The 57671-nt window shown below is 38.4% G+C and carries 50 protein-coding genes and 2 pseudogenes (2 of these 52 running past the window's edge); 8 read left to right on the top strand and 44 right to left on the bottom strand.

Annotated elements, in window-relative coordinates; all coding sequences use genetic code 11:
* From BMX79_RS03865 to BMX79_RS03880, 4 genes are all read right to left on the bottom strand, one after another.
* Positions 1–97, bottom strand: partial view of a GNAT family N-acetyltransferase gene (locus BMX79_RS03865; protein ID WP_091479313.1) — the beginning only. Its footprint begins 362 nt before the window's first position; the window shows 97 of its 459 coding nt (coding positions 1–97); the start codon lies at positions 95–97; its stop codon lies beyond the left edge, outside the window.
* Positions 98–643: 546 nt separating this feature from the next.
* Entirely contained in the window at positions 644–1504 is an 861-nt protein-coding gene (locus BMX79_RS03870; protein ID WP_091479315.1) for a metallophosphoesterase, read from the bottom strand.
* A gap of 373 nt (positions 1505–1877) precedes the next feature.
* Positions 1878–2132: a hypothetical protein gene (locus BMX79_RS03875; protein WP_091479317.1), complete on the bottom strand. Its 255-nt coding sequence runs from the start codon at positions 2130–2132 to the stop codon at positions 1878–1880.
* Positions 2133–2247: 115 nt separating this feature from the next.
* Entirely contained in the window at positions 2248–3300 is a 1053-nt protein-coding gene (locus BMX79_RS03880) for an ATP-binding protein (protein ID WP_091479320.1), read from the bottom strand.
* A gap of 278 nt (positions 3301–3578) precedes the next feature.
* Here BMX79_RS03880 and BMX79_RS03885 point away from each other — a divergent pair, with 278 nt between their 5' ends.
* On the top strand, positions 3579–4157 hold the full coding sequence (locus tag BMX79_RS03885) for a hypothetical protein (RefSeq protein WP_091479321.1): 579 nt from the start codon (positions 3579–3581) through the stop codon (positions 4155–4157).
* Positions 4127–4990: pseudogene (locus BMX79_RS03890) on the top strand (IS3 family transposase); the annotation flags it as partial. The gene BMX79_RS03885 and the pseudogene BMX79_RS03890, both read left to right, overlap by 31 nt.
* Before the next feature lie 493 nt (positions 4991–5483).
* On the opposite strand, the gene BMX79_RS03895 reads toward BMX79_RS03890, so the two are convergent.
* The 7 genes from BMX79_RS03895 to BMX79_RS03925 form a co-directional block, all read right to left on the bottom strand.
* Entirely contained in the window at positions 5484–6389 is a 906-nt protein-coding gene (locus BMX79_RS03895) for a nuclease-related domain-containing protein (protein ID WP_091479326.1), read from the bottom strand.
* Positions 6390–6873: 484 nt separating this feature from the next.
* Positions 6874–7770: a DUF7916 family protein gene (locus BMX79_RS03900; protein WP_091479329.1), complete on the bottom strand. Its 897-nt coding sequence runs from the start codon at positions 7768–7770 to the stop codon at positions 6874–6876.
* A 945-nt stretch (positions 7771–8715) separates the two neighbouring features.
* Positions 8716–9942, bottom strand: a complete 1227-nt coding sequence (locus BMX79_RS03905) for an SH3 domain-containing protein (protein WP_091479331.1) — start codon at positions 9940–9942, stop codon at positions 8716–8718.
* A 228-nt stretch (positions 9943–10170) separates the two neighbouring features.
* A complete protein-coding gene (locus BMX79_RS03910; RefSeq protein WP_091479334.1) occupies positions 10171–10368 on the bottom strand; it encodes a hypothetical protein in 198 nt (65 codons plus the stop codon).
* Between the two features lie 57 nt (positions 10369–10425).
* Positions 10426–10695: a hypothetical protein gene (locus BMX79_RS03915; protein ID WP_091479336.1), complete on the bottom strand. Its 270-nt coding sequence runs from the start codon at positions 10693–10695 to the stop codon at positions 10426–10428.
* A complete protein-coding gene (locus tag BMX79_RS03920; protein WP_091479338.1) occupies positions 10680–11276 on the bottom strand; it encodes an N-acetylmuramoyl-L-alanine amidase family protein in 597 nt (198 codons plus the stop codon). Before BMX79_RS03920 ends, BMX79_RS03915 begins: the two co-directional genes overlap by 16 nt.
* Before the next feature lie 19 nt (positions 11277–11295).
* Positions 11296–11835, bottom strand: coding sequence for a sigma-70 family RNA polymerase sigma factor (locus BMX79_RS03925; protein ID WP_091479340.1), 540 nt, complete (start codon positions 11833–11835; stop codon positions 11296–11298).
* 379 nt (positions 11836–12214) lie between these two features.
* Between BMX79_RS03925 and BMX79_RS03930 the strand changes: the two genes are divergently transcribed.
* From BMX79_RS03930 to BMX79_RS12840, 3 genes and pseudogenes are all read left to right on the top strand, one after another.
* Positions 12215–13057, top strand: coding sequence for a competence protein ComK (locus BMX79_RS03930; RefSeq protein WP_091479343.1), 843 nt, complete (start codon positions 12215–12217; stop codon positions 13055–13057).
* A 202-nt stretch (positions 13058–13259) separates the two neighbouring features.
* A complete protein-coding gene (locus BMX79_RS03935; RefSeq protein WP_091479345.1) occupies positions 13260–13706 on the top strand; it encodes a DUF4385 domain-containing protein in 447 nt (148 codons plus the stop codon).
* A 626-nt stretch (positions 13707–14332) separates the two neighbouring features.
* Positions 14333–15410, top strand: a pseudogene (locus tag BMX79_RS12840) (IS30 family transposase).
* Positions 15411–15636: 226 nt separating this feature from the next.
* Here BMX79_RS12840 and BMX79_RS03945 read toward each other — a convergent pair.
* From BMX79_RS03945 to BMX79_RS03975, 7 genes are all read right to left on the bottom strand, one after another.
* Entirely contained in the window at positions 15637–18405 is a 2769-nt protein-coding gene (locus BMX79_RS03945; protein ID WP_091479347.1) for a hypothetical protein, read from the bottom strand.
* 210 nt (positions 18406–18615) lie between these two features.
* Complete coding sequence (locus tag BMX79_RS03950; protein WP_091479478.1) at positions 18616–20295, bottom strand: ABC transporter permease; 1680 nt, start codon at positions 20293–20295, stop codon at positions 18616–18618.
* 53 nt (positions 20296–20348) lie between these two features.
* Positions 20349–21434: an ABC transporter ATP-binding protein gene (locus tag BMX79_RS03955; protein WP_091479350.1), complete on the bottom strand. Its 1086-nt coding sequence runs from the start codon at positions 21432–21434 to the stop codon at positions 20349–20351.
* A gap of 16 nt (positions 21435–21450) precedes the next feature.
* Positions 21451–22512 carry an extracellular solute-binding protein gene (locus BMX79_RS03960; protein ID WP_091479352.1) on the bottom strand — a complete coding sequence of 354 codons (1062 nt, stop codon included), beginning with the start codon at positions 22510–22512 and terminating at the stop codon, positions 21451–21453.
* A gap of 88 nt (positions 22513–22600) precedes the next feature.
* On the bottom strand, positions 22601–23365 hold the full coding sequence (locus tag BMX79_RS03965; RefSeq protein WP_091479355.1) for a response regulator transcription factor: 765 nt from the start codon (positions 23363–23365) through the stop codon (positions 22601–22603).
* Positions 23358–25016 carry a sensor histidine kinase gene (locus BMX79_RS03970; protein WP_091479356.1) on the bottom strand — a complete coding sequence of 553 codons (1659 nt, stop codon included), beginning with the start codon at positions 25014–25016 and terminating at the stop codon, positions 23358–23360. The genes BMX79_RS03965 and BMX79_RS03970 overlap by 8 nt, the downstream gene beginning before the upstream one ends.
* Before the next feature lie 222 nt (positions 25017–25238).
* Positions 25239–27176 carry a bifunctional metallophosphatase/5'-nucleotidase gene (locus tag BMX79_RS03975; protein ID WP_091479359.1) on the bottom strand — a complete coding sequence of 646 codons (1938 nt, stop codon included), beginning with the start codon at positions 27174–27176 and terminating at the stop codon, positions 25239–25241.
* Between the two features lie 398 nt (positions 27177–27574).
* Here BMX79_RS03975 and BMX79_RS03980 point away from each other — a divergent pair, with 398 nt between their 5' ends.
* A complete protein-coding gene (locus BMX79_RS03980) occupies positions 27575–28189 on the top strand; it encodes a hypothetical protein (protein ID WP_091479362.1) in 615 nt (204 codons plus the stop codon).
* A 203-nt stretch (positions 28190–28392) separates the two neighbouring features.
* On the opposite strand, the gene BMX79_RS03985 is transcribed toward BMX79_RS03980, so the two are convergent.
* The 22 genes from BMX79_RS03985 to BMX79_RS04090 form a co-directional block, all read right to left on the bottom strand.
* Positions 28393–28917, bottom strand: coding sequence for a GNAT family N-acetyltransferase (locus BMX79_RS03985; protein ID WP_091479364.1), 525 nt, complete (start codon positions 28915–28917; stop codon positions 28393–28395).
* Positions 28905–29858: a hypothetical protein gene (locus BMX79_RS03990; protein WP_091479368.1), complete on the bottom strand. Its 954-nt coding sequence runs from the start codon at positions 29856–29858 to the stop codon at positions 28905–28907. Before BMX79_RS03990 ends, BMX79_RS03985 begins: the two co-directional genes overlap by 13 nt.
* Positions 29859–30570: 712 nt before the next feature.
* Positions 30571–31347, bottom strand: coding sequence for a tyrosine-protein phosphatase (locus BMX79_RS03995; RefSeq protein ID WP_091479370.1), 777 nt, complete (start codon positions 31345–31347; stop codon positions 30571–30573).
* Positions 31348–32055: 708 nt separating this feature from the next.
* Positions 32056–32793: a nucleotidyltransferase family protein gene (locus BMX79_RS04000; RefSeq protein ID WP_091479372.1), complete on the bottom strand. Its 738-nt coding sequence runs from the start codon at positions 32791–32793 to the stop codon at positions 32056–32058.
* A gap of 1 nt (position 32794) precedes the next feature.
* Positions 32795–33997 (bottom strand): GHMP family kinase ATP-binding protein, encoded by a 1203-nt coding sequence (locus BMX79_RS04005; protein WP_170230976.1) that lies wholly within the window; start codon positions 33995–33997, stop codon positions 32795–32797.
* A gap of 249 nt (positions 33998–34246) precedes the next feature.
* A complete protein-coding gene (locus BMX79_RS04010) occupies positions 34247–35806 on the bottom strand; it encodes a glycosyltransferase-like membrane protein (protein ID WP_170230975.1) in 1560 nt (519 codons plus the stop codon).
* A complete protein-coding gene (locus BMX79_RS04015; protein ID WP_091479378.1) occupies positions 35799–36758 on the bottom strand; it encodes a glycosyltransferase family 2 protein in 960 nt (319 codons plus the stop codon). Before BMX79_RS04015 ends, BMX79_RS04010 begins: the two co-directional genes overlap by 8 nt.
* Before the next feature lie 14 nt (positions 36759–36772).
* Complete coding sequence (locus tag BMX79_RS04020) at positions 36773–37195, bottom strand: GtrA family protein (protein WP_091479380.1); 423 nt, start codon at positions 37193–37195, stop codon at positions 36773–36775.
* A gap of 408 nt (positions 37196–37603) precedes the next feature.
* Positions 37604–38842, bottom strand: a complete 1239-nt coding sequence (locus tag BMX79_RS04025) for a dicarboxylate/amino acid:cation symporter (RefSeq protein ID WP_091479383.1) — start codon at positions 38840–38842, stop codon at positions 37604–37606.
* A gap of 320 nt (positions 38843–39162) precedes the next feature.
* Positions 39163–40683 (bottom strand): polysaccharide biosynthesis protein, encoded by a 1521-nt coding sequence (locus BMX79_RS04030; protein WP_091479385.1) that lies wholly within the window; start codon positions 40681–40683, stop codon positions 39163–39165.
* Between the two features lie 283 nt (positions 40684–40966).
* Positions 40967–41953 carry a sugar-transfer associated ATP-grasp domain-containing protein gene (locus BMX79_RS04035; protein ID WP_091479388.1) on the bottom strand — a complete coding sequence of 329 codons (987 nt, stop codon included), beginning with the start codon at positions 41951–41953 and terminating at the stop codon, positions 40967–40969.
* 37 nt (positions 41954–41990) lie between these two features.
* Positions 41991–43061, bottom strand: a complete 1071-nt coding sequence (locus BMX79_RS04040) for a sugar-transfer associated ATP-grasp domain-containing protein (protein ID WP_091479389.1) — start codon at positions 43059–43061, stop codon at positions 41991–41993.
* 19 nt (positions 43062–43080) lie between these two features.
* On the bottom strand, positions 43081–44457 hold the full coding sequence (locus BMX79_RS04045; protein ID WP_091479392.1) for an MATE family efflux transporter: 1377 nt from the start codon (positions 44455–44457) through the stop codon (positions 43081–43083).
* A gap of 536 nt (positions 44458–44993) precedes the next feature.
* The gene (locus tag BMX79_RS04050) at positions 44994–46007 is read right to left on the bottom strand and encodes a sugar-transfer associated ATP-grasp domain-containing protein (protein WP_091479395.1); all 1014 of its coding nucleotides are present in this window, start codon (positions 46005–46007) and stop codon (positions 44994–44996) included.
* A 996-nt stretch (positions 46008–47003) separates the two neighbouring features.
* Positions 47004–48224, bottom strand: a complete 1221-nt coding sequence (locus BMX79_RS04055; protein WP_091479397.1) for a phosphopentomutase — start codon at positions 48222–48224, stop codon at positions 47004–47006.
* Positions 48217–49386, bottom strand: coding sequence for a YhfX family PLP-dependent enzyme (locus BMX79_RS04060; protein ID WP_091479398.1), 1170 nt, complete (start codon positions 49384–49386; stop codon positions 48217–48219). The genes BMX79_RS04055 and BMX79_RS04060 overlap by 8 nt, the downstream gene beginning before the upstream one ends.
* 11 nt (positions 49387–49397) lie before the next feature.
* Complete coding sequence (locus BMX79_RS04065) at positions 49398–49751, bottom strand: PRD domain-containing protein (RefSeq protein WP_091479400.1); 354 nt, start codon at positions 49749–49751, stop codon at positions 49398–49400.
* 14 nt (positions 49752–49765) lie between these two features.
* Complete coding sequence (gene yhfZ / locus BMX79_RS04070; protein WP_091479403.1) at positions 49766–50689, bottom strand: GntR family transcriptional regulator YhfZ; 924 nt, start codon at positions 50687–50689, stop codon at positions 49766–49768.
* 19 nt (positions 50690–50708) lie between these two features.
* A complete protein-coding gene (locus BMX79_RS04075; RefSeq protein WP_091479409.1) occupies positions 50709–51800 on the bottom strand; it encodes an aminotransferase class V-fold PLP-dependent enzyme in 1092 nt (363 codons plus the stop codon).
* On the bottom strand, positions 51797–52684 hold the full coding sequence (locus tag BMX79_RS04080; RefSeq protein WP_091479412.1) for a phosphotriesterase family protein: 888 nt from the start codon (positions 52682–52684) through the stop codon (positions 51797–51799). Before BMX79_RS04080 ends, BMX79_RS04075 begins: the two co-directional genes overlap by 4 nt.
* 68 nt (positions 52685–52752) lie before the next feature.
* A complete protein-coding gene (locus tag BMX79_RS04085) occupies positions 52753–54054 on the bottom strand; it encodes a YhfT family protein (RefSeq protein ID WP_091479414.1) in 1302 nt (433 codons plus the stop codon).
* Between the two features lie 13 nt (positions 54055–54067).
* Positions 54068–54436 (bottom strand): DUF2620 domain-containing protein, encoded by a 369-nt coding sequence (locus BMX79_RS04090; RefSeq protein WP_091479416.1) that lies wholly within the window; start codon positions 54434–54436, stop codon positions 54068–54070.
* 261 nt (positions 54437–54697) lie between these two features.
* On the opposite strand from BMX79_RS04090, the gene BMX79_RS04095 reads away from it, so the two are divergent.
* Entirely contained in the window at positions 54698–55744 is a 1047-nt protein-coding gene (locus tag BMX79_RS04095) for an amidase family protein (RefSeq protein ID WP_091479419.1), read from the top strand.
* A 103-nt stretch (positions 55745–55847) separates the two neighbouring features.
* Here the strand turns inward: BMX79_RS04095 and BMX79_RS04100 are convergent, their stop codons facing one another.
* Both BMX79_RS04100 and BMX79_RS04110 read right to left on the bottom strand, forming a co-directional pair.
* Positions 55848–56264: a GNAT family N-acetyltransferase gene (locus BMX79_RS04100; RefSeq protein WP_170230974.1), complete on the bottom strand. Its 417-nt coding sequence runs from the start codon at positions 56262–56264 to the stop codon at positions 55848–55850.
* A 160-nt stretch (positions 56265–56424) separates the two neighbouring features.
* Complete coding sequence (locus tag BMX79_RS04110) at positions 56425–56619, bottom strand: hypothetical protein (protein WP_091479426.1); 195 nt, start codon at positions 56617–56619, stop codon at positions 56425–56427.
* A 397-nt stretch (positions 56620–57016) separates the two neighbouring features.
* Here BMX79_RS04110 and BMX79_RS12800 point away from each other — a divergent pair, with 397 nt between their 5' ends.
* Positions 57017–57247, top strand: a complete 231-nt coding sequence (locus BMX79_RS12800; RefSeq protein ID WP_373419238.1) for an ATP-binding protein — start codon at positions 57017–57019, stop codon at positions 57245–57247.
* 45 nt (positions 57248–57292) lie between these two features.
* Here the strand turns inward: BMX79_RS12800 and BMX79_RS04120 are convergent, their stop codons facing one another.
* On the bottom strand, positions 57293–57553 hold the full coding sequence (locus tag BMX79_RS04120) for a transposase (protein WP_091479429.1): 261 nt from the start codon (positions 57551–57553) through the stop codon (positions 57293–57295).
* Positions 57554–57577: 24 nt separating this feature from the next.
* A protein-coding gene (locus BMX79_RS04125; protein ID WP_091479432.1) for a hypothetical protein crosses the window boundary here: on the bottom strand, positions 57578–57671 show its 3' end. 125 nt of this gene lie beyond the right edge of the window; only the last 94 of its 219 coding nucleotides appear in the window; its start codon lies beyond the right edge, outside the window; its stop codon occupies positions 57578–57580.

Genomic DNA, 57671 nt, shown 5'->3' on the forward strand with positions numbered 1-57671 from the left:
CCACATTAAATGGTTCAGTAAATAAGGAAAAGCCTGATTCTTCCTGTAAACTTTTGATTAATCTGGACAGTCGCCCATGGTCAGTCACCATTTCCATTTTTAATAACCTCCTGATTTAAAGTCTGTTGAATGTCAGGCTGATAACTATGTCCAGCTTTGACTAAAGATTAATTAGATCTTTAAGAGTTAAATTTATCTGTTTTCCCAACTTTATAACACTCCTAGTGAGATCCCTTCTTAATCCCTTTCAGTAAACCCTTTCATGTTTATGCATACAGAAGAACACCCGTGTACCGACAACATAGGTCCGTTCCACAGATGTTCAATCCGCATCAAGTATCCAGCCAGATAAAACATCTTGCCTGAAACGATTAGCTTCTATTACTAGGATTAATCCCTTTGAGCGCCATAATTAAACAGCAAAACGATTATGTTAAGACAAATCCAGCTTATGAAAATGGGCATTTAACCCCTCCTCAGACTTCAAATCGTCGACGGACAGCTTTGAAAAACTCTCACACTCGAACAACGTTATTTCTTATGATCGTAAGACCTTAATAGTCTTAATGATTATACACTAATCTACTCAGCTTTGAAAGATTCCTTACTTCTCAATTTCTATTATTTGAAAGACACTTTCCAGTCAATTGCTTGATGAATGCAAATTCACAATGACAAGCTCAGGACGATTATTGATACGCAGTGGAAAAATGCTGTTGCCTAATCCTCTGCTGACAATCATGTGGGTATTGTCTTCACTATACTGGCCGCTGGTGTAGTCAGGAAGAAAACCTTGAGAGGGAGCAAAGAGTCCATTGATGAATGGCAGACGAATCTGCCCCCCATGCGCATGTCCGGTCAGAGCCAGATCCACATCTGCAGCCGCATAAACCGACATCAATTCGGCTCGATGTGACAGAAGCAGATTAAAGTCAGTCCCAGCTTCTTCAATAAGGCCTTCAATTCTCGCTTGTATCAGCAATTCTTCAGATCCGACTTCCATAATATCATCAAGAAGCAGGAAAAGAGGATCTTCGATTCCAATAAGTCCGATTTCCTGGTCTTCAATTTCCAGTCTTTCATATGAATTATCTAAGTCAATAACGCCAATGCGATCGATTTCTCTTTGTAGCTCAGGGTATACGCCTGAAGCCAACTCATGATTGCCGGTAACGAAGTAGACTGGTGCGATGTTCATCATTTCTTCCATTGCCTGAACGGCTACTGGAATATCTGTACGGTTTCGATCTATCACATCACCCGTCACAACTATAATATCCGGATTCTGCTCCTCAAGCTCAGTCGTCAGGCGTCCGTTATATTCTTTGTTGTGCAAGTCTGACACTTGAGCAATCGTATACCCATCAAAGGTTTCTGGAATGTTTTCTTGTTCAAAGTCGTATATAGACAGTTCAATTGCGTTATTCTGATAGTATAAGTAGCCAGCTGTCAGAATGATAAATACTAGAATAATACTGTAACCTATAATCTTTTTAGAATTCAATGATTTATGCTCCTTGGAGTATGAGTAAAATGACTTGTTTCAATCGACAAACGGGAAGTTATTAGTTATGTTTTATACTATACTCCAATTTTCAACAAAAAAACAGAGTCACAATCTTACACTATTGTGATTATTCAATGAAAATCTCATAACTAGGTTTTATGAGGTATTTATCTTATGATGCTTGTGATGAACAACTTCATAACAGTGTTATATGGGAGATTGGGAATAATACAAGCCTGCGAATGCCAAATAGTTTAAACTTATGAGATAGTCAGCTTTCTTCAATAAACCAGAAAACTAGACTTTCGATTACTATTACCCACCATAGATAAAAAAAGACACCGCAATGGTGTCTTTTAGTTCATATTGATTATCCTTTATACTTCAAATTCTCGGGCCAGAATTCGGTCACTTCCTGATCGCTTTCGCCTCTATTCAGAAAGGCATCTTTTCCGGAACCCTTTTCTGAATCGACCTCAAGTAATCCTTCTTCATAAAGTTCTTCGACGTTCTGAATGATTTCTCCGTCTGGAAAGGCTGTCTTGAGTTCTGCAATTTTTCCGTTGATTCCTTCTCCACTCTTGTATATAGTGACGATACGGTCTCTTAAGATATCTTCTGCCAAAACACATTCCTCCTATTCCTTTAGTCTACTTTAAGTATACCAACAGGAAAAAGCGGATTCAAAGTATATGGTTTATGATGGTTGTCAAAAGGGTTCGAGAATTGCTGGCAGTCTATCACTGATCCAGTCTAAGTCTATCCAAATTTCTTTCATAAAAATCAAGGATAGGACCGGGCATATCTCTTACTTCACCTCTCCAAGGAAACATACTGACTGGTCCTGGGCTGAATTCGACTTCTGTCACGACATGATTTTCAGGAGTCGGGGCTTCAGTTATGTCTTCCAGTATCATATCGACTCCAGCATAGTTAAGTCCTGGTATCGCTTTGACTGCCCGAAGAGCCAGTTTCTCAAATTCTGGATGTACCGTCTCTGTAAAATCGATCCCTTCACCCCCACTGGAAATATTCGATTCATCTCGCAGGATCACTTTTTCATCACGTTCAGGAACGGTATCGAGCGAGCGCCCTTCTCTAGAGAGACGAGTTAATTTCTCGATATCAGTTGGGATAAGAAAGTTTTTCAGATCCCTGTCTTTTAAACGCTCTTTATTCTTTGATTCGATCAGCTCCAGAACCGTATGCGAGCCGTCACCGACTACGTTAGCCCTGGCACGCTGGCTGGTTGCGATGACTTTTCCATCAACCACTACGTATCTGAAATCCTCACCCATAAAATGCTTCTCCACATGGACGGATGCCTGCTTGTCATCTACAATCTTTTCCAGTTTGCTTATCGCTTCTTTCAGTTCTACTATATTGGAGAGGTTCATAAAGACACCCTGCCCCCGTGCCAGTCCGTTTGGTTTCAGTACGACCGGGTAACCGATGGACTCAGCAAACGAAACAATCTCTTCCTGTTCACTGATTGGCAGGTAAGTCGATTGAGGCACAGTGAGTCCAGCCGCTTTAAGAAGTGTCCGGGTTACATGCTTGTCATCTACAACAGTATTTAAGGCTGCGGATGATAACGGGCCGTTCATATCTTTGAATAATACATCTATTCCCTGAATCGATATGAGAGTAGTGTTAAAGGTTAGACGTTTCACCTCGTAGCCCCGGCGACGTGCTTCTTCTTCCATCAGTCTGGATTTCAATCCTTCTCTTCGCTCGAATTCTGACATATCATCTTCTGATATGATATCTATTTTACTGATTTCTTCCTGCATTTATTGATCCTCCCCATGTCCTTCATTCATACTTTTATTATATTATCAGTGTATCACAGGGTAAGACTAAAATAGTGGTTTAAGCACTTGATTAGAAAGATGCTGAGGGTGACTGACTGCAACAAAGGCTATAATGATAATCTGGCAAGACCAGATTTTTCTTCATTGAAAGCTTCTAGATGTAGTTTATTGGGGTTCAGCGAGTTGAACTGCATTCTGATGTCTGGTCTGACCCCAATAAGTTGGAGTGAAAAATCAACTATTTGGGGGCTATAATTTTGAAGAAGTATTCTTATGAACTTAAGCTAAAAGTTGTAAATGACTACCTGAACCACCATTCGACGTTTAAGAGCTTATCAGAGAAATATAATCTTTCCGGACCTAGTAATCCGAGGACATGGGTTAATTTATATCAAATGTTTGGCAAAGATGGGCTAAAAGAGCCGGAAAAACAATCGGTCTTTCCTGTTCAATTTAAGCTGGATGTATTAAGATATAGAGAAACGACGAGGCTCTCATACCAAAAGACAGCTGATGCCTTCGGCATTCGGTTTGGATCCACTGTCAGGGACTGGCATAAAACAGTTCAAACTGAAGGTGTGGAGGCCCTGACGGAAACGAAAGGACGGACACCTGTGGCTGAGATTGAACGACGAGAAAAAGAAAAAGAGAAGCTTAAAAATGAAAAGCTTAAAGACTTTGACGCAAAGCGATTCGCTAAACTCGAGCGTGAAAATGAACTTCTGAGACTGGAGCTTGCTTACCTAAAAAAGCTAGAAACTTTTCAGGACAAGCGCCTTCCCGAAAAGAACAAGCAAAAGCGGCGTACCTACTTCTCCATGAAGGATTCAAACTGAAAGACACTTTGAAAATCATTGGACTAGCTGAATCAACCTATCATTACCACGCAAAACGTATGAATCAGCCTGATCCTGATCGCGAGTGGAAAACGCTGATTACTAAAATCTTCCTCGATAAAGACAAACGAGCAGGGTACCGGTCCATTCATGATATTCTGATTTTCATGGGCTATACAATCAATCATAAAAAAGTGCAGCGTATTATGCAGGAACTAGGATTAAAGTGTCATAAGTTTTCACGTAAATCGCGGAGTTACAGTTCTTACAAGGGGACAGTAGGTAAAATAGCCAAAAACCTTATAAACCGTCGGTTTCACTCCACTATTCCTCTTCAAAAACTAGTGACAGACGTGACTGAAATGAAATGTGCCCAAGGCAAGAAACTTTATTTTAACCCTATTCTTGATTTATATAATTCTGAAATCATTTCCTACAGTATATCTGATACACCCAATGTAGACTTTGTCATGCAAGCTCTTGAAGAGGCTCTTCCAATTATTAATAAGCACGCCACTTACCGAACGACTATTCATTCGGATCAAGGCTTTCACTATCAGAATAAGCGGTGGGTTAAGAAGCTAAAGGAAAATAAAGTGTTTCAGAGTATGTCCAGAAAAGGGAACTGTCTTGATAATGCTTCTATGGAAAGTTTCTTTGGAATAATGAAACAAGAAATGTATCACAGTGAGCCTCTAAAGACCTTTAAAGAACTAAAGAAAGAGATTGAAGAGTATATTATTGATTACAACGAATCCAGACTAAAGAGAAAACTCAATCGACAATCACCTGTTCAATTTAGAAAGAACCAAGGATACACATATGCTGTGTAACTAGCCGTAGGCTATAAGAAAAATAAATTAGCAAAAAACTCTAACTTATTGGGGTCACACTAGTCTCTTGAATGAAGTTCACCTCTGCAACTGTTTTGTGAACTAGACTCCCGCTGATGGCGGTGTAGTTCAGCTCACTTCTTGTATCACGAACTCGACTCGGAAGTGCTCATAATGAAGTTCAGCGCTCACATCCCGTCTGAACTACACCCTGCGTTTCTAGCATCAAACGCTATAATGATAATCTGGCCTGGCCAGATTTTTCTTCATTGAAAGCTTCTAGATGTAGTTTATTGGGGTTCAGCGAGTTGAACTGCATTCTGACGTTTCTTGAATGAAGTTCACCTCTGGAATTGTTTTGTGACTCCCGCTGATGGCGGTGTAGTTCAGCTCACTTCTTGTATCACGAACTCGACTCGGAAGTGCTCATAATGGAGTTCAGCGCTCACATCCCGTCTGAACTACACCCTACGTTTCTCACAGCATCAACTGACTACATTGATAATCTGGCCTGGCCAGATTTTTCTTCATTATAACTCTTTACAACCTTACGTAGGCGGTACATTGAGTGCAATCCACCACACCAGGCATGCAATACTTCAGTTTTTAAAGGTTCGTCAGAAAAAAGTGTCTGGTATTCTATTGTATGTCGCATCGCATTATCGATTGCCGATTCTTTGAATCCACAGGACTTACAGACACACATCCGTCCCAAAATATTGTCTAGAAACTCATTACATTCACTGCAATATATCCCTTTTCTCAACATGGAAAAATTATAATTTGGCAAGTCAGTCAGTAGGTATGACTTTAAATTAACGTTAGATAACCTCTCAGCGATTTCTAAAAGTTTTCTGTTTTTTATATTGGACTGTTTTTCTATCAGTTTAAAATGACTATCCAGCAGACTTGGGAGTAAAATTCTTTTATCGGGTATTGACTGATAGATGGTGCAGTTGGGATTAATGAATACGACATATGGTTCGACTTCCAGTTTAATATTATGTTTTCTGAATAGATTTTTTAACAGAATAGCTGCTCTCTGGACTTGACTCACTGGATTTAATATCTCCAACCCACTTGAATAGTAAGTCATCCTTCCTTCTCGATACATAAGCTCACCTTGGTAATTTTTCACTTCATAAATGTAAATCTTCTGATCAGTAAGGATACTCATATCAATCTGAAAAGTAGAACCCTGACTTTTCAAAAATAGATCCGGTATCATCAGATAATCTGGCAGATATTTTTCAATAATACTATCAAAGTGTAGTTCCCCTTTATACCCTTTCATCTGAGAATAAGCATACTGCTTCTCTTCATCACTCAAATCTGCTCTTATAAGTAATGCCTCCAAAATACATAGCACATTCGGTTTGGTCCTGTCTTTATACATCATATTCTTCACTCCTTAGTAAGGCTCTATATATAATATTGATGAAAAAACAGATAACTAACTAAAATACTTTAATTCATTTTCCTTTTTTGTCTAAATGTTTAAGAAGACAAAAAAAGGCAGAGCCACGCTCCACCATTTTTTTGCCTAGAAATCAATATATATTAAGATTGACTATTATTCACCTTATTTCACCGTAGATCCTACATCATCCCATATATCTTTCTCATAATATTGTCCATAATCCGAGTCGACAACTGGATATTTCAATTTTGGAATGAGCAAAACAGTTCCGGACTGGTCAATACTGACACTATACTCAGTACTCAAATCATATTTTCAGCTTCTGAAACAGGAATAGTTAATATAATTGAATCCCCTGCTTTCTCAATCTAGTAATCAATCAAGTCCCACCTTCTACATTTTTATCACAGATTAGAAGCTTCATATTCACTAAGAGTGCCTTTCAATCACTTCTCAAGTATTATTACCGCGCATTCGATCCGGCCATGCGTGCCAATGTATGACGGTCCCCCCGAATCACTCGAGACATTTCCAGAATATTCAGATAAGGTGCGATTCCCCCATATCCGGCATCACCAATGTGCTGGATATCTACTCCAGCTATTTTATTCTGCAGGGCGATTTCCTTAATCGTACTAGGGTCGGCTGTTTCCTGACTAGTACCAATCGCCGACATGCTCAGTACGTCAGATGCCTTGCATAGTCGAACGGCTTCATAAATCATGTCCGGTGTGACTCCGGGTACCGTTCCGATTGCGGGTAGAAGAATGATGTCTGCTCCACTCTTGATGAAAGAACGGATCGCATCCAGATCGACCACTGCTTCATTCACTCCAGCGCCGTGCATTTTTCCTGCGATAATCAGACCTTTGAACGATTCTTTTGCTACTGATATTGCTTTGTTTATTTCTTTATTACTTACGCCTGTTCCAGGATTGCCTGTCAGACAGATGAAATCAAATCCCAGGTTCTCTGCTTCATCGAATGTCTCTTTAAATGCCTGTCTCCCTTTAGAAATCGTCAGCTTATCTTCATTCATGAGTGCTTGCTGATCGACTGGTTCGATATTGACCCCAATCGGTCGACCTGTGAGTTCTTTCAGGCGTCTCACTGGATCATTTTCTTTGCTGTCTAACCCATTAACTTTTGGCTCCAGCAAGTCGAAGCCATTTAAAAGAATTAAGTCTGCTCCGACAGATCTGGCCACCTCACTATTGGTTAGTCCAGGTGATGCCGCAGTAGAGACGATATTTTCGGACAGAATGGTCCGACCTTCGCTTGCTTTGATCGACTGCTTTAACTCTTCCTTATTCATCTCGAGAAAATCACTTGCATAACAGTTCAATAATCGCTTGACCATTATCCACTTCCACTCCTTTTATTAAATCGCTTACAGAAACTATAGACCAACTACTAATATTTTTCAATTGTATAGAATATGGAATTTTTGACATTGAATAACACATGACAATCTGGCCAGGCCAGATTTTACATCATTGAAACACTCACAGTGTAGTTCAGTGACCAACGAGTCTTCTGTACTCCATTTTACTGCTCTCAGAATGTAGTTCGGGCCATCATAATCACACTAAACTCAACCGGCCAGTCACCCGATGTAGTTCAGCCACTTTCTTCTGCACGAACTAGACTTTACCTACATCATAATGAAGTTCATACACAAAATCCATGCTGAACTTTACTGGATACAGTTAATCCAACCCAAAAACTTAAACTGGGAATCTGGCCAGGCCAGATTTTACATCATTGAAACACTCCCAGTGTAGTTCAGTGCCCAACGAGTCTTCTGTACTTCATTTTAATGCTCTCAGAATGTAGTTCGGGCCATCATAATCACACTAAACTCTACCGGCGAGTCATCCGATGTAGTTCAGACCACTTTCTGTGCACGAACTAGACTTTATCTGCAACGTAATGAAGTTCATAAACAAAATCCATACTGAACTTTACTGAATACAGTTAATCCAACCCAAAAACTTAAACTGACAATCTGGCCTGGCCAGATTTTACATCATTGAAACACTCCCAGTGTAGTTTAACGCACATTGAGTCTTCTGTACTCCTTTTTAGTGCTCTCAGAATGTAGTTCGGGCCATCATAATCACACTAAACTCAACCGGCCAGTCACCCGATGTAGTTCAGACCACTTTCTGCTGCACGAACTAGACGCTACCTGCAACGTAATGAAGTTTATTACAGATAAAGACACGGAACTTCAGCCAGCACTAAAACAGACAAAAACTCCCAGCTAAATGGAATAATTCCAGCTGGGAGTTGATTACCTTTTCTATTCTACTATGCCAGCCTCACTCGGAAGGTGGTTCATGACGGTGTCCAGGTGGAAGTTTCCGTCTCCCAGTTCGTCTTCAAATTCTTCCAGTACATCGATATCATTGAAGTGCCACCATTCCGAGGCGATCGGTATCAGATCAGCTTCGAACATATAGGCTTCCAGTCTTCTCGCCTCTTCATTGACATGATTCATATAAGGAATGTTCTGCCAGCCGACTCGGTCTCTGGCCGCAATTGGTCGCTCCAGCATAGCTGATGCTGTACTCAATTCAAATATCGGAGAATACATGTCGTATGTGGCATACTCGGTCACTTGCGGCACGATATAATGATCAATGATCCGTTCTTCAACCGACTCAACTCGTGCCAGGGTCAGATCCACTGCCAGACCTCTCTGATGATTGGAAACTCCTTCGTTAATGAACCAGTTCATTGTCCAGGGCGCTTCAGTTAGACCCTGCATGACTTCATCGTTCTGCTCGGCCAATTCTGATAACCGTTCATTGACCAGAACCTGGGCTGTACTCGGTCTGAATACTTCCATTATGACAAGTGTCTCGTTGTTTTCTAAAGCAGCCTGCTGAGCTTCAGCTATTTTATGAGCTGTGCTGTATATGATCGGCATGATGAACTCATCTCTACCTAAACGGTCATTCATTCCGTATCCCTCATATAATACTTCTCCTGTAATTCCAGGTATATCGGTGTACGAAGAACGGAAAATCGATCCATAGGTATTCGGGTTATCGTAAATGGCGGAAGGGAGGACATCCGGCAAGTTGATGAAAGCCAGCTGGTTAGACAACCAGCCTTCCTGATTTTCAGTTCGTACATGCCACCAGTTACCTTGCTCCTCAATAATATAAAACGGTGTACCTGCAGGTAAAACGGTTAGAGAATCAGCATCTTCTGAAGCTGTTTCACGCAAGTGCGTATTTACCGAAGTAAACCCACCCGCACCTATGACAGGAAGATCAAACATGCTTTCTTCATAACGTGAGACGACCTGTTCCTCGGGTTCTTCGCCGGCCGGTTCTTCTTGTTCAGTCTCACCTGGCTCTGCATCAGTATCCGGTTCAGTTGGCTCTTCCTGAGGCAGGTTTGTCACTTCACTCGGATCGGGGAATCCGGTTGAGGTTCTGTTCCACAGGACAGCGATCACACCAATCATGACAATAAGCCCGACCAGCAGTGAAACAACAAGTGGTTTATTTCTGTTCATAAAAGCTAACTCCTTTGTATGTAAATCGTAACAGTTACGTTTTTTAGCTTATCCGAAATATATTTTATAGTCAATCATATAACGGGAAATTATATAATTATGTCACACATTTTGAATTCAATGCTATAACTAGCCTAAAAAGGAGCTTAATAAACAGGCATCTGTAGGAGTTTTCCAATCGCTGATGCCTGTTTTAGTCACTTTTCTTCAATCAAATAAAAAAGCTAATCATTCTTCAGATCCACCAGACTTATTGTGCTCTTCTTTTTTATCCGACTGATCATTTTTCGGTGTAACCTTTTTATGTGCTCCATAGTTAAAAAGGAGAATTACTGCATTCAACAGCAACCATATGATAACGAATGGCATCTTGATCCACTCCCTTGAAGTAGCCTTTTGCTTACTTTTATTATAATCCTTATTCATGGAAACCGCCTCTTCTCAGCTTGATAATAGTTATATTCCCTTAGTTAGTCTTAATACTCACACTATTCGGACAAATTTTGGGTTGGCAGTTACATAAAACACCTGTCCTCTGGCATTTCTTACTTTATACTGTTCACCTGATCCCACTTTGAGTTTGTCCAGGACTTCAGTAAAAGTCTGTCCTTTTTTCATGAATCCAAATACATCTTTGTCGGACCAGCTAGGTTTGTTGTAGAAACGAAGCTCCCCGTTGTGAATACTCTCCAAACGAAACCCTTTAAAACGCGGGAACGATTCAGCTTTGTCATTAGCTAGATATTCTGGCAAATGCAGCACAGTCTTTTTATAGGAGGCTGATATGAGACGCCCACTTTGATACAAATGCATTCGACCACTGCTTCTGCAGCAGATATAAAATTAGCCTGATCCAAATAGTAATGATGATCGACCTGATTATCGATGAATCCGTATTCTACAATAACCGTTTCCGTATTTCCAGTCAACCGGTGCATATAATAATAATCGACACCTTTTCGAATTTCTCTAGTGAATACCCGCCTCAATGGCAGACCAGTGATTTGAGCTAATTTTTCAGCCAATGCTTTTGCAAAATCAGCTTTGGCATGAACCGAATGAATCGTCTCGATTCCTCGTGCCTGACCATTGAAGGCGTTCCAGTGATTAGATACACATAGATCATACTGATTTCTGATCCTAGCTATACGCTGCGTCGGGTTCAGGGCTACATCTGACTGACGGGTAATGGCGACCTCTACTCCGCATTCCTTTAAGCGTCGATACTGATACAAACTGATGGAAAGCGTCCAGTCTTTTTCATTTATTCCAAAACCCTTTGCCCCCGGGTCGCTCCCACCATGTCCTGCATCAATGATTACTGTTTTACTCATGTCTCTTCCTTCTCTCTTATTAGTTTGTCAGTACGGCTTTAAAGTGATTCAGTTTGAGCGCAGTCCGATTTTTCCACTGGTAGACCGTTTTGCGGCTGACCTTATGCTTTCTCGCTATATCGGTTACGGAAAGCTGGTTCAGTACGCTCTCTTTTAAATAGACTTGTTCATTTGGTGCCAGACAATCCAGCATGGACGGAAAAAGCTGCCAGACGATCCAGTCTTCGTTTTTATCCCTGTCAGGATCGGCTTCATCGTCAAAAAATTCTGAAACAGTCTCCTCCCGTTCTTTTTTGAGCTGGTATTTTCTCAACTCATCTATGATCGCCCATCTGATTTTTTGAAAGGCAAAGCCAGTGAACTGATAAAAATATTCCTCTTCACATAGATCCTCTGGAAATTGCTCGTAAACTTTAACAAGTGTCAATAAACCTATTTGGACCAGATCATCATAATTCTGATTTGATCTTAAGACCCCACACTTTCTCAATGCTCCATGCACCAGACTGGTATGAACAAAGAAAAAGTCATCTGCTATTTCTTCTGTCAATATCCTCATTGATTTTCCTCTACTAAGAGAATTCTCTTCCTTTATTAGTACTTGGCCTTGTACAGTTCCTACTGTATAGTGACAACCGTTCTCATTCAAAGGACTGAATTCGACAGTATTTTGACCGAATTATTTAGTTTTATCTAATTCAGTCAAGTGAGTATCATTATTGGAAACGTTAAGTAAGAAAACTCATCATATTGTTAGCTAAGTAGACTGATATCACCTGACATTAAGTTTTGTAGATAAATAGGATTAAATTAATCTCATACAATTAATATAATTAAAATCTACCGAATATAACCAAGTTATGTTATAATGAATGTGAATTTATGAACTTTAACAAAAATAATGATAGCGCTTTAAATAGTGCCGAAGGGAACGGTTCATGGATAAACTTTACAACAAGTATGTCAGGCAGCTGGAAGACTATGTTTTAAAGGAACAGGCAAGTCGGTACCTCACTCCAATTATCAAGGAAGACAGAGGCAGATCCTTTTTTGACCATCTAAAAATAGACGTTTCTCAAATCTTGAATCATCTGGACGTATCAATTGAACAGAAGTATATTACTATAGACCGGACATGCTTCTATGTCTGCGATTTATCCAAAGAAGTACGAACGACTTACAACACGATTGTCTTCAATCTATATGGGTCACCTCTCAAGTCCACTGAAACCACCACACAGATAATGAACCGGTCATTTAATGCTATGAACATTAAGTATGATATGATCAGACAGTTAGGCAAAGCTTTAGGCATCAGCCAGAAATGTCCCTACGTCCTGGGGCCAATGTGTTTCGCTCCGGATAAAGGAACGAAGCATAATCATGCCAGCTGGATCGGCATACACAATGTGCGTGACATTTATAGTCACGAGAAGCAGACCTTACTTAGTATAAAAAACGAACACGAACTCTTAATTGACCTTGATGTAAAAAAGACAGATAAACTGGTCACAAACGGTCACATCATTTATCAGGCACAGGAATCCATGGTCAAAGGATGGAACGCTCTCTATCAGGAAGAATCGGACGATTACCAGAACTGGAATATTTTAAAGAAACGCTCGCTGCAGCAGACCTTTTCCCAGAAAATACCGACACTGTTTTCCTGTCTGATGTTCTTTTCCTATTTCCAGGCTCTGGAAATGCTTCGTACCGTTCTTAAAGAAGGCGACCCTCTCCTTGAAGACGTTATGAAAGAATACCCTAAGTTTATGCTTTAAGGTTAAACAGCTTATCCTCCGCTGATGAAGGGTAAGCTGTTTTTTGTATAAATAATATGTATCTACTTTAGTCTTACTAATGGATTCACCTGTTCTACGGTTTTGCATACGAGACTACCCAGTTCAGTACAGGAAACTTGAACATAATACTAAAATCCAGTAGTGTTAAATTTACAATAAGCAATTTAAGAGAGGTGACCCCATGGCTTTCGATTACGACATGGATTTTGACAACATAGATTTTCGAGAACAACCTGAATTGTACCGGGTGGGACGAGGCGAACAAGGTGTTTTAATGGTTGAACCATATAAAAGCGAGATCCTTCCCCATTGGCGGTTCAAGACACCGGACATCGCCAAAGAATCGTCTGACAAAATTTATCAGATGTTTCTGGACTATCAGGAAGCTGACGACTTTGTAGGCATGGATATGGCCAGGAAGTTTCTTCAGATGGGGTATACCCGGTCCAGACGTTACGCCAATTACAAAGGCGGTAAAAAATACGATAAAGATGGTAATATAAACGAACGGGATATTGATGAAGAAAAAGCTGAATCTGCCCGAATTTTTGAGGAAAAGTGGATCATCGTGCGGGAGAATGAAGACTATTTAAAACGTAAGAAAGACCATCAGAAGAAGTATGGGTGACTTGTACAAATTAGGATGATTAATATAATTGAAAAACAACAACAAAATGGCGATCATGGATTATCTGAACATGTATCATATGAAATACAGTATTTATAGTATAAAGTCTGCCCCTAACAAATTATCAATACAATTACTTGTTGGGGGGGGCTCAGTGGTCAAATCATTCGGTAAAGTTTGAGGTTAATTTCATTTCTTTACTTAATTTGAGTAGCGCATAAAGTGTAGCTCATGTTAAAATATCTCCTTTGAACTCCATCCAATGCAGATTGAGTGTAGCTGACTTATAATTCCTATGCTGAACTACATTCTCCACTGTACAAAATGAAGTTTGTAGCCATTAAAACTGTTTAACTAAAGTGACGCAAATTCTACCTATTAACCAACTACTTATAATAAAATAAATATAATTCTTTTTTTGATGTTGTTCTATTCTATTAACCCCATAATAAAGGAACAAAAACGTAAAATAAATTTTCGCTCCTGTTCCTTTGTTATATCCACAACTAAATAACTTGCTGGATTCTATAATGAATTTAGCCACTTGGGCTAACAAAAAAAACGCCACGTGAATTTCATGGTCTATTGAAGTTACCGCTAACTCTCAATAGACAGGATGAATTCACATGACGCACTCTAACGATAATACATTAGCACGTAAGGGAAAAAACTTATCTTATGCAGAACGGGCGCAAATAGCAGTTTTAAAGACTGAAAGCTACTCTAACCGCCAGATTGCGAGTGCACTAGGCGTGTTCCGCAAACAATCAATAATGAAATACATCGCGGGACCATCACTCAGCTTAAACGTCAAATACAAGAAGGGAAAGTCTATAATTATTATAAAGCGGTTTACGATCCTGATGCCGGACAAGCTGCTTACGATAGACAATGATTGCACTCTGGCCGTCGGTAAAAATGGATAGATACAGCTGCGTTCATTGAATGGGTAAATGACAAACTATTACAGGAAAAATGGTGTCCTGACGTGGTCGTTGGATTTGCGTTGACACACGATTTGTTTGATCCGGCTATTGTTCCTTGTACCACCACCTTTAAGGATGGGTTGACAAAGGGATCATGAGAACCACTAAAATGGATCTACTTGAAAAACTCTCTAGCAAACCAAAAGACACTTTTTATAGAAGTCGCACCAATAAGCGTATTTTAGGTCATTCCATTGACTAACGTCCTTCAGAAATCGATGATCGCCAGACCTTTGGACACTGGAAAATTGATACAGTCGTTGGGATCAAAATGAAAACCGATTCTGTTTTATTAACGTTAGTCGAACGACAAACACGCTTCGAAATCATCCTCATACTCAAGGGCAAATATAAAGAGTCCGTTGACCATGCAATCTGTAAGTTATGAGAACGAGCGGGTGACACGTTTTCTACAGTATTTAAAACTATCACCTCTGATAACGGCTCCGAGTTTGCCGGTATTCACGAGGCGCTTCAAGAGACACTGGAGGTGTACTTCAACCATCCCTATACCTCATGTGAAAGAGGTACCCGCGAGAACCAGCATAAATTTATTCGTCGATTTATTCCAAAAGGGAAAGCAATCGGTTCATTCAGTGAAACCCACTGTTTAAGAATCCAACAAGGGATGAATGACTACCCCCGAAAGATACTAGGTTATCAAACGCCTCATACCTGTTTTGCCAAAGCTCTTCGCTCTTTATCCCAAGTGGCCTAAGCACGATAGTGCTTAGCACAAGGCTATGTTCACCTGCTTCAAACCAATCAACTCAATAATTTCTACAAGAACGAAAGTTTTAGTAACAGGTGGCTAACTTAAACTTGAAATTTACATCTAGAATTTTTATTGAATGGAACCTATTAATCTTCAGTAAAAATCAAATTTTTCATGAAACCCCCTCAACTATATCAGTGAATATAATATCGCCACTCTATTTCCATCCTTATCTAACAGTAACTTCCAAATTAAATACCTCTGCCATATCGACAAGTCTCGTTCGAACATACTTTTTAATATCTCCATGCTCCGAATCAATTAGTTGAGAGGAAGCTTCCAATCGATTCATATACTCTGCGAGTGGAAGAGCATCTGTCTGTTGAATATGGAATAGAAGCATGTCTATGAATGTCTCTGTATGAACACTAGTTATATCTATCGGGTTCCCTACGAGAAATTCTCTATACCACTCTACAATTTCTATATATTCCTCGTAGCTTCTGCTCGGATTCTTCTTGTACATGTCCTTTACAGAATTGATTGTTTTATATCTAGTCATAGATGTGTCAGCTGCAATTTTATAAAGAGTAAAAGCTCTATTTCTTCTATGTGTACTTAACTCATTGACAATCAATTTGCTAGCTTTATCTAATTTAATTTGTCCTTCTTTAGGCTTAAATGTTATGAGTAGATCAGTATCGTAAAGATCAGTTTTCATCTGATTAAGAAACTGACTGAATACCTTGTAGTATGTGTTATTCAAGTGTCTTAAATTGAGCGAAGTAATTAATGGAAGAATGTATCGTTCAGTTATATATCCTTCTACTACTTTATTGTTCAGAATCAGGTGGAGCTCGGATACAATTAACTTAATAAAATAACCATCAACTTCCATCAATATGTTAGTCAGTGTCTTTATCATCTGTTCTTTGTCATCTGCAATCTGATGAAAAAAGGAATTGATTCCAATCGATCCAATTAATTCTTTGATGTAATCCTCAGTTTTCAGATAGCTCGAATCATATACCTCCTGCAATACCTCTTTCTTATCGTCCTGGGATACTATTCCTCTTTCTACTGATACTAAGGGCAAGTGAATAAACTCATTGCTCTCTATGACTTTAGATTCTTCTTTCTCATTACTTGAAGACAACGCCCATATTAAAGAATTATCTCTGGTCTGAACTGTTATCTGTCTATCTTTAGTCTGGTTAATAGTCAGATGAGCATCCGACTGAAGGTTAATGTAATGATCCTGATTAAATGTCACCCACTCATACGAAAAAGGAACCGCATTACTATAATAAAATTCTATGTCAGCAATCGGCAGTTTTAAATTGTTTAAGCCTATGAATACCTTCAGAGTGTTTTTACCAGTTTTGAATAAATCATAAAAGTCAAAAGTGAATTTAAAATCTCCTTCATTATACAGTGAGACTTCTTTAAGTACGGTTCGTCTCAGCTCAGTCCCGTCGATTATTTCTCCATTAATATCGACAGACAACTGTGACAGTTCGTAAGGAACTCCAAGTCTTACTTTAAATCTTAAGTTCCCTGAATAAACTCTTTTCAACTCATTGTTGTCGACTAGACTGATGGTACTAAGGTACTCATTATTGCTTACTGATACGATTAGATGATTGTTTCTAGCCGTGTAGCGTTCCTCGTTTATTAATATAGCTGTTTTATCTTTCATAACAAATATTGTCTCATTATTGTGCTGCACAGTATGCGCATGCACTATCTTGACATTCTTTTGAGTTTTTATAGAGTATATTTCACCTGTTTTTAAATGGTGTAAACTTTTCTGTTCTTTTTTATTGTTTGAGAGTATTTTATGAAGGACAGGTACTTCCTCCTTAACAGTTTCAATGCTATTAGCGTCAACCTTCCTGTTTTTAGTATAGAATTTACTGCCACTATCGTATACAATCTCACCAGATGAAATTTTCCTTATTTCATATCTGAATCGTGTAAGAGGCGACCTCAGTCGGAATGTCGCTGCTTCACTTCTCCATCCAATTGCTCCATCCTTAATAGTTAAGTCAAGACGTTTTACTACCTTTTCACCATCGTAGAAAATAACATCTGCTTTATGTCGCTCGTTAGATTTAAAGTCAATAAAGTGTGATGGTATATTGATCTCTGTTCCTTTATATGACTGGGTAACCACTTCGGTTATTCCTTGGTTCTTTCTTCTGTTTTTTACTAAGGGCTTGGTATAATCATTGATAAAGTTATTATTACTTGCCATACTTGCCTCTATTTTCTTTTTCAGGTAACCATCAAAAGATGCCGGAAGCAAAGTGTTATTATTTAGCGTATCAAAATATATAAACATCTGCTCGATGAGTGCGCCCACTGCCTGATCATTAATGTTGAAAGCGCGCGCAAAAGACTTCGGCATAAGTCCTCTCACGTAAGCTATTCCATTATATGTGTTGACATATTCACCCTCATCAGTCGATTCGAATGGCTGAAAGATTTCTTTTAAATAAGGGAAAAACAAATCCAGTTTTTCCTTAGTAACCTGTGTCTCAAAATCTTTCAAATAAACTAAATAAAATCCATAGATAATATTATCTCCAGAGTGATCGTTTCCTATTACGCTGTGCATCCGGATGGTTTCTACATATTCATTGCGAGTTGTCCTGTAAAATGCCCATTTTTCTTTCTTGTATGTATACTTCATGGCTGTGATAAAAGCCTCTCTTATAATACCTTCATCGAAACCCAAAGTGGACGATAGATCCTCCCAATAACGTCCACTGCTATATAAATGTTTAGCATAGTGAACAGCATAAAGAGACAAATAATAGCTTTCCTCTACTCTAAGAAGACCTTTTTGACTATAACTACGAAGAGAAGTTACAGCTCGTTTCTCTAAGTGATCGATTTGAGTAGTGTTCAAGTTGACTAGTCCCAATAGCAGAGAATCTGAATAGTGCGTTTTCACTTTATTAATTTCATTTTTTATTATGTTCAATTCTTCCATCTTGATCTCCTTCTACCTATAAACTTGCTTTTATTATAACAGATTTAACACGATTATATAATCGTTTTCAAGTTGTTAGACTTTTTTTATACTATAAAATTCTTTAATTCAAATATATGCTTATGAGCTTTTTACACATAATAGAGCGCACATTCAAAAACGATTGTAATAAAAAACACCTCAGACATTTACAGGCCTGAGATGTTTCTATTATAAGCTAATCTCATCTTTCCCTGAGACTTTCATAAATAAAAGGAGTGACAAGACGGTGAAGATCATCAATATAGTTGATAATGCAGCTGCTATACCATAGTTTCCACGAATAACTTCCGTGTAGATGGCAACAGTAACGGTTCGCGTATTAACTGTATACAACAGAATAGAAGTTGACAGTTCAGATATCATTGTGATCCAGCTGAGTATCGCACCAGCAATGATCCCTGGCATCATCATAGGAACAGTGATTCTAAAGAATGTATTGATCTTGCTGCTACCTAAACTCTGTGCAGCTTCTTCAATAGACGGCGATATCTGATGCAAAGCAGCCACTGATGATCGAATGGTGTATGGTAATCGTCTAACTGCCAAGGAAACGACCATGATGAAAGTCGTTCCAGTAATTGTCAGTAGACCTGTTCCACCGACCCCTGTATTGTAAGAAGTCAGGAAAGCAATTCCCAGCACAGTTCCCGGGACGATATAAGGAATCATACTTAGTGTATCGATCGTCGCGGTGAGAGGATTTCTTCTTCTGACAGCAAGGTAAGATATAAATACTGCAAAGATTACGACAATTGTGATAGCCAGTAAAGGAATTCTAATTGTGTTAATGATTGAATTTCCCATTCTTGAAAATGCCTCGCGGTAACTGTTCAACGAGTAGCCTGGCTGGAACACCATACCACTTGTGTTCAAAAACGAAGTATAGACAAGATACAGCTGAGGCAGAACTGCAGTAAATACTACTCCGTAGCTGATGACATACACCATAACTTTTTTAAAGCCGGATACTTTCTTCGTACGTACTGGGTGCAGTGAGTTCATCGAGAATGAATACTTCAAGGCGACCATCTGCTGCAGGAAGAAAATAGTCAGGGCGATAAAGATAGCTATAACAGCTAATGCAGAGGCAAAGGCCGAGTCTCCTCCGACTTCACTGATAAATTCAGTATAAATCAGAACAGGAAAAGTCCGATACCCTTCACCAATCAGCATGGGAGTACCAAAATCAGAAAATGCTCTCATGAATACAAGCAAGGCGCCTGCTAGAACGGTTGGCATGAGCAAGGGAAGCACGACTTTGAAGAATCGATTGATTCCTGTTACACCCATACCTTCTGCTGCTTCAAGTATGGATTGATCGATGCTTTTAAACGCACCGTTGACGTAAAGAAAAATCAATGGAAATAGCTGGAGAGAAAACACTAGTACAATCCCTGAGAAACCATAAATATCCGGCATTTGAATGCCAAATAGATTACTTAGTGAACGTGTGATCAGGCCACTTCTTCCTAAAAGTAGAATCCATGAATATGCGCCAATGAAAGGTGCGGACATAGATGCAATAATGATTAGAATTCTCAAAAGTTTTTTCCCTCTGAACTCAAACATAGCGAACAGGTAGGCTAAGAGAATACCCAAAATCAGTGCGAAGACTGTCGCTGTTATCGACACTTTAAAACTGTTGAATAGTGTGCCAGAATAATAACTCATCGAGAAAAAACGAGTGAAATTTTCAATAGTCAGTCCACTGGTTTCTGTAAATACAGACTGCTTAAGTAAATTTCCAACAGGGTAGACAAGAAACAGGACGTACGTGATGAGGATAACTATAGCTGAGATACTCCAGATATCCAGTCTAAAGCGTTTTTTCTGAGTTGGACCTGCCATAGCTGTAGGATCTACTTTTGCCAATCCATTCAGTTCATTCTGTTTAGTAGCCATTATCTCACCTCCGTAAGATTAATCGTACCTTCAGAATTGTACACATTGATTTTGTTCGGATTGATTTTAAAGTTGACGATATCTCCTGCATTCAGATCTTCGTCAAAGCTGGATTCTTCTGTTACTTGGATAAATTTCCCGTTAGAGAGTTCGACCATATATTCAGTATTTAGACCTAGATAGATACTGTCTTTTATCACTGCTCCAAAAGTCTCTTCAACAGATTCTACGCGATTGAAGTCTTCTGGACGAATACTTATTCTCACATTTTGTGGTTCAATATGAGTTAATTTAGGCATCGGCAGGCTGTACCCATTTTCAAAAGTTATGACAGGAACTCCATTTACCATATCCAATTCAGCATCGAGCATATTGGTTCGACCGATAAAGGTAGCTACAAATTCATTTGCAGGACGATGATAAAGTTCTTTCGGTTTGCCCACTTGCTGGATAACTCCACCCTTCATTACAGCAATCTGATCGGAAATAGCCATCGCTTCTTCCTGATCATGTGTCACATAGACAGTCGTAATCCCTACTTCACGCTGAATCTCTCTGATAGCCTGTCTCATATCAATTCTAAGCTTGGCGTCAAGGTTACTTAACGGCTCATCCATAAGAAGGACATCGGGGTTGATCGCCAGTGCGCGAGCCAGTGCCACACGCTGCTGCTGTCCCCCGCTTAACTGTTCCGGTTTCCGGTCCATGTACTCTTCCATCTGAATCAGCCTGAGATACTTTTCAGCTCTGGACCGGACCTCATCTTTTTTCAGTTTACGCTGTTTCAATCCGAATTCCACATTTTCACGAACACTAAGATGCGGGAAAATAGCATAATTCTGAAACACCATACCGATATTACGTCTGCTCGGATCCTGATCATTTATTCTGTTCTCGTTAAAGAAAAAATCTCCACCCTCAATTGAGTTGAATCCAGCTATCATACGCAGCAGTGTCGTTTTACCGCATCCCGAAGGTCCTAGTAATGTAAACAAGGACCCTTCAGGAATACTGACATTCAAATCGGGAATGACAACTGTTTCGTCGAATATTTTCTTGGCGTTTTTAATACTGATCTGACTCATACCCAGTTCTCCCCTTTTATCTGCTTGATTCGATTTCTACAAAAATGTCGTTGTAGCGACGGACGATATCTTCTCTATTCTCTGATACATAGTCCATATCTTCCTGGATAGAATTAATGTCTCCAAATGCTTCCATGCTGTCATTTGTCTCCACATCTTCTCTAACCGGTCTGTTCGTCGTTGTAGTAGACAACACATTCTGGATTTCCTGGGAAATGATGAAATCGATAAAGCGCTCGGCATTTTCTCTATTCTGAGATCCTTTGATTATAGCCGCACTCGCAGGAAGGAATACAACACCTTCTTCAGGATAGACAATTTCTACATTTCCACCATCACCGATCAGTTTAGCAACTGGATCTTCATAAGATAAGCCGACAGCCATTTCCCCATCAGCAACGGCACGGTACACATTACTTGAACTGGAGCTGATTTTTCCATCTACGTTTGTATACAAGTCTTTGACAAAGTCCCATGCTTCATCTGACTCGTAGCCCCCTTTTGCCGCCAGCATATTCGTCAGCTGAGCAAAAGCACTAGATGAATTTGCCGGGTCTCCAGATGAAATCTGTCCTTTCAAGTCTGGATGCAGCAGATCTTCATAGCTGTTAATCTCAATATCTCCCACAAGATCAGGATTGACTACCAGGACACTACCATCCAATGTATATGGTGTATATAGACCAGATGTGTTCTGATACTCATCAATGACATTGTCATTTTCTTCAGAAACATACTCTTCAAATAAATGCTCACTCATTGAGAACTGTGAATAACCCCCACCAAAGATAATGTCTGCCACTGGTGCATCTTTCTCACTTTCAAGTTTAGTGAAGAGTTCCCCTGTCCCAGCCTGAATCAGGTCTACTGTAACTCCATATTGCTCTTCGAATGCAGGAATAGTTGCATTGATCAGTCCTTCTGAGTTAGGAGAGTATATAACTAAACTGTCCGATGACTGATTCCCATCTCCTGTTTCTTCGGCCTGACCATCTACATCTCCACCATTATTGCAGGCAGTTAAAGTTAATACCGTCGCACTGCAGATCCCCAAAAGCCATTTCATTTTTTTATTCATGTTCTCCACTCCTTTTATTTGTTGCCTTCATTATGTCAGACGTTTAAACGCTTTCAAATCCTACTATTTTATACTTTTGGGGAAAATACTATAATTTGTCCAGAAATTCTTTCGTACTGATACCCACGTATTTCTTAAATACTTTGTTGTAATATTTGTACTCACTGAACCCACAGTCACAGGCGATGTCATATAGCTTTTTGTCTTCCTTCCTCAGCATCTGAATGGACTGATTGATTCGGTATCGGTTCAGGTAGTCATTAAACGTCGTCTGCGTTTCCTTCTTAAATTTGTCATGCAGCAAAGCTGGACTATATCCGATTTCTTTCGCTACATCACCGAAAATGATTTTTTTAGAAAAGTGAGTATGGACATAATCAATCATTTCTCCCACAATTGGATCTTCAAATGCTGCTTTGGGTAAGTTATAAATTGCTGTATGTTCCATTGTTTCAGACTTCTGTAAATGTTTTAAATACCGTTGTTCATCGACCTGTTCTTTTGCACGTTGAATTGCTTCCACAATGTCACTTTCTTTAAATGGTTTAACCACAAATTCAGTCACTCCGAATTTAATTGCTTTCTGTGCATTTGAGAATTCATTGTACCCCGATAAAATAATCGTGCTGTAAGTGTGACTGATTGTCTGCTCGAGCATATCAAAAGCAGTCATCACTGGCATATTAATGTCAGTGAGAACGATATCCGGACTCAGTTCTTGAATCATGTCACTCCCTTCTTTTCCATCCCTAGCCTCTCCAATCACTACGCAGTCCAGTTCTGTGAAATCTATACCATAAACTAGTCTTTGACGTATCAATCTCTCATCTTCTACTATTAATAGCTTATACATATTTGCCTCCTTTTATTCTGATCTCGTTCACTGTGCAGCTCATCTTTGAAAACAAATTGAATTCTGCATTTGGGTACACCAGTTGAATCCGCTGTTTCGTATTTTTTAATCCGTGATGGTAACTTGTCTCTTCAGTCTGACCCAGCAGTTTAGTCACTTTTTCCCTGTCCTTATCTTCCAGCGCATGTCCGTTATCTATGACACGAATAATGACAGTTTCGTCCGTGAGTTTTGCCGTAACTTTAACCTTTAAATCTCGTCTATACTTAAATCCATACTTCAAGCTATTTTCAATTAAAGGAAGGAGAAACAATTTAGGTACAATAATATTATTAAGCTTCTTATCAACTAAAAGTTCATAGCTGAAGTCCTCAAAACGTATCTCATTAATGGCTAAATAGTTTTTGACATACTCCAAATCTTCCGATAAAGTCGTGCCTTCATTCTGCTCATCCACACTATAACGTAAGAGGCTGTTCATTCTTAACAGCACTTCGTTTGCAAGTTCTGTGTCGATATACATAGCAGATCGAATGGTTTCCAGAGTGTTGGCCAGAAAATGGGGATGAAACTGAGCTTCCAGTTTTTTCTTTTCCATGTCTATACTGAGTTGATTGAGCTTCACGTAATTGGCATGGCTCGTTCTCAATTCTTCAACCATATTGTTTATATCATCTGCTAGATGTTCAAATTCATCCTCAGTTTTTATTTTGATCAAGTAACCAGGTATGCTTTTGACACGCTCCATCTCACTATTCAAAAAGTAAAGAGACTGCCCTGTTCGAGCGGATACCCGTCTCGAGAAGTAGACTGAAAACAATACGATGAATATAGTCGCCACAATTAGCAGAACCACACTTGAAACTAGGACAGTCATCTGAGGTTCATTGGATAGAAAAGCTCTGACAGTCAAGTTATCGAATAATTTGTAGTCATTAAACAGTACGCCGGCTTGTGCCCCTTCCTTAACAAAGATATCCTGTTCCAGCTTGCCAGTATGTCGATACACCTGATCCGTATTCGAAGAAAGGACATTTGAGTAGTTATCGTAAATGACGTAACTTGCCAATACATCCTGTCCAATAGGCAGGAGCTCTTTCCCGTTAATGACAGATACGCCATATCCTAATGGCTCGTTATCTTCCAGAAAGGGGTGAAGATAAATTAGATAAGTATCGCCATTGTTCGCCCTGAATACCCTGACAAGATTTTGAAACCCATCTATCTTTTCATTTTCGGTGACAATATATAAGTAGTTATGAAAAGCATAGTTGTCGTCGAAAGCATTATTTGTAGACAACCTCACATCAAAATTATTATCAAACAATAGGAGATCACTCTTAATCTGCTTCTGAGAGTTAAAAGAATAGAACAGCCGGTAAATCTGACTGGTCTCGATACTGCCCGCTCCCGATATATACTGCTCGATTAAATCAGTATTAGTTCGATAGAATTTTTGATCGATTGTCGAGAGTGTTTCAGGGACGACTTGAGCAAAAGTTTGAGTTGTATTGTTCAGTCGGTGATTTCTCATATTGACTCTATATACCCCCAGCAATACAACAGCTAGCATCATCATAAGAAAGATTGTAATCAGCGATCCCTTTATAAGCTCTTTTCTGATATTGTGTTCAAATCGCTTCATTTTCATTTAAGTCATCCTCTTTTCGATAGCGTTTTCTCTATTGTCTATCATATAGTGAAAATGGGCGGTTTGCTATGACAATATTTTAGCACTTCTATAAGTCCAGCTTCATCTACTCTCTGGTTGTATATAATTGATAAGAAAGTAAAAACACCATGATGCGTCTCATATGCGAGACACATCATGGTGTTTGAAATCAGCTAAACTATATTGACCTTCGTCTGATACCTACCTTTTCTTCTTAATAAAGTGAGCAGATGCTCCAGCAGCGACGCTTCCTAGTCCTGCTAGTCCGATCGTCCATGTTAAGGTCGCAGTTTCAGGTAGGCGTTCGCCTTCTTCCCCCTCTGCTGCCTCTACTTCTGAATCGACATCATCATCTTGATCTTCATCGTCTGAATCTACAGGTGCAGGAACCACTGTGTCTTCTTCCTGATCCTCTTCAATGACTTCTGGTACTTCGACTTCTTCGTCGTTATCGTCTTCTACAGGAACAGCTGGTACTTCAGGTTCCTCTTCTTCAACCTCGTCATCGAGATCCTCTTCATTTTCTTCTGGAACCTCCGGATCATCAGTATCTTCTTCATCATCTACTGGCTCTTCCGGAGACTGTTCAGCTAATGGCAAGACCTGAATACGCCCTTCAGTTGGTTCGTAGTCTACAGCACCTTGAGCTGCAGTCGTATCCTGTACATACTGAATGAGTGCATTGGTTACTTGACCAGCATCTTCAGTGATGATACTGGCATTTGAAAAGTCATACCCGTCTCCACCAGTAACGATGAAGTTGTTTGTAGCGATTCTATATGTTTGATCCATATTCATCGGTTCACCGTTAATAAATAGGTCAGAATCCGCATAAAGACCCTCATCATCCGTATAGATGATATAGTTCAGTCCTGAAGTCTGAAGGTCTACCTGAGGCCCGTAGCTGTTTAGAGATCTGTGGAATGAATAAGCGATGACTTCCTGCAGTTCATGTCCAGTCATTTCAAGAATAGTAATATGATTTCCAAATGGATCAACAGTAAATATATCTCTTGCGGTAATGTCGCCCGCAGCTATGCTGGCTCTGATTCCGCCGTTGTTAGTGATTGCAATATCCGTGTTGGCAAATGTTCTGACAGCATCCGTAATCATATTTCCTAAAGCGACGTCCCGAAGCCAGCGATCATCTCTGCTCAAACCTGTATTAGTAAGACCAAGTACTTCAGAAAGCAGCTCTTCAGTTTCTTCGTTATACTGGTTAACCATTGACTGAACCTCGCTGTCTATCCCGTCCACATCTGCAACGGGTTGTAAGCGACCGTCAACTGAGACTTCTCCAGATTCGCCATCAACTAGCAAGTTCAGGACCCCCACGTTGCGTGCATTACTTCCCGATTGAGCAATTGGTGTCCCATTTACGACCTCTGGTTCGTTCAATGACGTGTGAGAATGCCCGCCAATGATCAGGTCAAAGAATTCCACTTCTTCGGCTAAACGTCTGTCCGCTGCGATACCGATATGAGTCAAAGCGATGAAAATATCCACCTCATCTCTTAAGTATTCATAGTTCAGAGCAGTCTCCGTGTATCCATCAAATTCGAGTCCTACTAGTCCAGCCGGATTTGTTGCAGGAGGACTTTCTGTTAATCCCAGGACACCCACAGTAAATTCGCCAAATTCAAAGATTTCATATGGATCAGGTTGTGCAATTGGAATTGACGGATCTACTACACGAGTATTAGCTGAAATCCAATTGAAGTTGGATTCATTTCTTCTGTACTGAAACACGTCCTGTCCATAATCGAACTCGTGATTCCCGATTGTCATAAGATCAAGATCTACCGCGTTTAATAAGTTGATCAGCGGCTCACCGTCCTGCAGATCCACTACCGGATTTCCGCTGAATATATCTCCAGCATCCAAATATAGTGTGTTATCCAAGATGTCACGCTGCTCATTTAAAAAGTATGATAAGCGACCGAAATCATCGATGCTTGCATGTATGTCATTGGTATGGAAAATAGTCATCTCAAAGTTATCTGATGACTCAGTGGCTGTAACTTCTGCCACGTCCTGTTCCTGCTCTTCGTCCTGTTCAGCAAAGGTTACTGCTGGTGCAGCGAAAAGCATGGTTGAAGATAGTAAACTAAGTATCCATTTTGTACTTTTATCACTCATTACATCACTCCTTAAACAATTAAACACGTACGAACGTCGTAACCTTATAATATTTAGTTCGTGTTTAGGGATATAATAGCATACTCAAAAGTGAATTAAAGCATTTTCACAAAGATTAGTAAATTCTAATTTTATGCGGTATTATATATGCTCAATTGTATCTAAAAGGTTTAAATACATCCTATTGCACACTATATTACGTAATCGATTTTTAATAACAGGTATTCAAAATAACTCAATCATTCTGAGAATCGTGCTTCCAATTTTCTAGAAACCTCAAACCTATGCATATAGTATTTCACTTCTTTAATTATCAATTAAAAACTACCCAAATCCCTGTTATCATGCACCCTGTTTATGGTACACTTTGTAAATCAGCTAAAAAGGAGAAATTGAATATGAACAAGCAACACCTAGAGACTGCTAAGCAGTTGGAAATCAAAAAGGCGCCCGAGGAGCAATCTACGGAAGCCGCTAATAATCAGTACACTAAAAAACAGCTTACTCACTTTATCGAGCATCACGATTTGGACATTGCCAAGAGCTGGAAAAAAGCAGAGATTGTTGAAGCTTTAACTGAGTGGATGGAAACTGCACAAAAAGATGTCCTAGACTCTAATTCTGACTTACAATCATTTTATTCAGAATCAGTAGTAAATGCTGATGAGTCTTTGAATATATATGATGATAACCTGTCTGATGACAGCCTGGAAAATATCTTGAAGTTAGTGGAACATGGTTTAGCTTACAATGTAGATGGACAGCTTTGGGTTCCGGCAGAAATATCTGCTGAAGTCTCAGCTGAGGACAATGAGTCAAGTGTACAAGTTGACGAGCCTAAGAAAGAAGCACCAAAGAAACAGACGACTTCAAACAGCCAGTCAAAAACGACTTCTCACTCAGCTTCCTCTTCTTTTGAAAAAGCAGAAAGTATTGAAGACCAGAAGAAAGCTAGACTCGAGTACTTAAAAAAACAGGCCAAACGTAAGAAAAAAGGCAAGAAAAGAAAATAGTAAAGCCTGTCCTAAATAGAATAAAGGATCAAAGAGATGATTAAGTCTCCTTGATCCTTTTAATTTACGAATTATATATAAAAGTGACACCCGCACTCTAAATTAAACTCTCATTTTTACTGCTGAAACATGTCCCTGTCTGCCCAATGATCTAAAGATTCACTATATGTAGGCATTCCTGATCGAGTGACCAGAGGTCTATCTTATAGATCCGCATCCGGTGAGAACTCATCCTTCAGTATCGCCATACTGACCATATCAGCAAACCTGCCATTCTTAAAAACAGCTTGTCTTTCAACGCCTTCTTTTTTGAATCCTACTTTTTCGTACAAGGCTATGGCTCGTTCATTACTAGCCAATACAGATAATTCAACACGATTCAAATTCATGTCACAAAATGCATGGTTTAAAATCTCGTTTGTGGCGTAGGATCCTATGCCTTTGGACCTTTTTGAAGATTTCCCTATCATAATATGAAAGACAGCAGACTGGTTAAGACGATCTATGTTAGTCAGACTGACCAGACCAATTAACTGATCTGCTTCATTAAGTATGGAACACCTTATATTATTCCCTCTATTTGTCAGATAATTATCAAACCAATTATAATCTACCTCTTTATTGATGTATCTAAAAGGAGCGCCAAGACTCTCTATAAGATCTTTATCGGAGCGCCATGAATTGATTGCTGGAATATCCTCTCTTTCAAGTTCTCTTAATCTATACATAAAGTCAACTCCTTCAGCAGGGTGTCCATATCTGTCAGACTGTATCTCTGATCGCATGGTAAAGGTAGAATGTTCGCTGCATAATCAAATTCATTGCTATCTGATTCATTGTCTTTCAACACATTCGGCCACAGGGTGGGGATATATACCTTTTTTTCTGCTAATTTCTTTCTTATTTCAATTCCGTTTTCTACATAATAGGGATAAGCAAAGGGTCCCTGGGGTGAATGAAGCTCCAGTATGTTAGTTTGCTCTAAATGATTATGCAGATATTCAAAATTTGTATTTCTTGTTTCCAAAACATTTTTATAATCAATTGCGCCCAGGATGTTCCTGGTAAGCTTGGACATAGATTTTATTGGTAATTCATCAAAGTCAGCATCACTCTTCTTATATTCTATATAGTAGTCTGATGCTTTCCCTTCAAACCTTCCTAGAATATGATTCATACGAGAACTTGATTGACTCTCTTCTAAGTCTTCGTTTAAAAAAGTATCGGTGGATAAATAAGCGCCGTCTGGCAGACCAAAGAATTTTCTGCACGAATAAAGTGTATCTATGCCCTCAATAGGTTTTTGAAAAAAAGACTGCGTATTATCTACTATGACATTACCGTACTTGAATTTATAGTCTCTGAATTCGTCATCTGTGAACTGTCCATAGTAGTTCACTATATATAAGTACGAATTATCACTTAACTGTTCATTAAAAATGGGACGGAAGTTTCTATCTATTTCATAGTAGTCATACTCAATCTGATTTTTACTCAATATATTCGATACAGAGTCACATAAAAAATACGGCAGGTGTACTTTACCTATGTTCTTTGACTTGACTAGGTACAATAAAGCGTTCCGGGCTGTATTGAGTTCAACTAGATTTTTATGAAAAGGTTCATCTATCAGCTGATCTAATTGAAAATAGCCTCCAATTTCTTTCATACCCTCACCTTCCCTATAATTAAGTCGATTCATTTATAGAATTGAATTTGTTCCTGTTAACGATAGATTTACTCTACTGTTCCTATTGCCATTTTGCTTATTATTGTTTATAAAGGTTTATCGTTCACATGTAGTACTTAACTAATTGTATTTGACTTTCCAAAAAAATAAAACTTGTATTCGTTACCAATTGCAGATTCAGCAGTAGACGCACTCAGACTTTCGTTATAAGTTGTGCCAATGACTACATTATGTTGGGCAAATAACTTATAAGTAACTTTATTTACTAATTTTATCTTATCTGCAAAAATAAAAAAAGGATAACATGTATGAACTGCTATATAAGACTTGATTAGCCTTTTTTTAACTCAATGAATAACAAATAGAAATATACTGTTAAGCCTAAAATATAGAATCGGTATAATAATAAGATCCACCAGAAAATTTGTTAATTATTATCCTGGTGGATCTTATTTGATTTTTAACTTACATGAGCAGACAAATAATATGAGCAATTAAATTTAAACATAATTTCTGAAAAAATTAGTTTCCGATTTGGGTTAGATTTGCCTTTAGCCAGAAGGAAGTATAAAAAAATAAAGTTTAAGAAGCATTAAGCCTGAATCATCTGTTTTCATAACTAACCCTTGCTATTTAATAACTGAATTAACCTTCAACAATAGAGTTAATTTCCCTATTGAAAAAAATCTGTTTACTTCCTTTTTAACAACTTAGACAGAGTGCCCCGCTGTATATATTGGGCATCAGGTACGATAATTGGTTCACCGTTGAGCAAGTCTTTTGTAGTCTGGTGAAACTCATTACGTTTACTCCGGCCGTACTCTTTCAATAATTTTTCATAAGCCTTCTTCATATGAAACTTCCTGTTTGTAGAATTGTGAGCATCAGAAGCTATAAAATGAACGAGATTCGCCTCAATTAATTGCTTACTCAGTTTCTCGATTTTCTTTCCAAATTTTCCCGTGTAACTCGCGGCTGTCAACTGAGCTAAAGCACCTTTATCTATAAGATTTTTCAAACGATTTGGGTGTTCGATAATGGCATGATTTCTTTCAGGATGAACAATAATAGGGGTTTTACCTTTAGATTGAAGTTCGTAGAAGAGACGTTCAGCGTAATGAGGAATGACTCCAGTCGGAAACTCAACTAGAATATACGTATTACCTTCATCCGTATACAATATCTTATCTTTCTCTATATCTTCTAAGAGATCCCCGTAAAGACTAACTTCTTGTCCCGGAAATAAGGTCAAATCAATATTTCTGTCATCCAGTTCAGCCTGCAGATTATTCACACGCTGGACTACTGTTTCTTTTTCATTGATCCAATCTTGTTTCTGATGATGTGGCGTGACCAGTATATGTGTAATGCCCTCTGATACTGCTAATTTGGCCATTTTAATTGATTCTTCTATTGATTTTGAGCCGTCGTCTACTCCTGGTAGTATGTGACAATGCAAGTCGTACATATGTATCCCTCCTGTTAAATAATAAATGAGAATAAATAATATAAGCTATTAATTGCTAAGTACTGTTAATACGAAATTAAAGTAAATCAAATATTAATAAGGTCGAATAAGATATAATAATTACTTTGAAATCATAGTTATATTCAACTTAAATTTATTCATTCATATTAATAACTCGCTATAGATATTAGAATAGCATAAGATACAACATCTGTAGATACCTCGAAGAATTATTAATAAATATTACCACTTAAACGTTCAATAAAATGTCACAATTAGACTATTAACATTTGAATAAAACTATAGACGGAAATATAATTATTCATTATTGATAATATCAAATATGATAAATTTAATACAAAGATCTGTAAGTCAATTCTTCTAATTTAAATCGTGATAAATGATAATAATACAGAGTTTTAAATTTATTCACTAATTGAGGTATATAGAAATTTAAATTTTTTTGAAAATAAATATTATCCTTCGGGTGGAAGTGAACGTTAATTATTTGAGGTAACATACAAATAGCCTGATACCAATTTATCTCAGGTATCAGGCTGCTATATGGAATTACAACTTATCTTAGTTTTTGCAAGTAATCGTAGTATAAATTAATAAGTGTTCTCTAATACCACATGGTTTAGGTTAGTTTAACTAATAAGAGCAAACTCTGTATTTGATTATAAGCATAGTGATTAAAATCAGAGTTTACTTTCCTTCAAATATCCCTTTCACTCGTTCATAACTCTCGACGGTCCCGATATCATACCGCTTGCCCTCAAAGCGATAGGCGTGCACTGGTCTGTTATTCAATAGGTAAGGTACGAAATGGCCGGGCGCATCCGGATTGTGTCCTTCATCAAGATACTGTCTGATTAGCGGCAGAGTTTCTTTTTTGTATAAGTAAAATGCCGGCACACAGTAACTAGATTTAGGATGCTGAGGCTTTTCTTCAAAAGATAGAACTTTATCCATGTTGTCCAATTTAACTACACCTGCCCGTTTGAGCTGGGTTTTATTTTCTTCCAAGTATGCTGTAATGCAGTCGGAATCCTTTTCATTAAAATAATCAGCGAAGTCAGACAGTTCAAAATCAAACAGGTTGTCTCCTGCAAGAATCATGAGGTCATCTTTCACACCATGGTTATCGATCACATATTGAATATCACCAATAGCCCCTAGACGGGTATCATTGGTCAACGTGCCGTCATTGACTACAGATATCGACTTGTTGTAGTCAACTTTATCAAGCCACTTCTCGAAATGAGAGGTAAATTTGTCGTTTGTTACGATAATGATTTCGTCAAGCTCACTTACGTTCATCATTTTCTCTATAATGTGATCCAGTATGGATTTCCCTGCTACTTCAAGTAAGGGCTTGGGACGGTCCTTCGTCAAAGGATAAAGTCGGGTCGCATAGCCTGCTGCTAATATAATTGCTTTCATCTTATACCCACTCCTCCAAGTCAGTAATGTAATCCGCACCGTCGGCTGTCTGACAGAAATTAACCGCATAGACATCTTTATATTCAGGATGAGCTATAGGGTAACGACTGTCTATCGCTTCTTTGATAACATCCTTCTTACTAGGATCTACCAGTCCGATGACAGCACCTCTGTAGCCTGCGCCACTTGGTCGGGCACCATAAACCCCTTCTGTCTCTCTCAGTATGTCATAAATCGTCTTCATCTCAGGAATACCTGACTCATACTGATAGAAGGAACTTTCCCCAGATTCAAACATATACTGACCGAAGGCTTGGAGGTCTCCATCTTTCCAAGCTTCTGCTCCTTTTCTGACACGTTCCTGTTCTGTATAGAAATGAGCAGCTCGTTTGCGGAAACGTTCGGGTAACTGGTCCTTGTATTGATCATATACATCAGAAGAGATGTTTCTCAAATATACCTGACTCAAATCTGGTGTATGATCCATCCCGCTTAAATCCTGCAGCAGCCATCCTGCCACTCTAAGTTCGTCAGTCCGATTGTTAAAATCCGTGCTGATCAGATGTTTCGATATACCGGAATAAACCACGATGACTTCGAATGCCGGCATGTCTTCTCCTTTCTGAATCATCTCATGCTCATTCGTCCGACAGTCCATTACCATCAGTTCATTATCCATACTCAAGACATTCGCTGACTGATCGAGTATTCCGTTTTTCAAACCGATGAACTGTGTTTCCACCCAGTGACTGTACTGAATCAGCTCCATTTTTGAAAGCTCTATTCCATTTACATCACTTAAAGCCATAAGATAAGCTGTTGTTACTGCTGCAGAAGAACTTAAGCCACCTATAGGCAATTTCCCACTGACCACTCCGGACACTCCAGTCTTCAGAACATAGTCCTGACGAAGCGACATGACTGCGCCACGCAGATAGTTTACCCATGATCCTGGAATATATTCGGCTTCATGACTGACGTGAAAGTATTCTTTATCCGGGAAATCCAGACTCTGTACGTTAACGTAACCGTCTGGTGCTGGTGCATAGACAAAATCGACGCTGGCATCAAGCGTCATCCCTGTCACTTTTCCTAACTGATGATCGGAATGGGCTCCGATCGGACAGATACGCAAGGGAGAGCGGACTCCTCTGACATCTTTTAATCCATATGTACTATTAAAGTGCTCAACAAGTTTATTCAAGTCTTTATCCTCCATGTTATATCTAGTATATTAGTTTGCATACACACTATCTTACTATTAAATGTAACCATTTTCAATTGCCAGATGAAAAAGACCCCTTTCTAATAAATAGAAAAGGATCTCAACTTCCAGCCTATGAACTTTATCATTTTCAAAGAGGAAAACTCTTTCTCGCTTCCTGCTTATAATATCTATAATTTCACAACTATCTATGTCTGAGTTCAAATCTACTTAACTTATTGATAGATATTACTTATCATTCAACCAACGAGTTAATCGGTTACTCCAGCCATATGCTGATAGGATATAGAACATTGGGAGATATTGAATAAGGTATCTTGAACGTCCCCCTTCAAATAATAGTAAATATAGAAAGGCTCCTAAAATACCTAATTTAAGTATCTTAGTAAACAGCTTTCTATCATTCTTATTGTATGTGAATAGTAAGCCAATCAAGGTAATTACCCAGAATATCTGCATGAAGAATCTTATATTATCAGTTTTTCCACTGGCCTGGTAATAAGTATCTCTCATCATTGTGGCAAAATAATTGATTGGTGGGTCCTCAGGTTTTTGTTGTACTCCATCAAATCCCCAACCAAAATCTCCTCGATCACTGTTATTCCTATGTTTTTCAGCTAAAAATTGGGGGTAGCCAAAAACACCGTGATCTTGAAGTCTATTAATTATTTCTGTACGAGAATACTCCCTCTTGGATTCCTGGTCGGGAAGATCTCTTACCGCATGTGTATCTTCAATATTCCATCCTCCATCACCGGTCAATCCCATATTTACAAAGTGCAGCCATGGCTTGGCTCTCTCTTCCTCTATAGTAATCAATTGCTGATTACTTTCAAAGATATTATATACTTCTATGGTACCTACAAAAGACGAGATAAACAGAACCACAAGAATCACTTTACTATTTATTAATGAATACTTCTTCCAGGTAATCACCTTCAGCACTTCTATTAAAAACCAGGCAATTAAGAAGATAACCGAGGATGGTTTAAGTAAAAATGACACCCCTGTCAGTATTCCAATCGCACTTGATAAGACAACTCGCCATATTAGCGAAGCATCCTCTGATTTAAGTAGAGCATACATGTAAAATATAAATCCAATAACTGGAATCATTATGACATCAGTGTACGGCACTAGTATCCAAGGAGAGAGGGATAACGGAATAAAAGATAGATAAAAAGAGATATAGGCAATCTCTCTATTGAAGAGCTTTTTGCCTGCTAGAAAAATTAGAACGAACCCTACATCAAGCAAAAATGTATTAAACAGCTGCCAGGCTAACCAGGTTTCTCCAAAAGAACCTGAAGGACTCAATCTATTTAATACTTGCGTGATCAAAAACATAGAAAATGCAAAGAAACTATTATTGGGATTAACAGACAGATAATTGTTTAGTCTGTTCGGATTTTCTGGAAGGTTAATGACACCTCTAAATATAGAGCCTACATCCCAGCCTATTGGTGTTGTTATATGGTAAAGCAGTATAATTTGAAAAATCACAACTGACACAAACAGTATGATTGTCAACACAGTAATTTTGGAATATACTTTTCTAAAAAAACTGATTACAGTTTCTTTGGTTTTTATTCTTATTTTCTTAGAAAAGCAAAGAGAACTTATTATTAGAATTACAACTAGTACAGCTGTAAACACATACTCATGTATATTTTCCAGACGTAGCTTATTGTTTTGCAGAGACAGAAAAAGTGTGAAGCCGATTATCAGCAGGAAGATATAATCCAGTAAGTCAAGGAGGAATGTTCCTATTTTTTCTCTTTTACTCATTGGTTTCATCCCCTGTCCCACTCTGTTCTTTAATTACAAATAAAGGTCTTTTCTTGGCCTCTAAAAACATTTTTCCTACATACTTTCCTAAAATACCAATGCTGAAAAGCTGAATCCCTCCTAAGCCTAGAATGACGACCATTAATGATGTCCATCCCTCAGTTGGATTGTTGAATAATACTGTTCTGACAGTGAAAAAGATAGCCATTAAAATTGAGACTATGAAAGAAAATAGGCCTATAAAAGAAGAAATCGATAAGGGTACTTCTGAAAATGATACTATTCCATCTAAGGAATACTTAAATAATCCCCAGAATGACCAGTTCGTTTTACCTGCCATCCGCTCCACATTCTCATAATTAATGTAGGTTGTATTATATCCAACCCAGCTGAATATTCCCTTAGAAAATCTGTTATACTCAGAAACACTTAAAACAGAATCCGTCATTTGCCTTGTCATTATTCTATAGTCTCTTGCCCCATCTACAATTTCGATATCAGTAATTCGATTTATAAGTTTGTAAAACTGTTTGGCAAAGAAAGACCGTATTGGTGGCTCGCCCACTCTTGTGGTTCTTCTCGTACCTACACAATCATAGTCATCACTTTTTAACAGATTTATCATTTCAGGTAAAAGTGAAGGAGGATCCTGTAGGTCAACATCCATGACAACAATAAAGTCTCCGGAAGCGGCTTTCAACCCCGCATAAAGTGCGGCTTCCTTGCCAAAGTTTCTAGAGAAAGATAGGTATCTTACTTCTGAAGGATTTTGTACTGAAAGCTTTCTCATGATCTCAAGAGTCCGGTCACTAGATCCATCATTGACAAATATGTATTCGAAGTCATAAGTTTTTAAGCCATTCTTTGATACATTACTCATTTCCTTATAAAAAAGCTCAATCATAGGTTCTTCATTGTAGCAGGGGATAACTATTGATATCTTTTCTTTCAAGTTGGTACTTCCTCTCAATATTCACTTTTGTTTTTAAATACTATAAACTTACTGACAATAAAATTTAGTACTACGACAAAGATTTCAGTTATTAGTTTTGAAGCGTTTGGATCAAGTGCTAATTTTTCTACCATAATTACCATCGCCAGCATATCCACCAGTAGTGATCCGGATCTAAAAAGGAAAAACAGTAAAAGCTCTCTACTCACCTGCTTGACAGATTGACTTTTTACACGAAATACATATTTCTTGTTAACTACATACGCAAATAAAATGGAAATAACAATAGAAATTAAATTAGCAAATAAGTAGTTCATACCGATCAATTCATTCAGTGTATAAAAGACAACCAAGTTCAGTACAGTTGTAAGTCCACCAAATATAACATAAGAAAATGCTTCATAATATCTTTCGAAAAGCTGCAGTAATTTCTTCATAATATCTTTCTTTCTATAGTTTATTGATTGCACAATTATACTAATTAGATTGAATAGTCATAACGAGAGGTCTTCAAGTTTTACCTTGAAGACCTCTCTAGCTGAACAGTTAAAAATAGTTATAGGTACTTTACTTCTTTATAAAGCTCACTTCTATTCTTATCAATTTTACCAAGTTATTTATATAATACAATATACCAAATGTGAAAAATTTGAAACTTATTAAACTTTTCATAAACTATCATCTTATATATACATTCAATGTAAATTTTATCTAGTACATAGCACAATAAAAGAAGAGTATGTCGGACCATCAACGCAGCTTCGACATACTCTTCAAAAGTTGTTTTAGTTATGTTTTCTGTGATACTTCTATTCTATAGGGGAAATTGGACTAACAATTATATATTAGTTTACTGACTCCGCCTCAACACCGCGTACTCTTTCAGGTTTCTTCCCTTTGTTCAGTAGATTGGACACGATCACAGTTGCGGTAGCATCTCCAGTGATGTTAGTCATGGTTCGTCCCATATCCAGTAGACGGTCGATTCCAGCTACGAGTGCGACACCTTCAAGAGGAAGCCCAACAGAAGAAAGTACCATACTTAAAATGATCACACCTGCTCCTGGTACTCCTGCCGCCCCGATAGAAGCAAGAGTCCCTACTGCAATAACTGTCAGCTGGCTCACCAGACTCAGTTCCAGTCCGTATGCCTGCGCCACGAATAATGCCGTGATTCCCTGATATAGAGCCGCACCGTCCATATTGATCGTCGCTCCAAGAGGAAGGACAAATCCGGACACTTCTTTATTGATTTTTAGCTCCTCCATAGAATTAAGCGTCACTGGTAATGTAGCTGATGAACTACATGTCGTGAAGCCGACCAGTTGAGCTGGAAGGATTGCTTTGAAGAATTCTTTCAAATTATAAACAGACCAGAACTTAACTGACAATGTATACGTGACCCCTATGTGAATGATAACTGCCAGATAAAAGGCTATAATCACTCGTCCTAAAGGCAAGAGGACTTCCAGCCCATTGGTAGCCACGACAGGTACGATCAGTCCGATGACGCCTAGTGGTGTGAATTCCATAATAATCTGAGTAACATCAATCGACACATCATAGATGGACTGGACGATGTTTCTGAACGGATCTGCCTTTTCTCCCAATCTTACTACACCTATTCCAAAGATCAGTGCGATGAAGATGATTTGAAGCATATTGACTTCGACGAACGCCTCAAGGATGTTACCTGGGAAAATGTTAATGATCGTTTCAGCTAAAGAAGGAAAGTCCGCTTCTGATGTAGCGGCTTCCGGCACTAAGTTCATCCCTGCTCCAGGCTGAATGACATTCGCCAAGACAAGGCCAATGACTACGGCTATAAGCGTTGTCCCCATGAAATAGACAATGGTGGATAACCCTATTTTCCCTACTTTCTTTATGTCCGTTACGCTTGAAACCCCCAGAAGGAGTGACGTAAAGACTAATGGCACCATGACAAGGCTGATGAGACGTATGTAAATGTCTCCTAACGGCTGAAACATCACCGCTATTTCTTCATTGTTTGTAAGAAACAGTCCGATGACCACACCTATAAGCAGCCCGATAAAAATTTTAGTTGTGAGCTTCATTTTTCTCATATACAATTTCCTTTCTCTTTTCTGTTTAAATGCCTACTCCTAACTCTTAATTTCACTCCGATATTTATTTATAATAAATAAACAGTAAAAATGAGAGCTCTGACATTGTTTTTCATTATATTTTAAAAGTATACCAAACCGTTTCCCTTATTGTCCAGTCTAGTCTCAATAAATCACTTTTTTGTTTAAATAATGACAATAAAAAAGGCCGAACAAATGTCCGACCTTTATATACCAATAATAATCAGAGGCGCTATCCATCAATTAGACAGTCAATTAATGCCTATCCTCTAATCATCTCTTGTAACTGAGTTTCTTCCCTATTTCTTCTTTTTCTTAAAGGCCGTACGCAGACGAGGTATAAGTTCTTTCCATTCCTTGAGCCAGAACAGCCCTAACCCATACACTACGATGATAATAAGCAAGGTTATCAGGAACGAATAGAATAAACCGAGAATTGTTACGTCTATCGGTAAAGTAACGATGTAAGAAAGAAATCCTGCAAGAAACATAAGCCCTACATAGTATGCATTTTTAAGGAAGTAGGTACTTGTCTTATAATTGAACCCGTGAGTATGGATGACAATCGGGTCAAATATCATATTGGTCAGCATACCAGCAGTGATTGTTCCTAATATGACCCCTTCTATACCTAGGAACTGGACAAGAATGATCGATGCAATCAGATTGATGACCATACTCATCAGCGGACGATATTTCAGCTGCTGGAACAGTCCCATTGCATTTCTGATCTGAGTCAGGAAGAGCTGCATCCCTCTTAGATAGAATTCAAAAGAGAACAGCAGAACAAACATTGTAGATAATGTAAAGGCGTCTCCGATCCATACAGTAATGAATTTGTTGGACAGAATAAATAGTCCAATTGATGCGCCACCGTATAGAATGATCGTAATCAGGTTGACGACCTGGAAAATTCGGTAACTTTCTTCATTACTTTTCTGAGCAACAAAACTACCCAGGCTTGCTTTTACAGAGTTCAGTATTGGACGCAAGAATCGTTTGATCGAGTTAGCCAGTAGCGTATAGTTCGAATAAAATCCTACAGTGGTCAAGCCGACGAAATACGTCAGGACGAGGTTGTCTGTAGAAGACAGGACTACACTGTTGATACGGTATAGAAAAGCTGCAAAGAAGTCCTTGAACATTTCTTTCAGTTCTTCTTTATCAATCTTGTCATCATGTTCTTTGATATACGGGTAATCTTTGTCTACTCGTCTAGATACTAGGAAGTTTCTTAGAATATTTGAAACAACTAGAACCAGCAGGTAGCCGATATAAGACTGATAGAAGTACAGGATAAGTACTTCTGCTAGAGAACTTCCTAGAATGATATAATTAGAATACTTAGAAATAATATACTCTCTCTGGTCGGCCTGAAGCAAAGTGGTCTTATAGGCAAAAAAGAGATAAGTAGACAGGGTCTGCGCGATATAAATGGCAAAGACTAAGTATATATTAATATTTTCAGCCTGGTCTCCTATGATGATACCTAAGAATGGGAGCAGAACCAGAGCCATAATGATGATGATGATACTGATGACGCGGTAGGCCTGCTTGAAGAAAGTCATCAAAGCAGCGATCCGTCGTTCATTACCTATGTTCAGTGGCTGATACAGTCGGTAAGCAATAGCCGAACCGATTCCGAGTTCTGCTAAAGACAGGAACTGGAAGACGTTCTGAAACACACCATTTAAGCCTAAGTACTGGACACCCAATGTTCGAATGAACATCGTTCGTACTCCGAACATCAGGACAAGCGTTAAGACAACATTGACTAGGTTATATACAATGTTTCTAATACTTTTTTTCGTTCTTGACATAACTACACCTTTTTTCTCAATATTGATTTTCTTTGTGATTCTTTTTCTATTAACTTTTCTTTTGCTAGAAAACTAATAAAGAATACCACTCCCTTACAGAAAAAGCAACAGACTTAATAGTTATTTAATGTATCCTCTATTAACTACTCACTTTACATATTCTATCTTAATATTTAGCTAAACCAGACATATATAAGAAGCTGACATACGACTGATTCTTGTCGTAGGCCAGCTTCTTATCAGATACTTATCAACTATATTGATTAGTACATTGAAAGGTTAATTAAGACGTTAATTCGTTATATTCTTCTCTCACCATTTCAAAATTAGAATACTTTTCGTCTACTTTTTTGAAACCAGCAAGCTGCTGCCCATTGATTCCCGGACGCCTGGCATTGGCTTCTATCAAAACAGGGCCCTTTATTGAAATCGTACAATCCCAACCGATGTAACGGACTTCAGGAAATTCCATCGCCGCTTTCAGGAGTGATTGCCTCAATTTTTCCCAATCAGGAAGCTGGCGACCTTTTATTTGATGTCCGGTAAATGGATGAGCATTAAAAGATTGGTCTGATTTGCTGATACCATCAGTCACAATCTTTCCAGTATCCGGATCGATCAAGGCTTTCAATGCACCTGAACCGAAATTGACGACCGGATTATCCGTACTCAAGTTGATGGCACTGAAAATAATATGAGGAGTGCTCTGTTTGTCCACGAATGTAAAAATACGAATAGCCGGAGTACCTGCTGGGCTGATTTCTCTAAGTTCCTCATGGGTGTCGATCACTTCCTCCAGAAGGTCATAAGATTTATCTTTTAAACGCTGGAACTCCTGTACAGGATCTTTGACCTCCTTAACGACTTCTACTCCTTTCCCTTGTCCACTGTCTGACTGCTTAGCCACATAGCCAGGGTGACGGGATAGAAAGGATAAATAGTCTTCGTACGAAGCATCCTTCAGAAGCAGAAACTCTCTATTGACATAGTCTTTGAAATTAGTCAGAAAGTTGATTTTCTCTTCGAGCTGTGGCAGCTCTTCGTTCTTGTTAAACACTTTTACAAAAGCGTCACGCTCTTTTCGAGAAATGATTCTTTCTCTGCGCTGGTTGTCCAGATCATAAAAATTAAGGAGCAGGTATTCGTCCGGATGAATGCCATACTTTTTCATGCTTATTGCCAGATCTTTGGCGACTTTCGGATACCCAGTTACCTTACTTCTATTTATCCATTTTTCCTTGTTCAGTTCTTCAAAGACATAACGATGCATCGTCTTGATTTTACTTAGAATGAGAGGTTCCTCCTAATTATAGTACCTTGTGGTGGCGATAGAATCCCTTAATGCGCTTGTCATAATGTGTCAGAGGTTGATGGACCTGGAAGACAGATACACCGGAGAAACTGTTTATTTCAATAACCGTGAAGCCGTCATCTGTTACGACAATATCCCAGCCTACGTACTTGAGATAGGGATTTTTTGAAATGGTCATCAAAAGATCTGACTTGATCTTATCCCAGTTAGGAACTGTTCGCCCGACCAGCTCAGCCTGTGTATCAGGATGATGAGTAATGGCCTGTTTTCTTCCAGTTGTATCGATTTTTACCGCACTGGCAAGCTGACCAGTCTCCGTATCCACTCTTACACTGATACCGCCTCTTCCTCCACCGAAGTTATCGATTGGCTTTGTTTTGTGATTCCCTATTCTTTGCGCAGCCGCTGCAATAAACGGTTCATTTGTATCCGGATCAATCATTGTCAGTACTCTGATCGTGTTAGTCGATTCAGGGAAGAGAGCTGATGAGTAGCTGCCCTGATAAACAAAATCCTGCACCAGATAGTTATTCAACCTTTTTAGAAATTCAAACATTCCCAGACTAGTATGAGACTCCTTATTAGTGTGATAAGTATCAGTCTCTCGCTCATAGGTAACAACTTGAACACCAGTCCCGCTGCCTCCTGATATCGGCTTGAGTACTAACTTACCTTTCTGTTTAATAAAAACCAACAGTTCTTCAAACGAAATGCTGTCCTGATGGCCTGAAGCCGACGACACAACTTTTCCATTATTGATAATGTAGTAGCATTCAGGGACAGTTACAAATCGGCTGAGCACACGTTCTGTAATCAGCTTATTGTCAAAGACATGGAATGCTTTTTCATTGATTCTTTTTGCCCTATGACGATCATGTTCAGATATGAAAGACTTGATGTTTTTCTTATCCATCCCGTACATCAGTACTTTCTCACTCTGAAACCCATTACCTAATCCTAGCATTTTCTGCTTTATAGATGTTTTAAAGGGAGACTTTTTTTCTTCCTTCAATATGTTGATGAGTATCATCACGTTCTGAAACACATACTTTATTTTTTTTAGCACAATCTTTCTCCTTCATTTCTTATTTCTTCAATAGCTGCCTGACTCGTTTTTGCAGATCTCTAAATTCTGACAGCCAAACTAGCCCTACTGTAAAGAGTACCATGATAACCCCAGTAGTGACAACAAAACTTAAGAGCATTCCCATAAAGGTCTCATTAAAACCTTGAGTTAAAACATAGGATAAATACCCAGTTATTGTCATCAACCCAACATAGTACACGTTCTTAATATAATACGCCCACGTCGCCTTGCTGAATCCGTAGGAATGGATAATGATCGGATCAATAATCATGTTAGTCAAAACGCTAGCTGCAATCGTAGCTAAAATGACCCCTTCAATATTGAAGTATTGCACTAATACTATTGAGAGGATCAGGTTAATAAGTATACTGAGTACCGGACGATACTTTAATTGCTGGAACAGCCCCATCGCATTCCTGATCTGAGCCAGAAACAACTGGATCCCTCTGAAGTAAAACTCAAGGGCAATCAGTAGTACGAACATCTGTGACAATAAATACTCTTCTCCTATCCAGACCGTGATGAACCGATTGGAAAGTATGAAAAGTCCAATAGATGCTCCCCCATATAAAATAAATGTCAAAAGATTAGTCATCTTGAATATCTCATAACTTTCCTCCTTACTTTTCTGCGCAATGAAGTTTCCTAAGCTAGCTTTAACAGAGTTGAGTACAGGCCTCAAAAAGTTCTTAAGGTTGCTGGTGATCAGCACGTAGTTGGAATAGTACCCTACCGTGTCCAGTCCCACAAAGTAAGTTAGAACTAGATTATCCGTTGCATTCAATACAACAGAGTTGATCCGATACAGAAATGCAGCAAAGAAATCCTTGAACATCTCTTTCAGTTCTTCCTTGTCAATTGTTTCATCGTAATCATCAATATAAGCATAATCTTTATCTACTTGTCTTGATACCAAGTAGTTCTTTAAAATGTTAGAAAGTACCAGTACAAGTAAATAGCCGATAAATGATTCAAAGAAATAAAGGATAAACATTTCTGTCAGCGAGGTTCCGATGACGATATAATTTCCATATTTTGAAATGATATACTCTCTCTGATCCGCCTTTAAAAGTGTTAGTTTATAAGCGAAAAATAAATAGGTCGATAGCGTCTGAGCGACATAAATGAAGAAGACAACATAAATATTGACCCCTTCGACCGGATCTCTGATGATTGCATTAATAAATGGCAGAAGCGCCAATGACATACCTAAAATAAGCAAACTGATCACATTATAGGCTTTCTTGAAGAAAGTCATCAGAGCTGAAATTCGTCGTTCATTCTGGCTACTTAAAGGTTCATACAGACGAAAAGAAATAGCTGATCCAATGCCCAGCTCAGCTAACGACAAGAATTGAAAAATATTTCTGAACACACCATTTAAACCTAGATATCTTACACCTAACGTATTAATGAATAGAGTTCGTACTCCAAACATTAGTACTAAAGTAAGGATAACATTCGATAATTTATAGATAATATTTCTAAGACTCTTTTTTGTCCTGGACATAGTCACACCCTTACTTTTTATGATCATATCATTGTTTATTCTACACGGTATGTAATGAAGTTTCAAAGTATTGTTTAAACATCTATAAACCTATTCAATAGTCATCACTGTATCATTTTCATTCAAAGGGATGTACCGATAAATCCAATTATTAGAATATAAAACAAATCCAATGATTTTAAAACCCATGACAATCTTACCTTACTTTTTTTCTTGATAGAGAATTAACTTTCAATTTTTATCAATTTCTATCTGTTTCTATCGGCAAGCTTGTCAGGGATTTTAATTACCAAGTTGTGGCCCAGTCAGACACAAAAATGACAAGCAACTGCGTTAATGTTGCTCGCCATTATATTTAAATATCTTAACTGATAGTAATATAGCTGTATAAGAACTACTTGCTAAACTTTAGATTTTCGACGTCTATATTCGTCTCTCACAAAATCGAAGTTGCCATAAGTCTCATCTAACTTTTTAAAGCCTTCCATTTGCAAACCGTTAATAGCCGGACGTTTGGCGTTAGCTTCAATTATACACGGTCCCTTTGCTGTAATAGTGCAGTCCCACCCTACGTAACCTACCTCAGGAAACATCACGGCTGCGTTTAAAACTAATTCTTTTAGTGCTTCCCATTCTGGTAACCTAAGTCCTTTGATTGGCTTTTTTGTAACTGGATGTAATTCGTGCATTTTATTTTTTTTGTCTAATCCATCGTTCATTAATTCCCCAGTTTCTGGATTGATAATTGATATTACAGCTCCCGAATTAAAATTTACTATTTGACTGCCTGTGCTCATATTGATTGCAGTGAAGATTATATGCGGCACTTTCATTTCGTCAACATAAGTGATAAAGCGGATAGGCGGAATTCCGCCAGGACTAACATTTCTAAGTACGGGATGGATTTCAATTATTTCTTCAATCAGATCGTAAGAATTTTCTTTCAATCGTTTAAACTCCTTATCAGAGTCTTCAACTTTACTCACCATCTCAACGCCTTTTCCTTGGCCGCTGTCTGACTTTTTCGCTATATAACCTTGATGACTCGAAACAAACGAAACATAATCTTCATAACTAGCATCTTCAAGTATAAGAAAGTCTCTGTTAACGTAATCTTGAAAATTAGTGAGAAACTTAATTTTATTTTCCAGATTTGGTATGTCTTCCTTCTTGTTAAACAGCCTAACATACTCGTTTCTTTCTTTTCGGGAGATGATTTTTTTTCGTCGATTGTCGTCTAAGTTGAAAAAATTTAGTTGAAGGTATTCATCCGGATGAAGGTCATATTTTTTTATACTTGATGCTAAATCTATAGATACAAGGGGGTATGCCATCCATTTATGTTTAGATTGCCACTGATCTTTATTGAGTTCCTCGGTAACATAGTGATGCATAGTTTTAATTTTAGTTAACACAATTGTTGCCTCCTATTTAAAGTGAAGTATTGTATTTAACTGTTATAATTCACGACTATAATAATAACAAAGGTTGATGGACTTAAAACAATAATGCATCGGAAACTATAACTTCTAATATCGGCAAAGCATCTTCAGTAATAATTTTAGCTCGACCTATGCATACAAGCTAAAAGATTATCTCAGCAATATGGAGCAAGTCTGCATCAATTAATGCCCATGTGGTATCTAAATACCTAAAAGCTTCCAACAAAATATACAATACTTTCATCTTAAAGTATCCCATAACGTACTCAAAGAAGTAAAGTATTAACATCTTTAACAACGAAGGCTATAAAGCACTATTTTTTTTAAAGAACTGACAAACGCTGGAGGCAGATGCTCATAAATAATAATGTTTATCGCTGCAATGTTGTGTAGAAAAGTCTTGCAAAATACAATAGCATTAGATTCTAATTAACTCCTAGTTATATTTGATCCCTTTGTGTGGCTAATCCTTGATTTTTAGTTTGTTTTTGATATGTGAAACGAAAGTTCTAGGACTGTCTACACTAGTACTAATAGTACAGTAAGATATACATTTATAAAGCAACTAAAGAATCTTTTGGTACTGAATTATATGATACTTGCTGGAATTGATGTCATGCCTTTATGTAGTACACTAATTACAGAAGATCTCTTTTATTTAGCTATTATCTACTGATCGCTTTCTCAACCGCAACAGATGGCCCTGTGTTCCGTCTTATCTGGCTCTATTCACTCCCTCATATCTCTCATTCATGAGGCGTTAAACATACTTACTGTCCGCTCGACACATCATGTATCAAATTTATGTGGGTTTCAGCAAACTAAGTAACATATCAACAACCCTATCAAACGAATTTCCCCTTCAATAATCAGCTTGAATTAATAATTCAGCAGTATCTAAAAAAAGATCCCTTCCATTAATAAAGAAGGAATCTCAATTATATTAGCAAGTCAGAGTCAACTCTTCTGTTAGTCAGTTTCAAATAGTTCATTTAAAAACGATGTTCCGTTGGCCGGTTTTTTTACTTTGAAATACTCAGCTGCTGTTGCTGCGATGTCAGACATGGTTTCTCTTAATCCGACTGTTTTTCCTTGAATATATTTGGAATAGATTAATAGTGGAACATTTTCTCTTGTGTGCTGACTGTGGCCAATCGTTGGATCGTTGCCGTGATCTGCCATGACGATGAGAATATCGTCCTCATTCAATATTTCAATCAGCTGACTGATATTTCTGTCACTCACTGCTAGTCGATCAGCATACTTGTCCACATCTTCGGCGTGACCCGCTAAATCTGTTTCCTGAATATTCAAACAGATAAAGCCATGATCGATTGCTTCTACCTGATCAGATAAATGATCAAATAACTCCTGAGAGTCAACACCTGGAAAGACCCTCTTGCTTCTGGTCTGAACGATATCGGCTACTTTTCCAATCAGCGAGACATCAATTCCTGCTTCATCCAGAATAGATGGGATTTGAACAGTGGGATCGATCCCGTATCCTAAATGAATGACTTGATAGCCCTTATTGTAGACGCCCGATTCAGGTGCATCCACACCAGCATAAGTCTGATCAATCGTTTTACGTGCATTCAAGAGATTATCAAGTGCAATGTCTTCTCCTCCGAAGGTAATGACACGTGAAACTTTTACTACTTCTCTTACTTTTCTACCAATTTCAGTTAATTCTTCGAAAGAAATAAGATCTAGACACCCTGAGACATTATACACCTGCCCTAAATCAGTTTCCAGATTATCTCCGATTGAAACACACTCATTGACTATCAGTATATTAGGTTCAGATTGATCCCCGACTTTTCTTACTGAGTAGCCTTGTTCAGTCAAATGTGTTTTCACTTTATCAATTGAGGTATTAAACGGTTCGTTAAAGGGAACCGGCGGAATGGTACCCATAATTTCTTGGTGACCTAGAAAGGAGTCCGCTCCCTGATGTGATAACTTGGATTTTCCCCAGTTTGCCTTTTCAGAAATGAGAAAATCTTCACGCTCTTCACCTATAGCATTGATCAAACCTAATGACAGTAAAGCAGGAATTTTAATCGAAGGCTTATCTTCTATGATGTGTAAGGCGGTATTACTGCCTTCATCTTCTGGTCTGACTTCAGTTACATCATCCATGGCTCCTACACCAAAGCTGTCTAATACAATGACTATAAATCTACCCATACACTCCACCCTCTAATGCTCTACCTTGACTATCAAAAAGTCCGATCAGTTCGGGTTTTTTACTGCTTAATCCTTTTACTAAGGCAACATGACTACGCGTTACAAAAACTTGAGTCCTGAATGACATCACAGCAGTTGAGCCGATATCATGCACTTTATCAATTTCTAGATAATAATCGATGTTTTCACTTGGAAATTGTCTAACTTTTACCTGATCTCTATTGCCTTTGTTGTCAATCAAGGCATTTTCCAGTTTTCCTCTGGCATAATATCCTCCACCATAAATAAATGTACGTTCACTCGCTGTATGACTCACTTCACTTACATACACATAAGCGGGTGTTTCTTTTAGATCCTCAACTGCGTGCATAGGAGATGTTCCTGTTAAGGCATGTCCCGGCTCCCCTTGTGTGCCTCCAGCCTCTTTGATTAAAGGAAGAGTTTCGATTGATGTTGCTGAAGGTATATTAATTTCGTTAATTTCCAGACCATTGTTCTCCAGAATGCTTTTGGCTTGATGAAGGGTCTTAATATTATGTGTTGGAGAAAAAGAGTTGAGCTCTTTATTATAAAGAAAACAGGGAAATGAAGTAATCCCGTTGATATGACAATTGGTGAGTGTTGTAAATGATGGAATCAGTTTATCCAGCTCATTTAATGTAAATCCTCCATACTGACCGGGATAGAGCTCGTCTTCTTCATCAATGACTCGTAACATTACTTTTTGAGTCATTCCAAGTGTTTTTGCCATTTCATTGATTTTTTTCAGCTTATCCAGAGAATAGACAGTTATATAGTCTACACCATAAGTCATGACTTTCTTCAGCAGCTTGTCAGGAACTTGAACGAGATGACCAATGTTTCCAATTGGAATATTGTTTTCCATCATAATCAAGGCTTCTTTAAAGTCAACGACTACAGCTTTCTTTATTCCAGAATCAATCAATTCCTTTGCAATGACCGGGTTCCTTCCAATCTGCTTGAGCATGAAGTATAATTCAATATCTAAAGACTTAGCCTTGTCATTCATTAGACTTGCATTTGACTTCAATGCATCCAGATCGATGACATACGTATCCGGCAAAATTGCTCCTGATTGATGGAGAGAGACAGCATAGTCAATTAAGTCTGGATTTCTTTGCATTACTTTTTCCAAAAACATCGCCTAATCTCCTATCCGTTAGTCTGCATCATTGTTACAAGGTGTAATAAAAAGTAACCTTCTTCGCCTGATCCGAACTTAGTTGGGGCCAACTGCTTCAGCTCATTCCATACATCAACTGCTTTTTCGTAATGTTCACTCTGTTGAATTTCATTTTTAATGGATTCATCAACTGAGGCAATGACTTCATCAGTCTGTTGTCTGGCTGTGGCCATGGCTAGGTGAGTAATAAATACATCGGCCTCATCGTCTTGCTCAATAAGTTTTCTTTTCTTCAAGTATTCAATAGCGTCTTGTGAATAATTATATGCTTCATCATCTATAACCTGACTGTTTTTCAGTACGGCTAGTTTTTCTTGTATCATATCCATTCCCCTTTTTAAAACCTTGGTATCATCGTTCCAGCTTTAACTTGAAGCTGTATATCATGCATTTTTTCAATTGTTATATTTTTTTTGCAGATAGCTTGTATCATTTTATTCTGACTGGAACAGACCAAAACAGCCTCACTGATAGCTAAATGTTCCTTTTCCAGCGGCAAGTCAATATAGTGGAGGTCATGATAGCCTTTTTCAACTATTTCATCATAATTCCAGACCCCCGCATCGATTTCACCTTCTCTAATGGCATGAACCAGCTGATTTGCCGGATAATCGACCAGGACCACTTCATTATCTTTAACCAGTTCTTTAGTTAGATAAAAATGATCTAGAGAATCTTTATCAATGCCGACAGTCATTCCGTCTTCAATTTCCTGTCTGCTTTTATCTGCAAAGATCAGTATATGCTTAGACAGATACGTTTGAGGACCGAATGCTAGAGATACGGTAATATTGTGACCACTTGCTATCTCCTGCTCCGCTGCGAATCTTGACACGATTCCGAAGTCAAACTGCTCTTTTTCAGTTGCTTCAATGCGTTCGTTCGATCCTCTTATAAAAGCCAGGTTCAATTTAATGTTTTGTTCTTTAAACATAAGATACAAACCTGTTGCGAGCCCTTCATAAAGCTTTGAATAAGGAAGCGGCATGGTTCCGGCAACTTGATCAGCTCCTGCAAAATACTGTAGCTTTTTGTAGTCTATAAATTCTATAAACGTTCCAAGATGACCTCTACTCTTGGTTTCAATTGCTTTTTCGTCCTTCAGATATGAGAGTGCATTTTGAACGGTTCCCCTTGAAAGGTCGTACTTCTCCTGCAGATCTATCATTGTAGGTAAACGATCATTGCAATTTAAAAGATAGAGTTCAGCAGCAATGTTCTCAATCGCTATTCCCTTCTTCTTGTAAAATTTATCTCCCATATCGATTCATTCCTATTCATTAAATTTGACTAACAGCTTCCTTTAGAATTCTCAGTATTGTTTCTGACCCAGCACGCATCGGATTTATGCGGATCATTCGATCAATTAATGTTTGATCCGACTGAAGGAAGGTATGTGATACCCTATAGAACATTGGCACTATTTCATATTTTGATTCAGCTCCTATTGGGTATCCAGCAGCTCCCAAATCTTCAGCATACTTGAGAACGGATTTTGCGATTGGCTCATGAAATTCCACTAGAATCACTTTGGACTGAGCATTCGCAATAAAGGCATGTTTCACTCCATCTATAGAACCGTCATTTAATGCATCGCAGACTGTCTGGCTCGTTTGAGCAGATAAAGCTAGTGCGACCGGTGCATAGGCTAAGCCTTTTATAGCATCTAAAGCTTCATGGCCTTGAACCTGCAGTCCTCCAGAGTAATTTTCTCGTTTTAATTGCTCAATATATGTCTTGTCACCAACAATACATCCTATTCCTTCAGGTCCCAGCAGCTTGAATAAAGAGAAACAGGATAAACTGGCACCCATTTCACATCCGATTTTAGGTATTTTCATTACGGCATAATTGTCGTCTGTGATAATCGGGATGGACGGGTGAACAGACCTTATGGCTTCAATCAATTCCTGCGAGTCATAAGAATCATCTGGCTTCTGTCTTGTCAACTGAATCAGAATACCATCTGGCTTCAATTCTTTTACTGCTTCTTCAACTTTTGACAGCTGATTGAAATCCACGCGTTCTACTTTCAAGTTCATCATGTCTATACTAACTTGAGTGGTAGGGTAAATAGGTGCATCGTGAACCAACAGCGTATGATTAGGTTTAACAGCAGCGTAAAGTGCTTGTCTTATAGCGGTTGTTCCCGCTCCTCTAACCAGCATAGCTTCTTCCGCTCCGAAATAGTCAGCAATAACTTTCTCTGTTTCACTGGTTATTTCAGGTTTGTTGAGTCCTGGAACAACACCCAAGTCGCCTCTACCCAGCATAGACCGTCCCTTTATATACTTAGTCACAGTGTCGACAAACTTGAATTGCTTTTGAGTGGCTTCTTCTAATGATATACCCTCCAGCGGCCATGTTTTCATTGTTCATCATCCTTTATAAAAAAACTTCTTGGATTATCAACGAGCATCTTTTCAATGAACTGGTCTGATATTCCATGTTCTTTCATTAGCGGAACAAATGTATCCAGCAGATAACTGTAGCCAATGCCACCAAATGGTTTAAGGTTGGATTTTCTTGTTATATCCATTGAAAGAAAAACTTTATCGGTCATGCCTTTTTCTTCGATCTTTTTAAGCATGTCAATACGCGTCAGATCCGGCATGTAATTTTCTTTTCCAACAGTATCAAATTCTACATATACCCCCTCTTCAAGCAGATCCAGTACATAGTCCGCGTCTCCTGTTAAGTCGACATGACCAATCACTACTCGACTTAAATCAACGGACTGTTCTTTGAAAAAAGCGACTTGCTCTTTACCAAATGTGCCTAAAGTTGTATGGGTGGTGATGGGTACACCCGTTGCTTTATGTGCGATAACTGCCGCTTCAAACACTTTTCTTTCTCTTGAGGTCATCTCCTGTTTACTGGTTGCAATCTCACCTATCAGACCTGCTTTAATATCTGTATGACCTATTCCTATTTTGATATCCTTGATCATCATATCAGCTAAATCTTCAATTGAAGTTGTTTCGATATAGTCCGGCAGAAACTTGTCCTGATACCATCCAGTTGATTGAAGAATATTGATGCCGGACAGCTCCTGAACTTTCTTGACGTACTCAGGATTTCTTTCCATGCCTCCTACAGTTACATCAATGATATTTCTGACCCCTTTATCATACAAGGTTTTGTATTCTTCTACCGTCTCATTAAAGCAGTCCAAACGTGTATCATCTGATTTTTTTAAAGAAGACAGGTCAATCGTCGTATGTTCATGTGCATATGTGTAGCCTTCTACTAACATGTTCGTACTCCTTATCGGTTTTTATTTGAATGAAGAGGCGAAGTGTGTACTGTCGCCTCTTATATTTATTATCCAGCTGGAGTCCATAAACTTAAAACATATAATATATTGACAATAATACCAAGCAGGATTGCCGCTACTGGTCCCACAGCCATATCTACTAATGGTTTTTTAGCTGTACGGTTGAGTAAATAAATTCCAATAACCCAGAAGAATCCAATTCCCGGCGCAATCTGTTCACTGGCCAATGCTCCTCCAACTAAAAGTGCCACTTCAAGTACTCTGTTCATCGCCGTACGAATATGGTCTCCCATATCTCTCACTCCAGGGAATCGGTCCAGACCTTTAGCTGCACCGCTCAGAAGTGATATTTCAACGAACATGACAAGTGCACCTATTATGAAAGCAAGTAGAGGCTGCCCTTGCAGCAGTATACCTACTACGAAAACAAAGGTGGCACCTGCAGGCGAATAAACACCTGTTACAATAGCGGTAGAGAATACTAATGGAATAAATCCGATACCTCTAGCGAGAGCTGCCAAAGCGGCTTCACCAAACTGTCCACTGTCCATCAAGCTTAAAGAGATAGGATCTCCGGCAATTAATGTCAAGCTGGTGGCAGCAGCAACAAGTCCACCTGTTAAAGACAGTAAGATAATATTCTTTTTGATTTTTTTAACACGTTCTGCAAAAATACTTACTAGATTCTGATTGTCTGTTGAATCCCCTTTTATCTGAATTGCGAAGTATACCATAAAGATCATTCCAGCTAAAAGAGTCATTCCTTCTGCACTTAAAGTGACTTGTGTTCCTCCAGGAAGAGTGAATGAACCAAACTCACGAGTCAGTACCAAAGCCAGCGCACTTACTCCTGCAGTAATAGCGCCTCTCTTAAATCCGTGCTGATAAGCAACAGCAATTCCAGGAAATACAGAGAAGGCTACGACTATTGGATTTCCAACCATTCCTAATGCATCCAAGAAGTTGACCGGGAGTACTTCAAATAGATCGATGATAAATGACAAGCCTAAAGTTAAACCGATTCCCCAAGCAGCGCCTAGAACCCCAGCCATGATCATTCCAGCTTTTGAGTTAGGTGTCCATGTGCCGATAATATCAGTCATCAATAATACACTGTGTATAAGTAAAATACTTGCGCCAATCGAAACCGGAATTCCGAATCCGACTACCAAACCAAAACTTACCGCAAAACTGGTTGCGGCCAATTCTTTCTTGCTAATCGTCCTATCATGGTGATATTCCGGCATAACAGGGCGCAATCCATCGTTAAATACGGCGATTCCTTTATTGGTAAGCATAGTGGCCATTGCCCCCAAAGCTCCAATCACTAATAATTGTATGATGTCCATTGTTTATCCTCCTCTATTGGTTTAATTTAAGCAGTTCATCTACAATGACGGGCACGACCGTTTCTTTATGCTGTGCTGTAAATCCAAATGCCTTTTTGCCAGACTGAACTTCTTCTCTGATTTTATCTTCATTCATAATATTTCCAGGCATCGATACTGTAGAACAATTGGGACGACCCAGCATTGCAATAACCATTGCCAGTGCTCCCCCACCACCTGTATTGCATGCTCCAAAGTAATAGTCAGCCTGTCCGTTTTTCATAGCCATGGCTGCTTCTAAATCACCTTTTACAGATACCTCTACTTTATCTTCTCCGTGCTTTTCTATCAGTTGAGCAACTTCCTTCTTGTCGATTTGCCCGCCTACAACAATTTTCAACATGTGAATCTCTCCTTTGACTAAGAGTTAACTCAAATTACAAATAATTGTAAATTGAGAATAAATAAAAACGAGTTGACTATTATAATATAATTGCTAAAATACACTTACGCTACTAACTCCATTCATCACCCTCAACCAAGTTACATATTTTTGTAAAATGAAATTAAACCGTTTTCTTAATTAACAGTATAGTCCTACCTATTCTATTTTTCAATAGAAAGTTTAAATTATTTTATAAATGAAATTAAAGGAGACATTGACATGACTCACGAACTAGTAAAAAAACTTGCTAAACAGACTTTTCTGGCATTTGAAAACCCGTATAAATCAATTAACAAAGTTTTTCCAACTGCGATAGATAAAATAGCTGATGAGCCATTTTATTATCTTGGCGTAAAAAATAGACCGGAAATTCCAAATGAGTTAATACACTCATTAGAAAAGTCCGGTAACTATGCTTTACATACATTAGACAACTACGCTTTTGGAGGACGAGCAATCGATACCCTAATGACTAATCCTCTAACGGGTCAGCCCATGACAGGCTCTTCCAGCGGCACAGCAGTCAATGTATTTCTAGGAATCAATGATATAGGTATCGGAACAGATGGTGGAGGATCTGTCTTAGCTCCCGCCCTCTCCCTCCACCTATTCAGCTTTATCTCACCTTCAATTGCAAAGGAACACACCTCAGCTTATCTAAAACAATCCACTGACGGTCAGAGCTTCTCACCTTCCATAGGCATTATGAGTCGTCAGCTAAGCATATTGAGAGAAATCGTGTCACTTGTTTTACCCGTTGAACTAAATGAGGAAATAAACAAATTAAACGTATTAGTGGTTTACGATAAAGAACGCTACTCTCTTAATTTAGAATCCAGCGACTCTATCAAAGTAACTTATATCCAGACAAATTTATCTGCCTCAAGACATGAATTGATCCAGCACACGAGAAGATGGCTGGAAGAATATGACATGATTATATCAAAAGAAGGACCTATTGATTTTCATGGGTTAGGTGATTCAATCATCGGTCATGTAGGAAGTGAAGCTAAGGCATATCAGAATAAAGGGAATAAAGGATTGGTGCGCATTGCAAATATGATCAATGCAGCAGCACTTACCGTTCCTACTGAATCATTAGCCACTGGTTATGTGGTTTTGTCTAAAGAAAGCGAGGAGCATATTGGCAATTTGTTTAGAATTGCTGAAAGACTTGAAACTGAGCAGGATGAGTTGCTTGATAAATATTTTCGTGATTTTGGGACTTATTTGAATGAGGGTTTATTTAACCAGCGAGATAGTTAAGTATTCTAATTTGAGTATTATAAAATAATAAGAATCTTAATAAGCAATTAAGATTTTTATAAACTTCATTAAGCTATTATACAAGAGTAAAAGTATAGTTATTTCAATCAACATTTTCAGGATTATTTAATGCTTGAAGTAATTCTGAAATGTATAAAGCCATGCATCTATTGCTAGAATTATCTCTGCTTTGGGAGCCTATCTTCTCAAAACCTAATTTATGATAAAATCCTATGGAAGTTTTTAGAGCATATGTCGTAATTAAACAGGCACCAACATAAGGAAGCAAAAAATTGATAATAAAAAAATAAAAAGCGTCCATTACTAATCTTCCTATACCTTGACCTTGATATTCATGTGCAATACCAAAATGATGTAATGATATAGAAGGGATTGAACTCAATTTCACCTTATTGCCATGGTTCTTCATTTTAAAATTAACCTTTGATTGTTTCTCAACTCTTACTCTATCTGTACTAACTGTAAAGTAGCCAATCAGTATATCTTCCACAAAGACCAAAAAAGTTCTAGTAATATTAAATTTATCTTCTTCAAATGCATCTTTTTTAAATATGAGTCAATAGAATTTTCACCACAACAAAAAGCCTCTATTGAGGCTTTTTGTCTACTATCTATTTCTGATATAGGAATAAGATTTAGATCTTCTACCGTCAAGTTTTTCATTTTGCTCTTCCCACTTTATTGCCATTAACTTTAATTGTTTGAATTCTGCTAACTCTTTTAGCAGCGACTTTAATATGCTTATTAGAAGTTGGCATACCTGTCTTTCCACTAGCCCTATTCATAAAACTGTTATATTCTTGAGTATTTCGAAATTTGACTTTTGTTTCTTTATTATAGACATTAGTAACCATATTAAAGCACCTCCTTTACACTCCTTATCATACCGCTAGTAAGAAAGTTCTGTCAATAAGTTTCAATTACAAGTATGTGCCAACTGGTACATTTTATGGCAAAGGGTTGTACAAAACTTAGCAACGCTGGTACATTCAAATGGCAGTAGTCACAGGTGCAAAATTGTGTAGTTAATCGCTGCAATGTTGTATAGAAAAGTCTTGCAAAATACACCATTTGAAAATCCAGAGAAATGTGTCACTGACTTAATACAACAAGAGTTAGAGATTCGAGAATTCGCTAAAGGTGAACGACTCCTGAAAAAAGCAAAGTTCATTGAATGAAAAAGAGCTAAGTAGGTAGCAATGGGATGAACAGATTCGCTTTCCACCTCAACTAGATAAAGAAAGCTTAACCATACTCCAGTTTATTGAACAAAAAGAAAACATCGTCTTATCTGGAGCACCTGGTCCAGGAAAGACCCACTTAGTCACTAGATTAGGCCGAGGGGCCTTAAAAAAAGGATATGAAGTCCGATTCTTTAGCGTCGCTGATCTAGTCGTCTTTCTTGAGAAATCATGGCGAGAAGGTAAGTTTGACGAGTTTCGCAGAAAATATCAAACAATTCCAGTGTTCGCTTTAAATTGATGTCGTCTTTGATTGCGTTGAGTTCGAAAATAAAGTCATCGCGGTCTATTTTTGAGTGAACATGGCTAAGACCTTTTTTAGGATATCGTTGTCTGTCTTAAGACGGGCATTCTCTACTTTAATTTTTTCGATATCTGCTTCAGAATACCCGGTTTTTTCATCTGTGGAATATTTTTTGATCCACCGATAAATGGTTTGTTCTGCTATCCCATGTTCCTCACTTAAATTCTTTACTGAATGACCATTTTCGTACAAACTGACTAGCGTTTTCTTATAGTCGACATCATAGGTTCTTCGGTTTGACATCGATAGACACTCCTTTTCGATAGTTTATATTCTATCAAAACGTGTCCAGGATTTCATACTAACATCAATGTGTCTGGAAGTGACTGTTGGAAAGCGGCCATCTGATACAGCCTGCTGG

Source organism: Alkalibacterium pelagium (assembly GCF_900109325.1).
Taxonomy (GTDB): Bacteria; Bacillota; Bacilli; order Lactobacillales; family Carnobacteriaceae_A; genus Alkalibacterium; species Alkalibacterium pelagium.

What these genes read in the sequence shown, in the direction of transcription:
- BMX79_RS03990 (WP_091479368.1), bottom strand. Translation starts at nt 29,858, where the DNA reads ATGAAAGAAATTGGAGGCTATTTTCAATTAGATCAGCTGATAGATGAA.
- BMX79_RS03935 (WP_091479345.1), top strand. Translation starts at nt 13,260, where the DNA reads ATGGCTTTCGATTACGACATGGATTTTGACAACATAGATTTTCGAGAA.
- BMX79_RS03945 (WP_091479347.1), bottom strand. Translation starts at nt 18,405, where the DNA reads ATGGAAGAATTGAACATAATAAAAAATGAAATTAATAAAGTGAAAACG.
- BMX79_RS03955 (WP_091479350.1), bottom strand. Translation starts at nt 21,434, where the DNA reads ATGAGTCAGATCAGTATTAAAAACGCCAAGAAAATATTCGACGAAACA.
- BMX79_RS03900 (WP_091479329.1), bottom strand. Translation starts at nt 7,770, where the DNA reads ATGGTCAAGCGATTATTGAACTGTTATGCAAGTGATTTTCTCGAGATG.
- BMX79_RS04010 (WP_170230975.1), bottom strand. Translation starts at nt 35,806, where the DNA reads ATGAGTAAAAGAGAAAAAATAGGAACATTCCTCCTTGACTTACTGGAT.
- BMX79_RS04020 (WP_091479380.1), bottom strand. Translation starts at nt 37,195, where the DNA reads ATGAAGAAATTACTGCAGCTTTTCGAAAGATATTATGAAGCATTTTCT.
- BMX79_RS04030 (WP_091479385.1), bottom strand. Translation starts at nt 40,683, where the DNA reads ATGTCAAGAACGAAAAAAAGTATTAGAAACATTGTATATAACCTAGTC.
- BMX79_RS03980 (WP_091479362.1), top strand. Translation starts at nt 27,575, where the DNA reads ATGAACAAGCAACACCTAGAGACTGCTAAGCAGTTGGAAATCAAAAAG.
- BMX79_RS03965 (WP_091479355.1), bottom strand. Translation starts at nt 23,365, where the DNA reads ATGTATAAGCTATTAATAGTAGAAGATGAGAGATTGATACGTCAAAGA.
- BMX79_RS03950 (WP_091479478.1), bottom strand. Translation starts at nt 20,295, where the DNA reads ATGGCAGGTCCAACTCAGAAAAAACGCTTTAGACTGGATATCTGGAGT.
- BMX79_RS03960 (WP_091479352.1), bottom strand. Translation starts at nt 22,512, where the DNA reads ATGAATAAAAAAATGAAATGGCTTTTGGGGATCTGCAGTGCGACGGTA.
- BMX79_RS04090 (WP_091479416.1), bottom strand. Translation starts at nt 54,436, where the DNA reads ATGTTGAAAATTGTTGTAGGCGGGCAAATCGACAAGAAGGAAGTTGCT.
- BMX79_RS03925 (WP_091479340.1), bottom strand. Translation starts at nt 11,835, where the DNA reads ATGAGGATATTGACAGAAGAAATAGCAGATGACTTTTTCTTTGTTCAT.
- BMX79_RS03985 (WP_091479364.1), bottom strand. Translation starts at nt 28,917, where the DNA reads ATGTATAGATTAAGAGAACTTGAAAGAGAGGATATTCCAGCAATCAAT.
- BMX79_RS04075 (WP_091479409.1), bottom strand. Translation starts at nt 51,800, where the DNA reads ATGAAAACATGGCCGCTGGAGGGTATATCATTAGAAGAAGCCACTCAA.
- BMX79_RS04080 (WP_091479412.1), bottom strand. Translation starts at nt 52,684, where the DNA reads ATGTTAGTAGAAGGCTACACATATGCACATGAACATACGACGATTGAC.
- BMX79_RS04095 (WP_091479419.1), top strand. Translation starts at nt 54,698, where the DNA reads ATGACTCACGAACTAGTAAAAAAACTTGCTAAACAGACTTTTCTGGCA.
- BMX79_RS04120 (WP_091479429.1), bottom strand. Translation starts at nt 57,553, where the DNA reads ATGTCAAACCGAAGAACCTATGATGTCGACTATAAGAAAACGCTAGTC.
- BMX79_RS03895 (WP_091479326.1), bottom strand. Translation starts at nt 6,389, where the DNA reads ATGATGTATAAAGACAGGACCAAACCGAATGTGCTATGTATTTTGGAG.
- BMX79_RS03905 (WP_091479331.1), bottom strand. Translation starts at nt 9,942, where the DNA reads ATGAACAGAAATAAACCACTTGTTGTTTCACTGCTGGTCGGGCTTATT.
- BMX79_RS03920 (WP_091479338.1), bottom strand. Translation starts at nt 11,276, where the DNA reads ATGAGTAAAACAGTAATCATTGATGCAGGACATGGTGGGAGCGACCCG.
- BMX79_RS03910 (WP_091479334.1), bottom strand. Translation starts at nt 10,368, where the DNA reads ATGAATAAGGATTATAATAAAAGTAAGCAAAAGGCTACTTCAAGGGAG.
- BMX79_RS03995 (WP_091479370.1), bottom strand. Translation starts at nt 31,347, where the DNA reads ATGTACGACTTGCATTGTCACATACTACCAGGAGTAGACGACGGCTCA.
- BMX79_RS04085 (WP_091479414.1), bottom strand. Translation starts at nt 54,054, where the DNA reads ATGGACATCATACAATTATTAGTGATTGGAGCTTTGGGGGCAATGGCC.
- BMX79_RS03880 (WP_091479320.1), bottom strand. Translation starts at nt 3,300, where the DNA reads ATGCAGGAAGAAATCAGTAAAATAGATATCATATCAGAAGATGATATG.
- BMX79_RS03970 (WP_091479356.1), bottom strand. Translation starts at nt 25,016, where the DNA reads ATGAAAATGAAGCGATTTGAACACAATATCAGAAAAGAGCTTATAAAG.
- BMX79_RS03930 (WP_091479343.1), top strand. Translation starts at nt 12,215, where the DNA reads ATGGATAAACTTTACAACAAGTATGTCAGGCAGCTGGAAGACTATGTT.
- yhfZ (WP_091479403.1), bottom strand. Translation starts at nt 50,689, where the DNA reads ATGGGAGATAAATTTTACAAGAAGAAGGGAATAGCGATTGAGAACATT.
- BMX79_RS04000 (WP_091479372.1), bottom strand. Translation starts at nt 32,793, where the DNA reads ATGAAAGCAATTATATTAGCAGCAGGCTATGCGACCCGACTTTATCCT.
- BMX79_RS03975 (WP_091479359.1), bottom strand. Translation starts at nt 27,176, where the DNA reads ATGAGTGATAAAAGTACAAAATGGATACTTAGTTTACTATCTTCAACC.
- BMX79_RS04025 (WP_091479383.1), bottom strand. Translation starts at nt 38,842, where the DNA reads ATGAGAAAAATGAAGCTCACAACTAAAATTTTTATCGGGCTGCTTATA.
- BMX79_RS04110 (WP_091479426.1), bottom strand. Translation starts at nt 56,619, where the DNA reads ATGGTTACTAATGTCTATAATAAAGAAACAAAAGTCAAATTTCGAAAT.
- BMX79_RS04065 (WP_091479400.1), bottom strand. Translation starts at nt 49,751, where the DNA reads ATGATACAAGAAAAACTAGCCGTACTGAAAAACAGTCAGGTTATAGAT.
- BMX79_RS04055 (WP_091479397.1), bottom strand. Translation starts at nt 48,224, where the DNA reads ATGGGTAGATTTATAGTCATTGTATTAGACAGCTTTGGTGTAGGAGCC.
- BMX79_RS04060 (WP_091479398.1), bottom strand. Translation starts at nt 49,386, where the DNA reads ATGTTTTTGGAAAAAGTAATGCAAAGAAATCCAGACTTAATTGACTAT.
- BMX79_RS04035 (WP_091479388.1), bottom strand. Translation starts at nt 41,953, where the DNA reads ATGCATCGTTATGTCTTTGAAGAACTGAACAAGGAAAAATGGATAAAT.